The following is a 55,606-nucleotide window of genomic DNA, read 5'->3' as shown; positions in this document are numbered from 1 at the left end:
ACACCGACGTAACAGGTGACACGCCGAGCGGGCGTAGCTCAGGGGTAGAGCATAACCTTGCCAAGGTTAGGGTCGGGCGTTCGAATCGCCTCGCCCGCTCCATTTCCTCCCGAACTGTTTGATAGAAACACGCCACATCCACGGATGACATCTGCGGCTTTGCAGCCCTGAACCGTTGGCCCGTCCGGACCCGGGATGCGTCATGCCAACCGCCGTAGCGTGGTCCTATGTATAAAGTGCGTTCTGCGGCGCGGTCGGTCAGGCGTGTGCCTGCGCGGGCTTTGACACGGGGTCATGCCCGCCCGCGTCCTCCACACAGCTCTCTGCAAAGGTCACGAGATCCTCGACGGGCGACCCTCGTCCCAAAACGGCCTTGAGACTTGAGAGACGCGAAAACAGGTCCTGTTGAAACGCGGGGTCAAAGTTGGAGACCAACATGGTCGCACAGTTGGGTTGATGGAACTCGGCCAAAAGCGCCACGCCCAACCCGCTCCCGTCGCCGACCAGAATATCGAAAATCATCAGATCAAAGGTTTCGCTGCGCAGCATCTCCATCGCATTCTCGGGGATAGAGGCGGTAAACACCGCATGGCCCCGCGCCGAAAGCGCCGCCGACCAAGCCGCCGAGGTCTCCCGTTCACCATTTAAAACTAGAACGCGCATGTGGAGACCTTTCGTTTAGGTTTCATCAATTCAGGTTTCGCCTTTATTAATGAATTTTTCCTTAACGCCGCTCGGGGGCGCTCCGGCCTGCGCGAAAACCCGCCACACGGCGCCGCTCCGCCATGACGCCCCCTGCCCGCCCTATGCCCGCACAAACCACGGCCCCGCACGGGGGCTGCGACATCCGCTTGGCAAAGGCGACCGGTCACGGCTATACAGGCCGCGAACCAAAGAGGATTAGCCCGTATGCGCAAGGCATCTATCACCCGCAAAACCGCAGAGACGGAGATCAGCGTCGAGATCAACCTCGACGGCACTGGCCAGTACGACAACGAAACCGGCGTGGGCTTTTTCGACCACATGCTTGACCAGTTGTCGCGCCACGCCCTGATCGACATGACCGTGCGTGCCACGGGCGACACCCACATCGACGACCACCACACGGTCGAGGACACCGGCATCGCGCTCGGTCAGGCGCTTGTGGCGGCTCTGGGCGACAAAATGGGCATCCGCCGTTATGGCCACTTTGCCTTGGCGATGGATGACACACAGGTGTCGACCGCACTTGACCTCTCGGCGCGTCCGTTTCTGGTGTGGAACGTCGATTTTCCATCGGCCAAAATCGGCACCTTTGACACCGAATTGGTACGCGAGTTTTTTCAGGCCCTCTCGACCCACGGCGGCATCACGTTGCACGTGGATCGCATCCACGGAATCAACAGCCACCACATCGCCGAAGCCGCATTCAAATCCGTCGCCCGCGCCCTGCGCATGGCGGTCGAGACCGATCCGCGCACCGCAGGCGCCCTGCCCTCTACCAAAGGCAAGCTGTAAGCGCCACGCACGGCACGCCGACAGGCCCATGACATCGACAGTCCCGAGACATCGAGAAAGCGCACCCCCACCGGGTGCGCTTTTTGCCTGCCGCGACCGCAACGGGGATCAGGTTGACCTAAGGGAAATTCCCGGCCGCAGCAAGGCCGCGACCGGGCCGGAAATGCACCCGACCATATAAAACAACACTCGTTACAGGGATAAGAGTGGGCCATTCCAGATGGACCCCACGAGGCAGGGTCGTGCGCAAACTGCGTCTGCACGATCGGGGTGTCAAGATGGTGAATAGCCAAAAGAATGAGTACGTTACGTCGTAAGTTTCCCGAACGTTACCAAACCGGTCGCGAACACCGCAGGGGTAGAATTTGACCGCAGTCCCCGCATCCTGACGCAGGGCACGGCATATGCGCCCGACTGCCCCCTTGACCCTGCGCGCATTTGGCGGCACTTCCCATGCACGGCAATAGGAGACGCACACCATGCTTACGGTCCTCGTAGATTACGACAGCGGCAACCTGCACTCGGCGCACAAGGCGTTCGAACGGATGGCCAACGAACGCGGCTCCGGCACAATCGTTGTCACCTCCGAGGCCGATGTGGTGGCCAAAGCCGACCGCATTGTCTTGCCCGGTGATGGCGCATTTCCCGCGTGCAAAGCGCATTTGTTTGACCGCTCCGGCTTGTTCGAAGCCATCGAGGAAGCTGTAACCGTCAAGGCGCGGCCCTTTATGGGCATTTGCATCGGGATGCAGATGATGGCGACCCGCGGCCACGAATATGCACAGACCGCGGGGTTCGACTGGATCGGTGGCGATGTGGTGAAAATCACGCCTTCGGACAAGACGCTCAAAGTACCGCACATGGGATGGAACGACCTCGTGATTGATCACCCCCACGCGGTTCTGGACGGCATCGCAACGGGCGATCACGCCTATTTCGTCCACTCCTACCATTTCAACGTGACCAAGGACACCGAGCGCCTGTCACATGTGGATTACGCGGGCGACATCACCGCCATCGTCGGCCGCGACAATATGATCGGGTTCCAGTTCCACCCCGAAAAAAGCCAACACACGGGCCTGCGCATGATCTCCAACTTTCTCGGTTGGGCCCCCTGAGCCCGCCGGAACCGCCAACGCCGGTCGATCAGGCCACAGCAAAAAGGGGCCACAGCGGCCCCTTTTCGTATCGTTTCATCGCCGGTGTGGCGCTCGGATCACTTGATGCGCGCCCAAGTCTGTGACGAACACAACATCCCGCCCGCGACGCAGCCCTTGAGCTTGATACGGTCGCCCGACAGGTCCAGCTTGCCGATGTAGATCTTGTCATTGGAGGGACGCCACACTTTGCCCTCGAACTTGCCGTTGCCTTTCGGCGCCATGTCGCGGACGATTTGTTTGCCCTTGTTGGGGGAATTATATTCGCCGTCCGAGTTGAACGTGCGCGAAATGGTGCCACAGAAGTTCGCCCCACATGGCGCAATCGTGACATAGGCATAAGCCCCGTCATCGACCTCTGTCTGCCAGATGCCCTCCACCGGATCGGCGGCAAACGCGGGGGTGGCAAGGCCAAAGGCCAGAACAGCCGTTGCGATAATCTTTTTCATTGATGATCCTCCCTGAATCTCTCGGTCCCATCCTGTGGGTGCGCGGGGTTTGGTGGCAAGAATAACGTTGGGGAATTTCTACGCGGCGATGCGTTATCACCCGGTTAAGGCGTTGCGCGATTCCCCGCACCGCCCTGACCCGCCCTTTGCATTACCGCGCCAATCGTGGCAAAGGGTGACAAACCCCACCAACAAGGAAACACACAATGATCCTCTACCCCGCGATCGACCTCAAAGACGGCCATGCCGTGCGGCTCTATAAGGGCGAAATGGATCAGGCGACCGTGTTCAACGAAAACCCCGCCGCCCAAGCGTTGGAGTTCGTCAACGCGGGTTGTGAGTGGCTGCACCTTGTCGATCTGAACGGCGCTTTTGCGGGCGAACCCGTGAACGCCGCCCCCGTCGAGGAAATCCTCAAACAGTGCAACGTGCCGGCGCAACTGGGCGGCGGCATTCGCGATATGGCCACCATCGAACGGTGGCTCGACCGTGGCCTGCAGCGCGTGATCCTTGGCACGGTTGCGGTGGAAAATCCCGATCTGGTGCGCGAAGCCGCGCGGGCCTTTCCCGGCCATGTGGCCGTGGGCATCGACGCACGCAAGGGCATGGTGGCGACCAAGGGTTGGGCCGAGGAAACCAACGTGACCGCCACCGATCTGGCCAAATCCTTCGAGGATGCCGGCGTGGCCGCGATCATCTACACCGACATCAACCGCGACGGCGCGATGCAAGGCCCCAACGTCGAGGAGACCGCAGCCCTCGCCCGCGCCGTATCGATCCCCGTGATCGCATCGGGCGGCGTGTCCTCGATTGCCGACCTACAAGCCCTCAAATCCTGCGGCGCATCGCTCGACGGTGCCATCTCGGGCCGCGCGCTTTATGACGGCGCGATCGATTTGAAAGAAGCCTTGGCCACGCTAAAGGGATGAAAAAGCAGCTGTACGTTTCTTTGTCGCTCGGCATCCTGATGTGCCTGTCACCCGTTGCTGCCATCCTCTGGGCGAGCAACTTTGCCGCAAAACACGGCTGTCGCCTCGATGAGGCGAGTGCCTACGCCTGTATGGTGAATGGTCAGGACTGGGGTGGCACGCTCGGGGCGGCGTTTCTGTCCGGTTGGCTTTTGCTGATCACCCTGCCCGCGGCCGGACTGTTCGTGATCATCCTGATCGCTGTTGTCCTGCGCGATATCCGGAAACGCACGAAAGGCTGACGCCGCGCGCTTGACATTGCATCCCTACCCCCCGCGCTTTAAAGACATGGGCAACTGACATAAAGGCCCCCCCATGCTCAAAACCCGCATCATTCCCTGTCTCGACGTGGCCGATGGCCGTGTAGTCAAAGGTGTCAATTTTGTCGATCTGATCGACGCGGGCGACCCCGTTGAAAGTGCGCGGGCCTATGATCTGGCGGGCGCGGACGAGCTATGTTTCCTCGACATTCACGCCACCCACGAAAACCGTGGCACCATGTACGATCTGGCCACGCGCACGGCCGAGCAATGTTTCATGCCGCTCACCATCGGCGGCGGCGTGCGCACCACCGAGGACGTGCGCAATCTGTTGCTTGCGGGCGCGGACAAAGTCTCCTTCAACTCGGCGGCGGTGGCCGATCCCGATGTGATTGCGCGCGCGGCGGACCGGTTCGGGTCGCAGTGCATCGTCTGCGCCATCGACGCGAAAACCGTCGAAACCGACGAGAACGGCAATGGCATCAAGTGGGAGATCTTCACCCACGGCGGACGCAAGGCCGCCCTCGGTGCGGATGGCACGCCCATCGACGCGGTGGAGTTTGCCAAACTCATAGAATCCAAAGGCGCGGGTGAGATTTTGTTGACGTCGATGGACCGTGACGGCACGCGGGCGGGGTTCAACCTCGCCATGACCCGCACCATCGCGGACGCTGTCGGCATCCCCGTTATCGCGAGCGGCGGGGTCGGCAATCTCGACCACCTCGTTGAGGGCGTCACCAAAGGCCACGCCAGTGCCGTGCTCGCCGCCTCCATTTTCCACTTCGGCGATTACACCATTCAAGAGGCCAAAGAATATATGGCCGCCAAAGGTATTGCAGTAAGATTGAATTGAGGAGCACCCCATGCCAGAATCGCAACCAACAGAAGCTGAAAAATCTTTTTCTATTGCTGCTTCAGGCGCAAAAGTCATTGGTTCTGTATTGGGGAAGATCGAAGAAGAGCGGGCCATTGCTCGCGCTTTAGGTAAGAACATACTTCACAGTGAACTAGGTCTTCTGGAAGACGGTGAACTTCCAAACTATCAATTGGACAAATCCACTTCCGACCGCCTACTTGCCCATTCAAGGCAAGACATCGTGATGTGCTACAGTCTACTTTCTGACTTGCAAAGTCTCGCACACAAAAACGCTAGGAACGTTAGTCATACAAAACGACTTCTCGTCCTAATTCTCTTGATGAACACACTTGCACTTTTCTTTTTTTTAATACGGTGAAGGTGCACGACCAAATCTGTTTGGAAATGACATGTCCGATATTCTCAAAGACCTCGAGGCTACCATCGCCACCCGCAAAGGCGCCGATCCTGACAGCTCATGGACGGCGAAGCTGCTGTCCAAGGGCGCGGAGAAATGTGCGGAGAAGTTCGGCGAAGAATCCATTGAAGCCATCATCGCCGCCGTCAAAGACGACCGCGAGAACCTGACCTATGAAGCCGCAGACGTGTTGTATCACCTACTCGTCATGCTCGCCGCCCGCGATGTGGCGCTTGAGGATGTTCTGGGGGAACTCGCACGGCGTCAGGGCATGTCGGGGATTGCGGAAAAGGCGGGGCGCTAACCCGTTTCGGTGCACCGGATGGCAATGGAATGGCGGCGGAATGCCGGCCTCGCGGGACAACGCAGACCGTTGCGACGGGCCAACGCGATTGCCCCCGACAGCATCGCCAATGTCCGGAAGATTGACTTAAATCAATACCCGATTAAAACAATAGGATTAGTGAGCGGCACCGAACCGTTCCCTTACCCATGACATGAGACACTCACGATAATGGCGCATGATTCAGTTGATACTCAGGTCAAATACGCATCTTTGGTGTCCGTATTCTTGAAACGCGCAAGCTACCGGTCCAAAGCGGCCGAGCTGATTCTCTATGTGCTCTCGGTAAGCGGCCTCATGCTGTGGGCCGGTTTCAACCTGCCTTGGCAGATGCAACGCACGACATTGGCGATTCACATTCTGGTCTCTGTGATCCTTTTCCCTCCGATTGTTGTCCCGTTCTGGTTGGGGCATCGCAAAATTCTGATCCGCTCTACCGGCACCTTTCTGCGCCGCACAGGGACGATGATCGAGTACGGCTTGTTGGCGGTTACCATCAGTGGTGTGTATTTGTTGTTTTTCGGCAATCGTGGCGATCTGGTCGGGCAGATATCCTATTGGGCACATTTGCTGACGGCCCTGCCCCTGACGCTTCTTGTCGCGCGTCACGCCCTGCGGTGGTCCCTGATCAAGAGCCTCAAATGGGGTGCGGCATTGGCGCTGTCCCTGATCCTTGTGGCAAGTGCGGGTCTGGCCGCCAACGAAAGCGGGTCACTGGTCGAGCGCGATGGCGTTCTGTTCAGCGCGAATAATGCCGCCGGATCAGTATCGTGGGTGGATCAACAGACCGGCACGCGGTTGGGCGAGGTCCGGATTGGCGGCGACCTGCGGCGTCTTTCTCTGGACAATGGCGGGGTGTTGGCCGTGACCGACCTTTCTGGCGGGCGCGTTGTGTTCGTTGATTGGAAAACCCGGGAAATCATCCGTGAAATTCAGGTTGGATCGCGTCCCTTTGGTGTGGTTTTCGACCCGCGCAACGATCTGTTTTGGGTGACCCTGTTTGAAGACCACGCGTTGGTTGCGGTGCATCCGCAAAAAGGCGTCCTACACCGGATCGCGACCGATGACACACCGCGCGGCCTGGCCCTTTTGTCTGATGGGCGCCTTTTGGTCAGCCATGCCATGGTGGGCAAGGTGTCAGTTCACGACACCACGACATTGCCGCCGCGCAATATCGTCACGATTGATCTGGCACAGACACAGGACACAGATGAATTTGTCTCGCAAGGCGCCCCCCGCCTGTTGGATGATATCGCCGTAAGCCCCGATGAAAGTCAGGCATGGTTGCCACATGTCCTGTGGAATTTCGATCACCTGTTTCAGTTCCAGTCAACGGTTTTCCCCGCCGTGTCGGTTCTGGACCTGCGCCCCGGACACGAGGCGGAACAGCCCGGGCGACGCAAACAGCTTTTCCGGCAGATCGCCCTGAAAGATCCGGTTCAGACCCGGTTTGACGGATCGCCCAAAACCATCATCGTCTCGAACCCGCATGATGCCGCATTCTCCGCGGATGGCACCCGCGTTTTTGTGACCATGGCAGGCAGCGAAGATCTTGTGACCTTCGAGACCGGTGGTGCGGGCAACGCCACCCAAATCCTGCGCCATCTGCCCGGGACCAATCCGCGCGGGTTGGTGGTGTCCGCGAGCGAAGCCTTTGTGCAAAATGCCATGAGCCTTGATCTGACGCGATTGAGTGTGGATGGCGCACCGCATGTGGAACAGGCACAGTTTGCAACTCTGGTGGACCGCGATCCGGTCGATCCCGCCTTGCGCAGTGGTATGACCCTGTTCCATGCGGGCAATACGGACCGGCCGGAAGGGTTTCCGATGACAGGTGACGACTGGATGAGCTGCCAAAGCTGCCACGTCGACGGGTTCAACTTCACCAACAGCTACCTGTACGAGGACACCAAAATCGACCAATACCGCTATGCGCGGGTGGGGCACGGCAATCTGGGCGCCATGATCGCGGGCGATTTTATTGGCGACTACATCCGGATCATCCAAGGCACACAGGGCGGATTGGGACATGACGGCGAAGGCACGGCCGACTTTGTCGACCCGCAAGATCCGCCTGCCGAGGTGGCCGGAATGATGGTCGACCTGCACGAGTTCGTGACGGCCAAAGGGAACCTGCCACTGGTGTCGAGCTGGCTGCGGCTGGACGATGATCGCGGCACCGTGCATGAGGCGGAATGGACCAACTCGGCCGTCTGTGCCGAATGCCATTCGGATATGTTTGACCAGTGGTCCGATAGCCTGCACCGGCTGATGGGCGATTCAAACCCCTATTACAAGGTGGTCGAGGATGTCGCCGCCGCCGAAGAAGGTGAAGAATTTCGAACCTGGTGCATGGGGTGTCACCACCCGCAAGGGCTGTTGTCGGGTCTGACCGCAACCTCGGATGCAGGGCATATGTTTGAACAAGGCGGACAGTCGCTGTTCGAGGCATTGGAGCGGGGTGAACCCGACCTTGATGAAGGGACCGGATGCCTGTTCTGCCACCGCATCACCGGATTGGAAAACGCCATGGGGACAACCGCCGGTGCCAATGCCAGTTTTACCGTGAACATCAAGGATCGGGAAACCTATGTGTTCGAAGAGAGCGAGAATGACATTCTGGGTTGGCTTGGCAATCACGGCATAAACGCCAAACCCGACGCACATGCCGAATCCTACAGTCAGGATTTCTATTCCGAAAGCCGGCTGTGCAGCTCGTGCCACAATGAATTTGCACCCGGCACGGGGGCGGTGATTGTGGACACATATGGCGAATGGGAGCGCTCGGCCTATAACGCACCGAATGACCCCGAAAAACATCGGTCCTGTATTGATTGCCACATGCACGCGGATGTCACGCGGATCGGTGAGGATATTCCGGGGATTTCAACCGATGGCGGGCGGGTAAAGGATAACGTGGTCACACACCAGTTTACCGGTGCGAATTACCACCTTGTCGGGTTGCGCAACCCTGATCTCGAACGCATGAGCATCGAGCTTTTGCGCACCGCAGCCAAGTTGGAAACGCGCCTGACCGAGACCGGAAAGCTTAACGTACGCGTCACAAACTCCGGCGCGGGGCATGCCTTGCCCACAGGGGTTGCGGATTTCCGACAGGTCTGGTTGGACATCACAGTGACGGACGCCAATGGCGAGGTGGTCCTGACAAGCGGCAAGATGGATGATGCCGGTGTGGTCGATCCGGAGGCGCGGTTCTTTCGCAAGGTCTTTGGCGACAAATACGGCGAGCCGGTCGGCTTCGCGTTCTGGCGCTATGAACGCATGCTAGAGGACACGAAAATCCCCGCAAATGGATATCGGGACGAAGTCTTTGATCTGCCTGAAAACATCGCCCTCCCGATGACGGCCACGGTCAAGCTCATGTTCCGGACCTACCCACAATTCGTGACCGATCTGGTTCAGGACACATATCCCGAACTGACCGACCCGCGTGCTGTTTTGATGGCTGAGCAAACTGTCGAACTGCCCGATAACCCGTGACAAGAACTGGACATTTTATGCCTCTCAAATCCATCCTGACCGGACTGGCCCTGACCCTCGCCACGGCTGTCTCCGCAAATGCCGAGACCTTCGAGATTGATCAGCTGATCGACCTGAATGCGTTGACACCCGAAGGGGTCTATCGCTTTGCGCCCGACTATCTGTGGATCGAACCGGGCGATAGCATCAAGTTCCTGAACTCGACCGGAAACCACACCGTAACGGCGATAGACGGGATGTGGCCTGACGGGGCGGAGCGTGTGGACATCGAACACCAACCGCTTGCCGAGGTCACTTTTGAGACACCCGGCATCTATGGCTTCAAATGCAAGGTGCACGGGCGTCACGGCATGTATGCCCTGATCGTCGTGGGCTCGCCCGACGCGAATGTCGACCGGTTGGAAATGACCAATGTCGGCGCACTGGGTCAGCGGATTTTCGGGGGTCTTCTGGAAAAAATGAACACGGATGCCGAAAGCCGGAGCCAATAACAAACGCCCGACCACAAACGATCGACCACACGCGGCCACTCGCCGCGGTGGTCGCTAAAACGGCCCAACGCACAGGGGCGGTCGGCCTCTCAACCGGTTTGTTGATCCGGCAAGGCCCGATGGCCACCCGCGCGCGAGTGCAACGCTTTCAAATGGCGATCCTTCATATGCACCACAGGCGCCCTCAATGTTTTGCCAAAGCGGACATGCATCACGGTGCAGCCTCCGTCGATGTGGGGTCCACCCCCACATCCGCCGCAGATGCCTTCCCGTGTAACTAGCCGCCCACAGCCCCGATCCCCAACCGCGGGATCTCGATCTTGGGACAGCGGTCCATGACCACACCGGCACCTTGGGCTATGGCCAGAGCCGCCGCTTTTTCATTGGTCACACCGATTTGCATCCAGACAGTTTTGAGGCCTTCGAGATGCAACAGCGCCTCTTCGACAACGGGGAGGACCTCCTCGGAGCGGCGGAAAATATCCACCATATCCACAGGCTCGTCGATATCGGCGAGTGAGGCCACGCAGGTCTGGCCAAACAGCTCCTTGCCCGCTTGCCCCGGATTGACGGGGATCACCTTGTACCCGCGCGCGGCAAGGTAGTGACCGACCTCGTTCGAGGGACGTTCGGGATTGGCAGAGGCACCGACAAGCGCGATCACGCGGGTCTCGGTCAGGATGGTGGCGATTTGCGCATCGCTGGGCTGATGAAATACACTCATACCCCCAAGATAGTATGATTTCCGAAAGAAAATAGCCGATTCCAAAAAGAAAAAAGCCCGGACGCGAGGCCCGGGCATAGGTGTGGAACGAGGGACAGTGAGAGCAACGCGCGGGTTCCGGATGCGCGTCTCGTCAATAGAGATAGGCACGGTTGCCCGTCAGAAAAGAGCCGGTCGCGCTTTCGTGATCACCCCGCCCGTTCCCGTCCTCTCCATGCACCTCCCGAGTCTCCCGATCCGCAGGCGTTAGCGCTTGGACGCCGCATAAAGGGCGATAGCCGTGGCGTTGGACACATTGAGCGAACCAAAACCGCGTGCGAACGGGATTTTCACCAGTTTGTCGACGGTCTCTTTGGTTTTGTCGCGCAACCCCGGCCCCTCGGCCCCCATGACAAGCGCCACAGCACGACCGGAGGCCTGTGCAAGCGCATCGTCCAATTCGATCTCCGCCTCCCCGTCAAGGCCAAGCACCACAAACCCCATTTCCTGAAGCTGTAAAATCGTGTCGGACAGGTTGCGCACGCGCAAATAGGGTTGGCGCTCCAACGCGCCGGACGCGGTTTTGGCAAGCGCCCCCGTTTCGGGCGCGGAATTGCGGGCCGTGGCGATCACGGCCTCTGCGCCGAACACTTCGGCGGACCGCAACACGGCGCCGACGTTATGCGGGTCGGTCACACGATCGAGCAACACCACCGTCGGTGCGCCCTCGCCCGCCGCGAGGCACACTTCGGTCAGCGAGCCCCATTTGAGCGGCTTGACCTCCAAGGCGGCGCCTTGGTGAACGGATTGCGCGTCAATCGGCACGTTGAATTTGCGCGGGTCGGTCATTTCGGGCTCGATGCCCGCAAATGCCACGTCCTCTTCGAGCTTGTTATAGGCGTTGAGCGTCACCACAAGCCGCAGTTTCTCGCGCGCAGGATTGCGCAGCGCATCACGCACGGCGTGTAGGCCAAACAGCCACACCGTTTCGTTGGCGGCCTTACGCTTGCCCTGTTCCTTTTCGACGACCCACTTTGGCTTTTTCATATCTCATCTTTCGCTTTTTGCCCCGACTTGGGCGTCCTGCCCTTCCATGCCGCGCACAATGTCCAAGTACAAGCCATTTTCCTGTTGACGCCCCAAACACAGGACGGTATCCCCCGCCCACCAACGGATGGAAACATCCTAGTGGGCGACGGGCTGCAAGGTGCGGCAGCGGACTGTAACTCCGCCGGGGAGACCCACGCCTGGTTCGATTCCAGGGTCGCCCACCACTTTTCCCATAACGGGATTATTGGTGGATCTCATCGACAGTTCACACGGCTTTGGCGCACGACTGTGACACGCAGCTTTGCGGTTACGGGATTTGCACATCTGCGCGCGCGTAATGGGCCGTGTCCTCGGCCCCGTCGTCATAGATCACCCACACATCGACCGTTTCAATCGTGTCGGGGGCAAAGGTCACCAAAAGACTGTCGAGTGTCGTGGCCTTGAGCGCGTTCGGGGTGGGCTCATCCACATAACACGGCTCGGCCATGAATTCCGCTTCCGCACCACCGTTCACCGTGTAGAAGATTTGCGCGATGCCACAGCGCCACGCCAACAGGTTGGTGAAGTAGAGCAAATCCTTTCCGTCGTAGGGGCGCACCGCGATCCATTGCGGTTTGGTCATATCCAAAATGGGGCGCACCTCGGCCGCGGTGGTGAAATTATCCGCCGCAACCGGCGCGGCGAGCGGCACCGAGACACAGGCGGACAAACAGAATGCACGCCATATCGGTTTGAATGTGGTCATAAAGGTCTCCATCCCTACATCTGTGTTGAAATGATCTGTCGACGCAGCGGCTCCCAGTCGTTACCTTGCGAGAAAATCAAAAGTTTCCAAGAGCTGTGCAGTGGTCCGTATGTCGAGTAAGCCAGAAAACCAAAGGTCATTCAACGTTGTCGTGATCGGACAAAACGGACGCCTGATGTATGAGGCGCTGTTGTTTGCCGCGTCCTTGCGCCATAGTGACCCCGATTTCAAAGGCCGCGTCTTTATCGCGGAGCCACAACCCAACGCGCTTTGGAACAATGACCCGCGGATGCGTCAGCCGGAGTTGCTACAGGCCCTCAAGCGGCTTGATGTGGAAATCCTGCCGTTTGAAAGCAGGCATTTCGGCCAATCCTACCCTTATGGCAACAAGATCGAGGCGTTGTTGGCCCTGCCCGAGGGCGAGCCTTTTGTGTTTTTTGACACCGACACGCTCATCACCGGAAAACTGTCCGACGTGCCGTTCGATTTCGAGCGCCCCACCGCGTCACTCAAGGTCGAAGGCACATGGCCGCAGCTTGAAATTTACGGGCCGGGATATACCGAGATCTGGAAATCGCTCTACGACCGGTTCGAACTGGATTTCGACAGCTCCCTCGATCTGGGCCAACCCGACGAATACTGGAAACGCTACCTCTATTTCAACGCGGGTTTCTTTTTCTACAAATGCCCGCGCCAATTCGGTCAGCGGTTTCTCGATTACGCTCTGGATATCCGCGACAATCCGCCGAGAGCCTGCGCATTGCAGGTGTTCGATCCTTGGCTCGACCAAGTGGCGCTGCCGTTGGTCATCCACTCATTTGGCGGGGCACGCAACACACTGCCCGCCGATACGCTCGACGGCGCGGTGTCGTGCCACTACCGCACCTTCCCGTTGCTGTTTGCACGCGAGAGCGACCATGTGATCGACGTGTTGAACGCGGCCTCTGCGCCCAACTGGATCAAGAAAGTGCTCAAAGAGTACGAGCCGATGAAACGGATGGTATTCCAGAACAAAGGCGGCAAAGTCCGTGCGATGTTTGACCGCAACGACCTACCGCGCAAGGAACAGAAAATCCGCAACCAGATCAAGAAAGCCAATCTCTGGATGCGGTGAAATACCCGCAATGAGCGGAGGCCCGCGGGCCGGCCATCTACGGTTTTCTTGGTCTTTGCATTAGCGCAAAGACAGGTTAGATTTACGTGGTTAATATGAGTGACGACCTTAAAAAACGGCGATAAGGCACCGAAATGAAACCGAATTTTGCTCTCAATTTGAGCCATGACGGCATTGCGCTGCTCCATCGCGGTCCAAATGGTTGGTACACGATGGGCGAGGTCGCGCTTGACGATCCGGACATGGGCAATGCGCTTGCGCGTCTGCGTGCGCTTGCCACGGCCATCTCGCCCAAAGGGTTGACCACAAAACTGGTGATCCCCAATTCGCAAATCCTCTACCGCACGATCACGGATCCCTGTGCGGCGACCCCCGACACCGCCAACAGCACGGCCGACCGTATTCGCGCCATCCGCACCTCTCTTGAGGGCGCAACCCCTTATGCGCTTGATGAACTGGTGTGGGACTGGCGCTGTGTCGGAGAGGCCATCCAACTCGCCGTGGTGGCCCGCGATACGCTTGCCGAGGCCGAAGCCTTTGCCAATGAATACCGGTTCAACCCGATCTGCTATGTGGCTTTGCCCGACGCAAACACCTTTGCCGGCGAGCCGTTTTTTGGCCGTGCGCAGTCCGCCGACGCGCTGATCGGCGCAACTGTTGCCGTTGAACCGGACCTTGACGCTATTGTGGTGCGCACAGCCCCGCCGCCCGTGACCTCCACCGCCCACGACGACAGCGAGGCCGCCCCCGTCACCTCGCCCGACGTGTCCGATGCTGTGAACGGCGACGTGTCGTCCCGTGATGACACCCCCGCGCCGGTGAGCCGCACAGCCGACGTGTCTGATGCTGAAAACACCGAGGCGTCCGACACGGACGAGACCACCCCCGAAACGGGTGTTGATGCCGCGCCGGACACAGCAGCGCCCGAGGCCGAGACCGAGGCCACACCGGAGGCGACAGACACACCGGAGACCCCGACCGCCACAAAACGTGAAGCGGCGCCCTCTGACGTCCCTGCCTCTGACGCACAGGCCTCTGACGCACAGGCCTCTGACGCACAGGCCCCTGACGTTCCGGACGCCAAGGCAGACGCCGCACCGGACGCCGTTACGCCGCCCGCGACACCTCCGCCGCTGTCCGCCTTTCGCACCCACCGCGAGGCCGCGCCGGCCACGAATGCGACCTCAGGCTCCGCAGATACACAAGACCGCATTCGCGAACAGGCCTCCCGTCTGTTCGGGCCACACCCGACCCCCTCGCCCCCCGTGGACGAGACCGCCGCACAGGATCAGGCCAACGGCGCAAACGGTTCGACCGCGACCGATGATGCGGCTGAACAGGCACAGACAGGGCGCCCGGAGCAGGAACAAACCCATGTCGCGGTGACAGATCCGGACTTGCCTACGTTCGATCCCACACCCGCCGCATCGACAAAGGCAAAACCCGCGCCAAAGGTGAACCGCAGCGCCCCGCTTCCCGAACCCTTGCCCATGCCCGCTCCACCGCGCGGCATCCTCAAGGTCGGCACCCCGCAAACACCCCCCGCAAAAGTCGCGCCACATGTGCCGCTATCGCGCCCTGTTGCCCCAAGCGGCCCCGCCACGCCTCTTTCTGCGGCTGCGGACAAAATGCGCAGCCAGAATGGTGCCGCCGAACCGCGCCCCTCACGCACCGCGACGCCAAGTGTCCCCAACGGCGCGGTGGCACGCACCGCAGCACCGCACACGGATGCACCTGCACCATTTCCTGCGCCCACACCGGTTGTGACCCCTGTATCGGGCGGGATGTCCACCTCTGGCGAGCCCTCGATTGCCGACATCTCTGACGTGATCCATGCCGATACGATTGAGGCCCCACGCCCCGACAACGCCCCCTCCCGCGCGGCACGGATCGCAAGCGGGCTTGCGCGCGGGGCGGCCACCACCGCGCTCTCCGCCGCCACAGGGGCCCGCAGAACCATCAGCGCGGGGATCACCCGCCAAAAGGCCGCACGTTCCGCACGGCGTGACGCCGCCCGCGAAACCGCCGACGCACAGGCCCTCGTCGCAACCGCCACAGCCGGAAGCACCCCGCAAGAGGCCTTGCCCGCTGCTGCGCCGGACGACATGGCCGCTCCCGCAGGCAAAACCCCCTCCGAAGGCCCCATCCTCCCCGTGCAGGATGCGACCACCGAGGCCGAATCCCTCACCGTGTTCGGGGCGCGGCGCCGCAATAATGACCGCCGTGGCAAACCGCGCTATATGGGGCTGACCCTCACCGTTCTGCTGCTTGCCCTGCTCGGGCTTGTCTACATCTGGGCCAGTTTCCTACCGGAGGATACGGCGGATGTGCAAACGGGCGCGGTCGATGCCGCGACCGGACCCACAACAACCATCATTGCCAATGACCTCCCCGCCGAGCCGTCTGCACCCGTGAACGAGGGAACAGACGAGACGACGGATGAGGTGGGCGAGGCGGACGAAATCGACGCCGATATCGCCGATGCGGCGGTGCCCGAACTTGCGGACGAGGCGTTGCCCGACAGTCTGGCGGGGGAGGCAACCCGCCTGAGCCTCAAGGACGTTCAGGACCACTACGCCACCACGGGTGTCTGGACCGCCGCGCCACAGGGCGGCACAGCCAATGATAGCGACGCCCTTGACGATCTGTATATTGCCTCGATTGACCCGCAAATCCTGTCGCAGGACGCGATTGCGCTGCCCGATGCGCTCGGCCACACCGCCGAGGACCTGCCGCGCCCGATGTTGTCGCCGGTGCCGTTGAACACCACCTTTGACCTCGACGAACGCGGCCTTGTGCGGGCCACGCCCGAGGGGGCGCTGAGCCCCGAGGGGGTGTTGGTCTTTGCCGGACGCCCTGCCGTTGTGCCACGCCCGCGCCCCGAACGCGCCGCCACAGCCCCTGTCGTGGTGGATGAAAACGATCCCGCCCGATTGGCGCTCAAGGCCTTTGTGCCGCAACCGCGCCCTGAACAGCTGATCGAGAATAACGAGCGGGCCAATCTGGGTGGCATCACCCGCGCACAGCTTGCCGCATTCCGCCCGTCCCCCCGCCCCGCCTCTCCCCAACAAGAGGCCCAAGAGGACGCCGAGGCCGTAGGGGAAGCGGCGCCGGTCGCGACGGCTCCCCGTGTGGCCACCTCCCTCATGCCGCGTGCGCGCCCTGCCAATATCGAAAAACTCGCCGCTGCGGCCCGCGCCGCCACCGCGGCCGCCGCCCTCGTTACCGAGCAAAGCACCACCACCAATTCGGCCGCCACCCGCGTCACCGCACAGGTGCCTGCGACAACCCTGCCGCGAACGGCCCCCACGTCTGTGGCCAACGCCGCCACGGTCAAAAACCAACTCAACCTGCGGCAACTCAACCTGATGGGGGTCTATGGCTCGTCATCGGATCGCCGCGCCCTTTTGCGCCTGCCCTCGGGCCGGTTCGCAAAGGTCAAAGTCGGTGACAGCGTCAATGGCGGACGCGTACAGTCGATCACCTCGGATGCGCTTACCTACGTCAAAGGCGGTCGATCCACGACGCTCAAGGTCGGCGGCTAAAAAAACGCCCGAAAAGCGCGGAACTTTCCGGCGTGACACTTGTTGTTCACGAAATCGGTCATAACATACACAGGGACGCCCCGCGCAGGCCCGTCCCCCGCAACACGACAGATTGAACCCGAACCACGGAGACAGGCCCGACATGGACGGCTTTTTGGCCCAAGCCACAATCTACCTCGCCGCCATTGTGATCGCTGTCCCTATTGCCCGCCGGCTTGGGCTTGGCTCCGTGCTTGGCTATCTGATCGCAGGGATCGTGATCGGGCCGGTGTTCGGCCTCGTCGCGCACTCCCAAAGCGAAGACCTGATGCATGTCGCCGAGTTTGGCGTGGTGATGATGTTGTTCCTCATCGGCCTCGAACTGGACCCCCGCGCCCTATGGGACATGCGCCATAAATTGATCGGCATGGGCGGGTTACAAATCTCCCTGACCGCCGCGGTCATCACATGGGCCGGGACATGGGTCGGGCTCCCGTGGCAGACCGCCCTGGCACTCGGGATGATCATGTCGCTGTCCTCGACCGCCGTGGTGCTCCAAACCCTGTCGGAGAAAGACCTGATGCGCACAGGCGGCGGGCGCGCCGCGTTTTCGGTGCTGCTCACACAAGACATCGCCGTGATCCCGATGCTCGCCGCTCTGCCGCTTCTGGCAATCGGGTCGGGGGTATCTCTCGGCCCTGACGGGTCGATTATCCGGGCCTCGGACGCCGTGGCCCACGCCGAACATCTCTCGCTCATCGAGGGCTTGCCCGCATGGGGCGTGACCATCGTGACCTTGGGCGCCGTGGCCACCATCGTCCTCGCGGGGATCTTTCTCACACGCCCTGTGTTCCGCTTTGTCCATGCCGCCAATATGCGCGAAATTTACACCGCCATCGCCCTGTTGATGGTGTTGGGCATCGCGCTATTGATGAACTCCGTGGGCCTGTCGCCCGCACTTGGCACTTTCCTTGCGGGCGTGGTGTTGGCCAACTCCGAGTTTCGCCACGAGTTGGAAAGCTCGATCGAGCCGTTCAAGGGTCTGCTGCTCGGGCTGTTCTTTATCGCCGTGGGCGCGGGGATCAATTTCACCATCCTGTTCCGCGATCCCGTTCTGATCGTCGGGCTGACCATCGTGCTGATGATCACCAAGGGGCTCATCCTCTATGTGATCGGCCGGTTGTTTTCATTGCGCAAACGCGGGCAATGGCTGTTCGCACTCTCGCTGGCACAGGCGGGGGAATTCGGCATGGTGCTTACCACCTTCAGCTTGCAGCAGGGCGTTCTGTCGATCTGGCTCGGGCAACGCGTCATGTTGGTGATTGCGCTCTCGCTCGTCTTCACACCGCTGTTTTTCATCCTGCACGACTACCTGCGACGGAAATTGACCGAGCGTGGCGAAGGCGCGGAGGCCACCGACGAGATCGACGACCAACAGGCGATCATCATCGCCGGCATCGGGCGGTTTGGACAGGTGGTCAACCGTCTGGTTCAGGCCTCCGGCTTCAATACCGTGGTGCTCGACAACGATCTCAAGACCATTCAGGTGATGCGCAAATTTGGCTACAAAGGCTTCTTTGGCGATCCGACCCGCCCCGAATTGCTCCATGCGGCGGGGATTGATGACGCCAGAGTTCTGGTCATCGGCCTTGACGATCCTGCCGCGGCCACGCGCCTTGTGACCTATGCCCGTCAACACAATCCCGACCTGTTTATCATCGTGCGCGCCCGCGACCGCATCCATGTCTATGAGCTGTTCAAAGCGGGCGCCGATAAAATCGTGCGTGAAATGTTTGACAGCTCGCTGCGGGCGGGGCGCTATGTGTTGGAGGAAATGGGCTTTAGCGAATATGACGCGGCCATGACCGAACAGGCCTACTATCAACACGACCGCGAGGCGCTCCGCGATCTGGCCGAGCTTTGGGACCCAAAGGTACCGTTGACGGAAAACCGCGCCTATGTCGAACGCTCGCGCACCCTTGATAAAGCGTTGGAAGCCGGATTGATGGCGCAGATCGAAACGCGGCGGCGCCAAAAAGACGAGGCGGCCGAATAGGCCGCCCCTCCTCGTTTGATTGAGACCGCCGGAGCGCGGGCCTATCCCGCCGCCGCAACCCCCGCCTCGGCAAAGGTCGCCATGCCCGACAGGCATTCAACCGCCGCCCGCACGAGCGGAATGGTGAGCGCCGCCCCCGATCCCTCGCCCAACCGCAACCCGAGCGCGACAAGCGGCTCCTTGCCAAGGGCCGCAAGCAACCGCCGGTGGGCCGCCTCGTCGGATTGATGCCCCGCGATACAGTGATCCAATGCGCCCGCCTGTGCGGCCTCCAATGTGGCCGCTGCCGCCGTGCAAATAAACCCGTCGAGAATCACAGGAATACGCAGCGCCCGCGCCCGCGCAATCGCCCCCGCCATCGCCGCCAGTTCACGCCCGCCCAATGCGGCCAGAATGCCAAGCGCATCTTTGCCCGCGTGACGCGCCACGCCTGCGCGCACCACATCCTCCTTGATCTTTAGCCCTGCGTCGCTCACCCCCGTGCCGCGCCCGACCCATGCCGCCGCCTCGCCACCATAGAGCGCGTTGGCGATGGCCGCCGCCGAGGTGGTGTTGCCAATGCCCATTTCGCCCACGACCAACAAATCGGCCTCAGGGTCCACCGCATCCCAACCGGTTTTGAGCGCCGCCACACAATCGACCTCATCCATCGCGGGGCCTTCGGTGAAATCCGCCGTCGGGCGGTCCAGATCAATCGCATGCACGGACATGTTTGCGCCCGCAGCACGCGACAGTTGATTGATCGCGGCACCGCCATGTTCAAAATTCGCCACCATTTGCACGGTCACCTCGGCGGGAAAGGCCGACACGCCTCTGGCCGTAATTCCGTGATTGCCCGCGAAAATAATGACCTGCGGGGCGGCCACTTCGGGACGGGCCTCACCACGCCATGCCGCGTACCAAATCGCGATTTCCTCAAGCCGTCCCAACGAGCCTGCGGGCTTGGTCAGTTGCGCATTTCGCGCCTGAGCCGCCGCGCGCGCGTCCGCATCAGGATGTGGGGCCGAGGCCAGAACTGTTGCAAATTCGGATAGGGTGGAAAAAGACACGCGATACGCTCCCTCATTGTCATTCTTTGGCTGCTTGTCTATCGCTAGTCCCTATGACTGAACAGGACAAATCCACCGCCTTTCGCCCCCTGGCCCAAGATGTCGCAACCACGATGGCGCTGCTGACACGGTTGCCGGTGCGGGCCAAATTCGACCGCACGGCACAGGCCGTCTGGGCCTTTCCGCTTGCGGGTCTTGCCGTTGCGCTGATCGCGGGGGCCGTGGCCACGATTGCGATCTGGCTCTCGCTTGGCTCCGCATTGACCGCAGCACTTGCCATTGCCACGGGCGTGATCGTCACGGGCGCGATGCACGAGGACGGTCTGGCCGATAGTGCGGACGGGCTTTGGGGCGGATGGCACATATCACGCCGCCTTGAGATTATGCGCGACAGCCGTATCGGCACCTATGGCGTTCTGGCGCTGATCCTCGCGCTGTTGATCCGGTTTTCCGCCCTCTCCGCCGTGGCCCACGCGGGCGTTATCGTGCCTGCGCTACTGGCCGCCGCGATGCTGTCGCGTGCGGTGATCCCGTTCACCATGACGCTTTTACCCCATGCCCGCACCGATGGATTATCGGTCCAAACGGGTCGCCCCCCCCGCCGCGCCGCCGTTTTGGCCGCTCTGTTGGGGCTGGCGTTGTCATGGATCGTGGTGGGGTTTGTGCCAATGGTTCTGGCCGCCTCCGCCTGTGCCGCCACGGGCGCGATTGCCGGCGCGGTGGCCAAGGCCAAGATCGGCGGCCAGACAGGCGATATCCTTGGGGCGACACAGCTGTTGTGCGAATTGGCCGCTCTGGTCACCTTCGCAGCCCTCGCCGCCTGATCCCCCGATACCTGACGCCCCGAGTCCATGCGGCAAACGAAAACCGCCGCGAGGTCTCCCTCACGGCGGTATCTGTGTTTCGACGCTGAAGCCCCGCTTACGCGGCAGCGGGGGGCGGGGCGCGGCTAATCAGAACGTCACCGATCTGCTTTTGCGCCTCTGTTTCACCCTCACCGGAGACCGCCGCAATTTCGCGGGTCAAACGGTCCAGAGCGGCCTCATAGAGCTGACGCTCGGAATAGGATTGTTCGCGCTGATCATCGGCACGGTGCAGGTCGCGCACGACCTCCGCGATGGCAATCAGATCACCGGAGTTGATCTTTTGCTCGTATTCCTGCGCACGACGCGACCACATCGCGCGTTTGACCTTTGCCTTGCCCTTGAGAGTTTTCATCGCCTGGTTCACAACATCGGGCGACGAGAGCGAGCGCATGCCCACTTCGATGGCCTTATTGGTCGGAACGCGCAGCGTCATTTTGTCTTTCTCGAACGAAATCACAAACAGTTCGAGGTTCATACCCGCAATTTCTTGCTCTTCGATCGAGACAACTTTGCCCACACCGTGTGACGGGTAAACAACAAAATCATTCGGGCTAAAATCGAGTTTCTTAGACTTGCTCATTTGCAGCTTTGTCCTTGCATAAGCTATAGGATCCGCCTCAGAGCTACATCACCGTTCCGCACACATGCCAGATACAACCGCAATACAGCGCGGCGTCCCTGTCATCCCTCGCCCGTTTGAACGGGAATTTGGCGCGAAAAACCCAAGCTCCGGTCACGCGATGCGTAAGGAGATTGGGAGTGATATGCCCTAAAGTGGTTGAAACACCATACCACAAAAAACGCCCCGAAAAAAGTCACGCGAACACGAAACGCGGGGCATCCCAATGAAATATGGTCGAAAATGATAAAAACGCGGCGCAAATCCGCCGCGTCTCATGCCGTTTGGGGGAGCGGGTGATTCGCCCTATTCGTCACCTTCGCCGGGCGCTTCGGAGAAATATTTCTCCATCTTGCCCGCTTCGCCGTCCTTTTCCTCATACCCGGGCAACGGATCTTTCTTGGACAGGATCACCGGCCAGGCCTCGGAATACTTGCGGTTGAACTCAACCCACTTTTCCATATCCGGCTCGGTATCGGGACGAATGGCGTCCGCAGGGCATTCAGGTTCGCACACACCACAGTCGATGCACTCGTCCGGGTGGATCACCAACATGTTTTCTCCCTCGTAGAAACAATCCACGGGGCAGACCTCGACACAGTCGGTGTATTTACAGGCGATACAGTTTTCGATGACAACGTAGGTCATGGGTGTTCAGTCCCTCATCAATGCATGCGCCCTAGCTACCGCTGCTTTGCCAATCAATCAAGCATGTCGCGGCGGGAAAGAAGGCCGGTGCGACGATCTTTCTTAGTCGGACGTCCTTTTCCCTCGAATTTGGGCGATGGCGGAACATAGTCCCGCACGTCTTTGGGCGGCGTGTTGTCGATGTAGAGGGTTTGCGCCTCGGGGGCGGGTCCGCGCCGCGTGCCAAGCCCCGCAACCTCGACCACGCGAATATCGTCCGCTTGCCGAAAGGTCAGGACATCGCCCTGCCCGATCAACGTGCTTTTCTTGGTGGTTTTGACGGTATTGAGCCGCACATGCCCGTTTGTGACCGCTTTGGTCGCCAGTGCGCGGGTTTTGAAAAAGCGGGCGAACCACAGCCACTTGTCGAGACGGATTGTCTCCCGCTTTTCCTGCATTGCGATCTTACGTTTTGTCCTTGAGACCCATCAGCGCGGCGGCGAACGGGTTGTCGGGATCAATGGGTTTTTCTTTGCGTGGGGGACGGGCAGAGAAGTTCTGCGGCTTGGTGTCGCCCCCTTTGCCTTTGCCGCCATCGCGGCGCGAGCCGCCCTTGCCGTCACGACGCGAGCCACCTTTGCCGGCGGGTTTGCCGCCTTGCTTGGCTTGGGGGCGTGCGCCTTGACCCTGATTCTGGCCGCCCTGACGGCGGTTGCCGCCACGGTTGCCACCCCAAGTGAAGGTATAGAACACCTCCATCTCGGTCTCGGCCACAGCCGCGTCAGCGGGCTCGCCCACGGGTGTTTCGGTCTCGGAAACCTCGGCCACAGGGGCCTCTGGCACCACCTCTACAGGCGCCTCTGGCGCGGGGGCATCAGCCGGAGCCGCGCCGTCGACCGGCGCGGTCGCCGCATCCGCCGCCACAACACGATCGGCGGCCTTGACCTTCACCCGCTCGGCTTTCTCGGCCTTATAGCCCAAGCCATCCATGAGGTTGGCAAACTGTTCCAACGTCATGCCGGTGATCGACAACATATCGGGGTTCGCCTCGAACCCGCCACGGCTGTCCTCGGAACGCAAGAGATCCGCCAGACGTTCCAACATGTCGATGCGAATCGCACGCTCGCCACCAAGGCGGTAGCCGGACATGTCGTAATAGCCTTCCGGCGCATCCTTGAGCGCGGGGATGGTCACCAGACCCGGAGGGGGGCTATCGGGAAACTCGTCGAATTTCGCGTTGAGCGCCCACAACAACAGACGCAAGCGCGTCGGTGCGGGTTTCAAAATAGCGGGCATAAAGATCGTGAACTGACCAAAGCGCACACCGTGTTTGCGCAACGCGCCACGGGCTTCCTGATCCAGTTCCTTCACCTCGGCTGCCACGGCCTGACGCGAAATGATGCCGAGGTTTTCAACCATACGGAAGGCAAAGCCACGGGCCAGCCCCGTAAGCGCCTCGTCTTTCGAGATCGCCAACAGCGGCTCGAACAGCGTCGCAATCTTGCGGTCGATGAAATGCTGCAAGCGGCGCTTGACCTTTTCGGCCACGTCCGCGCCTGCGGCGTCATCCACGAACGCCGTGACCTGTGGTTTGAGCGCATCATCGCCCGCCACAAGTTTACCCACGGCATACTCGCCCCACATCAGACCACCTTGCTCGGTGAAATCCATCTCCGTGTCGGGCGCGTTGTAGAAGCGGTCGGAGCGCAAATTAAATTCCGGCGCAAGGGCGGCCGTGGCCGCCTGCGTCAGTGTTTTGGCTTCATCGGGGCTGGACGCCTTATCCTGAATAAAGCGGAACCCTTCGAGACGGCCGATGAGTTCACCCTCAACCGTCACTTCACCTTTGTCGTTTACGTCGGCCACAAGGCCCTCCTTCTGCTTCAACCGCCGAAGGAGCACACTCGTCCGCCGGTCAACAAATCTCTGCGTCAACGCACCGTGTAGCGCGTCTGACAATCGGTCTTCTACTGCGCGGGTCTCCTCGCGCCAATGATTATTATCATCGACCCAACCCTCGCGCTGCGCAACATATGTCCAAGTGCGGATATATGCCAGTCTTTTAGACAGGGTATCGATGTCGCCGTCCGTACGGTTGATCCGTTTGATTTTCTGCGCAAACCAGTCGTCCGGCACACGGCCGAATTCATGCAGAAACGCGAAAATCTGTTCGAGCAACGATGTGTGCTCGCCTTTGCCGATGCCGCGAAAATCGGGCACGCGGCACACATCCCACATCAGCCGCACATCGCGCCCCGTTTTGAGACGCGGACGCACGGTTTGCAGTGCCGAAATGGTTTTCAGCGCCATCAAATCATCGGCTTGCGGCGCTTTGACCAAGGCCTGATCTTTGGGCGCGGCCTCAAGCGAGGCGATCAACGCCTGAACCGAGCCGAACTCAAGGCGCTCGTTGCGCCACAGGAGTTTTTTGATCGGCGCAAAGCGGTGTTCCTCGATGGCCTCGATCATCTCGGCATCAAGCGCCTCGGCCTCGCCCGTCACCCCGAAGGTTCCGTCGGTCATATAGCGCCCTGCCCGCCCCGCAATCTGACCCAATTCATTGGGGGCCAAATGTCGCATCCGCCGTCCGTCGAATTTGATCACCGACGAAAAGGCCACATGCCCCACGTCCAGATTGAGCCCCATCCCGATGGCATCCGTGGCCACGAGGTAATCGACATCACCGTTTTGATACAGCTCCACCTGCGCGTTGCGTGTGCGCGGGCTCAGCGCCCCCATCACCACCGCCGCCCCGCCCTTTTGGCGGCGCAGCAGTTCGGCCATGGCATAGACATTATCAACCGAAAACCCGACGATTGCCGCGCGTGCGGGCATTCGGCTTACCTTTTTCGAACCTGCGTAGGTCAGTTTGGAAAACCGGTCACGGTGGACGAATTGCGCCTTCGGGATCAGATGCTGGATCACCGACCGCATGGTATCGGCGCCCATAAACAGCGTCTCGTGGGTGCCGCGTGCGTTCAAAAGCCGGTCGGTGAAAATGTGGCCACGCTCGGGATCGGCGCACAATTGAATTTCGTCAACCGCCAGAAAGTCCGCGCCCATCCCCGTCGGCATCGCCTCGACCGTACAGACCCAATACTGCGCCCGCGGCGGCACGATGCGTTCCTCGCCCGTGATCAACGCCACGACCGACGGGCCACGCGCGGCGACGATGCGGTCATAGATCTCGCGGGCCAACAGGCGCAGCGGCAACCCGATGACGCCGGTGCGATAGCCCAACATCCGTTCGATGGCATAGTGGGTCTTGCCCGTGTTTGTCGGGCCTAAAACGGCGGTGATCCGACCGCCGGCGCCCAAAGCACTGTTCATTGTTCATCGCCTTTGTGGGGATCCGCGTAACGCGGTTAGAGGGTCATGCCCTCAAGTTTCAGTTCCAGTCGGGCAATCCGTTCCGACAGCCCCCCCATATGCGGATGCAGGGTGCGGATCGTATAAAGCACCTCAAGCGCCTTCGGCTCGGCGCCGGTTTGCTCCAATATAAGAGCAAGCCCTGACAGCGCCCCGAAATGGCGCGGCTCAAAGGTCAACACGGTCCCGATGTCCTGCATCGAGGGGCCGTAAAGCCCCGCCATGTAATAGGCCGTGGCGCGTCCGTTGTAGCCTTCGGCAAAATCGGGCGCGTGGTCAATGAGCGCCGTGAAATGACCGATGGCTGCCTTGAAATCCCCCGCGGCCAATGCATCGCGCCCACGTTCCAACAACAAATCCATCGCGTCCGAACCGGAGCGCGCAAACTCCAGGGCAATCTCGTCCTCAATGCGGGACGCCTCGCCTCCGTTTGCCTGTGCCAGACGCGCGAACAAGTCATCTATACGCGCCGCATCCACCGCATGGGCGGGTATGACAGGCACGACTGCGCAAAGAGCCGCCGAGACCAGCGCCGACGCAACGGCACGTTTGAGATATTTTCTAAACCACATCATAACACTCCCAACTGTAGCTTTCTGGCCAAGAGGGGCAATGCCTCGTATCATAAAATGGTCATCACAATCGGAGGAATATCCCATGAGCGACATCATCACAGCAGCCGTAGCCGCATTGAACACCAAAATCGAAGACGGCTTTGCCGCTGGCACCGCGAAATTCGTCATTGAGGGCGAAGGGTCCATCGTGATCGACGTCGACGGCGCCCGCGCCTCTGACGATGCCGCCGACGTGACACTCACGGCCGATGTCGACACGTTCCAGGGCATGCTTGACGGTTCCGTCAACCCCACCGCTGCCTTTATGGGCGGCAGCCTGTCGGTCGACGGCGACATGGGCATGGCGATGCAGCTTGGCGCCGCACTGGCCTAAGCGGACCCTATGACACAACGGGGTCGGGCGCGGTGCGGCGCCCGACCCCCACTTGGTTTTACTGTCGTTTCAGTCCCTGTTCGTTAAAGAGAGAAGCCGATGCAAAACGCACCCTATTACGCCGACGTTGCCGATGGCCCCGACACAGGGGCTGCCTATTGGCTGACAACGTCTGACGGGCTGCGTATTCGCGCGGGCGTTTGGCCGTTGGCCGACGGCACGGCAAAAGGCACGGTGTTCATTCTACCCGGCCGGACCGAATGCATCGAGAAATACGGGCGCGGCGCAACAGATCTCGCTGCACTCGGCTATGCCTCACTCGCGATTGACTGGCGTGGACAGGGCATCGCAGACCGCCAGTTGCGCAACCGCAACGTCGGCCATGTGGTCGCCTTTTCCGATTATCAAAAAGACCTCGAGGCGGTGATCGAAATGGCCGATGCGTTGGCCCTGCCCGGGCCCTATTTCCTGATCGGCCACTCGATGGGCGGGGCGATTGGTCTGCGCGCCGTCATGGCCCCGAACCACCCGTTCAAGGCAGCATCGTTTTCCGCTCCGATGTGGGGCATTGGCCTCAATGTCGTGCAACGCGTGATGATAAAACTGCTCGCCCCCGTGCTCGGCGCCCTTGGCCTGTCGGGGATGATCGCCCTCGGAACCCGCGAGAAACCCTATATGCTGTGGAAATCCTTTCGCGGCAACAAACTGACCTCGGACCGTGAGATGTACGATTACATGGCACGTCAGGTGATCGAGCATCCCGACCTGTCTCTGGGCGGCCCCTCCGTACAGTGGGTGCAGGAATCGCTGCGCGAGAACAATGAGGTGGCCCAACTGACCGCCCCTGATCTACCGGCGCTGTGTTTTCTCGGCTCGGATGAAAAAATCGTCCATACCGACGCGGTGCGCACCCGCGCCCTACATTGGCCGGGCTGTGACCTGATCGAGGTTGCGGGCGGGCGTCACGAGATCCCGATGGAAACGCCCGCAATCCGGGCACAGTTTTATGGGAAATCCGCCGCCTTGTTTGACGCCCATCGCGGCTGACCCTTTGCATCCCCGCGCCACACTCCCTATGTGTCATGTGACACGACATTATGGAGATCGCAGATGCAATTCACCTTTCCCGAGCCGGTATTTGACGCAGACACACGCGGTGCGGCCGATAAAGATTTCGGAGACCTGCCAAATTGGGACCTGACCGATCTTTATCCCGCGCCCGACGCGCCCGAGGTCAAACGCGACCTCGACTGGATCGATGCGGAATGCGCGCGTTTCGCCGCCGACTATGAGGGCAAACTCGCCGGCCTCGACGGGGCGGGGATGTTTGAATGCATCACCCGAAACGAACGGATTTCCCAAGTCGCAGGCCGGTTGGGGTCCTTTGCGGGGCTGCTCTACTACCAGAACACCACCGATGGCGAACGGGTCAAATTCTTCTCCGATATTCAGGACAAGCTGACCACCTTCACCGCACCTTTGGTGTTTTTCTCGCTCGAGGTGAACCGCATTCCCGATGAGACGGTTGAGGCGATGTTGGCCCATGAGGGCCTCGCCCGCTACCGGCCGGTGTTCGAACGGATGCGCAAAATGCGGCCCTACCAGTTGTCCGACGAACTGGAGCGCTACGAACACGACATGTCCATTGTCGGTGCCGCAGCATGGAACAAACTGTTCGATGAAACCGTCGCGGATCTTTCGTTCACGGTGAACGGCGAGGACATGGGGCTTGAGGCCGTTGCCACGCTTTTGTCCGAGCATAACCGCGACACCCGCGAGGCCGCAGCCCGCGAAATCGCCCGCGTTCTGGGGCTCAACATCAAGATTTTTACACGCGTTCACAACACCTTGGCCAAAATGGGCGATGTCGAGGACAAGTGGCGCGGCATGCCGACACCGCAAACGGGGCGCCACCTGTCCAACGATGTGGAGCCCGAAGTGGTCGAGGCGCTGCGCAACGCGGTGGTCGCCGCCTACCCCAAACTGTCGCACCGCTATTACGAGCTGAAACGCGGGTGGCTTGGCCTCGACAAACTTCAGGTCTGGGACCGCAATGCGCCCCTGCCGATGGAAGAAAACCGCACAATCCCGTGGGCGGACGCCCGTAAAACCGTGATGGACGCCTATGCGGGTTTCGATCCCAAAATGGCCGAGATCGCCGAACCGTTTTTCGACAAGGGATGGATCGACGCGGGCGTGAAACCCGGCAAAGCCCCCGGGGCCTTTGCCCACCCGACCGTCACCGACGCGCACCCCTATGTGATGCTCAACTATTTGGGCAAACAGCGCGATGTGATGACGCTTGCCCATGAATTGGGCCACGGCGTTCATCAGGTGCTCGCCGCCGAACAGGGGGAAATGCTATCGTCCACGCCGCTGACACTGGCCGAAACGGCGTCTGTGTTTGGCGAAATGCTCACGTTCCAGAAACTGTTGGCCGATGCCAAAACCGATGCCGAACGCAAGGTTCTGCTCGCGGGCAAGGTCGAGGATATGATCAACACGGTCGTGCGCCAGATCGCCTTTTACGATTTCGAATGCAAGCTGCACGAGGCGCGCAAGGGCGGTGAATTGACCGCCGACAACATCAACGCGCTGTGGATGTCGGTGCAGGGCGAGAGCCTTGGACCTGCGTTCGAGTTCATGGACGGCTACGAGACCTTTTGGTCCTACATCCCGCATTTTGTCCACTCGCCGTTCTACGTCTACGCCTATGCCTTTGGCGACGGCCTCGTGAATGCCCTCTATGCCGCCTACCAAGAGCAGCCAGAGGGCTTTCAGGACAAGTATTTCGATATGCTCAAAGCCGGCGGTTCGCTGCACCACTCCGACTTGTTGAAACCCTTTGGCCTCGACGCCTCTGACCCCGCGTTCTGGGACAAGGGCCTGTCGATGATCTCCGGCATGATCGATCAGTTGGAATCAATGGAGTGAGCACCGGTCCGCGCAAGCGGCAAGCGCTCCAGTGGAGCGGTTGAGGGGCGAACGGGCGGAGCCCAACCGGTCCGCGCAAGCGGCAAGCGCTCCGGTGGAGCGGTTGAGGGGCGAACGGGCGGAGCCCAAACCGGTCCGCGCAAGCGGCAAGCGCTCCGGTGGAGCGGTTGAGGGGCGAACGGGCGGAGCCCAACCGGTCCGCGCAAGCGGCAAGCACCCTAAAACACAAAGCCCCGCGTAACAGCGGGGCTTTTTCAATTCAGATCAGAGACTTGCGCCTAGTCCAACTCGGTCCACGGCCACGGCTTTGTCTCGCTATCGGCGGTGATGTAGCGCGTTGATTTGGCGAACCAGATACCGACATCGGTGCCAAATCCCGCGATGCGCCCGTTGGGTTTTTTGCCCGTGGTAAGCAAAACGATGCCCTGCAAAATCGCCAGAAACCCGATGATGGTCGAGGCAAAACTCATCATAATCCAGATCAGGAACGAAAAGAGAATGCGCGCGGCAAGGTTCTCTTCGACCTCGGTCACGGAGCGCTCATACGCGCGGGTATCCAGGTCGGGCATGACGTGATCAAATTCGTTCGGGTCGGCCATGAGTGATTCCTTTAACGGGTTGGCAAACAGTTTATCCGTTTTAGGCCAACACCCCAACCGAAAGGCACCAAAAGCGAAAGGACGCTCCACCAAAACCGGCGGGCGCCCTTACAGGTCACGGATTATCACATGCGTAGAGCGTCGGCGCGGTGCCACGATGGGGTAAATACCGCTGTCTCGCTCAACCTCGCGCCACGGGCGCTCCTACGCATGCCCCCTTGAAGCACTGTCGCCCATCCTTTGGCGACACCGCGTCTTACACGGGTGGATCCTCCGTCGCGGACCGGCCTGTCCCTGATGAACGTTTCATAACGCACCTCCATCTCTTTGCCGCTTCGATGGTTATAGAATAGCCAATGCGGGCTCTATTGTCCTTGATCTGCCGCAAAGACCGCGTCGATCATCGCCTGTGTCCCCTTGGCGTTTTCCAGATCCCACGGATAGGTCGCGCCCTCACGCACCGTATGGCAAAAGTTTTCGACCTGAAGCGCGTAGTGATTGACGGCGGGAAAGGTCTCGGTCCGCACATGATCGGCCAGACGGATTTCCAATTCGGCCAACCCCGAAACGCGGGCATTGAACGGGGTCTTGACCACAATCACGCCTTTGGTGCCGTGAAACCGTGCCTCCTGATAGGGCGCCATGCGCATGGAGACGTAGCCGTGATAGGCAAAGCCCGGGAATGTCGCGGTAATCTCGGTGGTCACATCCACGCCCGCCTCGCGCACAATGCGGGTCGATGTGATCGCCTCGGGTTCCTTACCCGTCACGAACCGTGCACAGCCAAAGGCATAGACCCCGATGTCGCCCGCCGCCCCGCCACCCGTATCGGCGCGGTTGCGGATGTTTCCCGTGTCTGCCGCATTGTTGTAGGAAAAGGCCACATCCACCTGAACCAAGTCGCCGATAAGACCCTCGGCCACAAGGTCGCGCACACGGATCCATTGCGGGTGATGCACGATCATATAGGCCTCGGCACAGTGCAGCCCCGTGGCGTCACGTCGGGCAATCAGCCCGTCGATCTCGCTTGCCTGCATCGCAATCGGCTTTTCAACCAGAACATGCTTACCCGCCTCCATCGCCTTATGCGCCCACTCGACATGCAAATGGTTGGGCAGCGGCACATAAACGGCATCAACCGTGTCGCTCGCCAATAGCGCATCATAATCCGTGAACACCTCGATCCCGGGGCAAAAGGCCTGAAACGGCGCGGCTTTCTCGACGCTTGATGTGGCCAGTGCGACCAATTGTGCGCCCTCGGCCTCGTGGATCGCGCGGGCCATGAACTCGCGTGCGAATTTTGCAGCGCCCAAAACGCCCCATCGTACTGGCTGTGACATGTCATTCTCCTATGCCGTTGCCGCCACCCTGCCCCACAAACGCGCATAAAAAAAGGGGCGGCCCCCGTTTGAACGAGGCCACCCCTTTTGCAAATTTGAAGACGCAGGGTTAGACGTCCACGCCCATGCCCTCTTCGAGTGCCAGTTCCTTCATCCGCTCTTGCAGCTTTTCAAAGGCACGCACCTCGATCTGGCGAATGCGTTCGCGCGACACATCGTATTTGCTCGACAGATCTTCGAGCGTGACAGGCTTGTCTTGCAATTTGCGCTGTACAAGGATGTCCTTTTCGCGCTCGTTGAGCATATCCATCGCTTGCGCCAACAGGGCGCGGCGGCTTTCCAATTCGTCCCTGGCCTCATAATCGGCGGCGGTGTTGGCGCTTTCGTCCTCCAACCAGTCCTGCCATTGAGCCGAACCATCCTCATCGCCCACGGTGGCGTTGAGCGAGGCATCACCCCCCGACATCCGGCGGTTCATCGAAATGACCTCATCCTCGGTGACGCCCAGATCGGTGGCAATCCGCGCCACATTATCGGGGTGCATATCGCCATCTTCCAACGCGCCGATGCGCGATTTGGCTTTGCGCAGGTTAAAGAACAGCTTTTTTTGCGCCGAGGTGGTGCCAAGTTTGACAAGGCTCCACGAGCGCAGGATGTATTCCTGAATCGACGCCCTGATCCACCACATCGCATAGGTCGACAAGCGAAAGCCCTTATCAGGATCAAAGCGTTTCACCGCCTGCATCAGACCGACATTGGCCTCGGACACCACTTCGGCCTGTGGCAGACCGTAACCACGGTAGCCCATGGCGATTTTAGCGGCCAGACGCAGGTGCGAGGTGACCAGTTTATGCGCAGCCGAACTGTCTTCGTGATCGACCCACCGTTTGGCGAGCATGTACTCTTCTTCATGCTCCAACATCGGAAATTTGCGGATTTCCTGCATGTAGCGATTCAGACCCTGTTCGGGCGACGGGGCCGGCAGATTTCTGTAATTACTCATGTTTATTTTATTCTCCGCGTTTCATTCGACATCATGTTACACGAATTAACATGATGTAACAAGCCTTAACATTTTAACGGCCATCGCACTCTTTTCAAACGACAATCCCGTTCGGGACAGCGGAGTACGGACCACATCCACGCCCCGATGACATCGCAGCGCCCGTCCTAAAGTCTCTCGTTAAACGAAGAATGAACAAAATTCCGTCGCGGTTCCACGCCTCATGAGGGTTCTCACGATATTGTGCGAAATCGCAATAAAACAAGGCGTCGGAATCTGCATTTATGCAAAGGCCACTGTGCGCCGCCTAAATGGCGCGCGCCCCGACGCCTGATTCCCTTGCGGCCTCACAACACGGCAAGCAAATCCGCCATATCCGTGGGCAAAGGCGCCTCAAAGCGCATCTCTTCGGAGGTCACAGGATGCTTGAACCCTAAAACCGCCGCGTGCAGCGCCTGACGCGGGAACTCGGCAATCCGGTCACGAGCCGCCTCCGACAGGGCCTTATGCGACAGTTTGCGCCGCCCGCCGTAGGTCTGGTCCCCCACAAGGCCGTGACCCGCGTGGGCCATGTGGACGCGGATCTGGTGCGTGCGCCCCGTTTCCAACCAACACTCGACCAAGGCCACCTGCGGCGGCGTCCCGAACAAATCGAGCGGCCGCGCCCGCGTGATCGCGTGACGCCCCTCGGAAAAGCTCACCGCCTGTTTCTGACGGTCGTTTTTGGAGCGCCCCAACATGGTGGAAATGCGCAAAATATTGGAGCCTTCGAACCCCACCCCTTTGACGCCGCGCAAACGCGGATCCATCACATCGGGCGCACCATAGACGAGGGCGATGTATTTGCGTTCGACGGTGTGTTTTTCAAACTGCTTGGCCAACCCGTGATGGGCCTTGTCGCTCTTGGCCACGACCAACAGCCCGCTTGTGTCCTTGTCGATGCGGTGCACAATCCCGGGACGCTTCTCGCCACCGATCCCCGATAGGCTCTCACCGCAATGATGCATCAGCGCGTTCACAAGCGTGCCTGAGGGGCTACCGGGGGCGGGGTGGACCACCATGCCCACGGGTTTGTTGAGCACAATCAGGTGCGCATCCTCATACACGACATCAAGCGGGATATCCTCGGCCACAATCGCGGTGTCGACCGCCTGTTGCACCGTGATCTCCACCACGTCGCCCTCGGCAATTCGGGCCTTTTGATCCGTTGCCACCGCGCCATTCACAACCACCGCGCCACCGGCGATCAGTTTGGCCAGACGCGAACGCGACAGTTCTGCGGCCTCTGGCACATCGCGGGCAATCGCTTTATCAAGGCGCTTGGGCGGATTTTCCGCGATCTGAAAGGTGACTTTAATGGATGACATGGACAAACCCGTGGGTGAACTGATGGACATTGATCCCGCTGAAGCCGCGCATCTGACATTTCTGCGCAGACTTGTGACCGTGCTAACGGCGGTGATGATTGGCGGGCTTTTAGTCCTGATCGTGCTCTTTGTCACCCGTTTCCCGAGCACGGACACCCAAGCGGTCTCTTTCGAGTTGCCTGCGTCGATCACCCTGCCCGAGGGCGCCACCCCGATCGCGTTTACACGCGGCTCCGATTGGGTGGCGATCACCACCCAGACCGAAATCCTGATCTACGACGCCGCAACGGGGGATCTGCGCCAAACAGTCACCATCGACTAAGGGCGGCGCGACAGGTGCCGCCGCAACTGATCTCGATAACAGATCATCTGAAACTATATCGGGGGGGGGTAAGTGGTACCACCTCCTGGTCTCGAACCAGGGACCTCCTGATCCACAATCAGGCGCTCTAACCAACTGAGCTAAGGCGGCACTGCGGGGGATTTACTGCGCAGGGAAATGGAATGCAAGGGGCAGATGTACGAAAAATGCACTCATCTGTTTTCCTTGCCTCCCACGACGCGGCGGCGTATCCCACTGCGGTGATCAAAGGAGCCACTTTCATGGGTATCAATTCCGAACAAGACATCGAAGCCAACCTGCAAATCGGCCCGACCACCGAGGGCATGGTGCGTTTGTTTATCGAAGCGAACGGTATGGAAGTGCCTCTGGATTTCGACCCCGACGAGGCCGACGAAATCGCAGAGGAACTGCGCGCCGCCGCCGAAATGGCGCGTAAAGTTAAGTAAAGACTACACTTTTACCCTACCCGCCCAAACCCGCGCCATGTGGATCGCGCAACGCGTACAGGCGCTGCGCCGCTGTGCGGGCAAATGTCATGTGCATCTTTTTGCGCCGTGCGGGGGCGAGCGGCGGCATCATGAATTGGCCGGGCCGATAAGAAACTCGACAGAGCAAACTCACGGAACTATCGTCTAATCATTTTTAACGAAGGACTATTTCCTGATGAGAAAAAGCCTGATTTCCGCAGCGGCGCTAATCACCATAGCGACAAGTGCGAGCGCCCAAACCTACAATGCAGACGCCGTAAAAGCTGCCTGCTCGGATGAATGGGGTGCCGAGTTTGATATGGTAAAATACTGCATGGACCAACGTGCCGAGGGATTTGACACCTACATCGCACTCAAATCCGCCGCTCCCGACATGTTTGCAATATCCTTCGCAAACTGCGAAACCGAATGGGGGACCGAATGGGAAATGGTTGCGTACTGCGCCAAATCTGAACGTGATAGCGCCGCGCAAATCAGCAGCGCCACTCAGGGCCTCCCCGACGACATCGCCAACATCATTACCTCCAATTGTACGCGTGAATGGGCAAATGAATTCACAATGATCGCCTATTGCAGCAAACAACAAGCCGCTGCATGGCGCTCCATCAACCAATAGCCCCCACCACACGCGCACACCAAAAACCAAGCCCTCCGGCAATCCGGGCATTTGTCACCCTTTTCGAGTTGCCCCTTGCCGTGGGCCTCTGCGCACCCTAAGTGTGAGGGGACGGGATCTGCTCGGTTCGCACATATGGACGCATGACTCCGGTGGCCTTACGCACCCGTACGGGAGCTGGCTCTGTCATGACCCTGGTTATGTTACCTGGCACCCACCTGATTTATCAGGCTTCGGGAGCAACGCGTTGCTACGGCTGCTGCGGTCCCCCGTCACCTTTTTCCCCTTTGCCACAAAACGCAAAACGGACGCTCCAGAGCGCCCGTTTGTGGTGGTTTTCCGTAGGCTGCTCGGTTTAACGGCGCTCGGACACTTTAACGGGGATCGGCATGGGGGCGGCCAGAACAGGCAGGTCGTCGCGCTTGCCGCCCGTATCGTCATCGTCATTCTTGCCCGCCATGCCCATGATGGTGATGGCGAACTGGACCCCCGCAAACACGATGCCGTTGGAGACCCAAAGGATCACAACCGCCAGAATGCCCACATCCGAATGCGTCACAAGGTGCCACAGATTCGCAACGTTGAAATACAGTAGCGCCCCGACAAAGACGGCGGAAATGGCAAAGCCGATAACGGCTTGGGTGATGTAAAGCTTGATCAGTTTTGGCATGACAGTGCCTTTCACGATGAACCAGAACTGCATTTTAGCACGCTGCGCATAAAATTCCAGATCACGATGTGTCGCAGGATCGAACACAAACGCCGCAGACCTCTACGGCTGCGGCGGTCGGTCGTCTCATGCAGTGCGGTACAGACCCGGTCGCCCCGCGACCTTAAAAGGCCTCCGGTTGACACTCAAGCGCCCGTCTAGCTCGGTCGCCCTGCGGCCTTAAAAGGCCTCCGGTTGACACTCGCGGGCCATATGGTCGAGCACCGCATTGACGAATTTAGACTCTTTGCCACCGGGATAAAACGCCTTGGCCACGTCCACAAACTCGACAATCACCACTTTGGGCGGCGTCTGTTTGGCCATCAATTCGCCCCCTGCGGCGCGAAACAAGGCGCGCATGGTGCTGTCGATGCGCCCGATCGGCCATTTGGCGACCAAAGCGCGGTCGGTCATCTGGTCAATCGCGGCCTGTTCGTTCACGGCCGTCTCGGTCACAAGGTGGAAATGATCCACATCCCCCTCGATAAACGTGCCTTCCTCGGCGGTTTCAAGACCAAAGAAGTGGTCATAGAACTGGCGACGGACCTTATCGACCGTCTCGTCGGAGGCTTCCATCTGAAACAACGCCTGTACCGCGTAAAGGCGGGCGGCGGATTTCATATCACGTTTCGAAGGTTTTTTTGGTTCGCTCATGCCGTAGTCGGTCCTGTGGTCTCGCCCGCAATGCGGATCGCGTCGGAATGAAAGCCGACCCCCTTGCGCGGAGCCGCCCATTTGCGCGAAAGCGCGACAAGATGCAAGGCCGCAGCAGCGGCACCGCCCCCTTTATTCTGACCTGCAGCTTCGGCACGCGCCTCCGCCTGGGCCTTGTTCTCTACCGTGAGGATCCCGTTGCCGATGCACAAGCCCTGAAGTCCCATCAAGGTTAGCGCCCGTGAACTGTCGTTACACACCGTGTCATAGTGGGTCGTCTCGCCGCGAATGACACAGCCCAACGCCACGAAACCGTCGAAGTTCGACGTGCGGTCCGCGATGGAAATGGCCGTGGGAACTTCCAATGCGCCCGGCACCTCGATGAGATCCCATGCAGCCCCTGCGGCCTCGATCTCGGCCTTGGCGCCCGCGACCATCTGGTCGGTGACATCCTTGTAATACGGCGCCACCACGATCAGAACCTTTACCGGTGTCGTAAACGTCGGCGTTTCAAGGGTGTAATGCTCTTCACTTGCGGCCATTATGCCTCTCCGTCAATTCTACGGGTGCCGGTGATGGACAGCCCGTAAGCCTCAAGGCCCACGACCTTGGGTTTGGGGTTGTTGGTCACAAGCTCCAACTGGCTCAGGCCAAGGGCCGCAAGGATTTGCGCGCCCAGACCATATTGGCGCAGGGTTTGCGGGCTGACCGCATCCTCCCCCGCCATTTTCATGTCGAGATCACGCAAAAGCACAACAACGCCGCGCCCCTCGGCGGCGATCAGCTCCATCGCGCCCTCGATTTCGCGCGAAGTGCGGCCAATGCCAAGCACATCTTCGAGCGGGTTGAGCGCATGCATCCGTGTCAGCACAGGCGCATCCGTGGTCAGATCGCCCTTGGACAGCACCACATGTTCGGCCCCCTGCAAATCGTCCGTATAGACCTGCATGTCCCATTCGCCACCAAAAGCGGAGGTCACCGTGCGCTGCGCTGTGCGCGTCACGAGGTTGTCGTGGCGGCGGCGATAGGCGATCAGGTCGGAAATCGTCCCGATCTTCAGGTTGTGTTTTTGCGCAAAGGACACAAGCTCGGGCAGACGCGACATCGACCCGTCGTCATTCATGATCTCGCAAATCACCGACGAGGGCTGTAGCCCCGCCAAACGCGCGACATCGACGCCCGCCTCGGTATGGCCCGCACGCACCAACACACCGCCATCCTTGGCCCGCAGCGGGAACACGTGACCCGGCGTGGCAATGTCGGCGGCGGTTTTGGACGGATCAATCGCCACCGCCACAGTGCGCGCACGGTCATGGGCCGAGATGCCCGTCGACACGCCCTCTTTGGCCTCGATGGAAATGGTAAACGCCGTCTCGTGACGGCTTGAATTGCTCGTGGCCATCAATGGCAGGTCAAGCGCGTCGATGCGCTCGGACGTCAGCGTCAGACAAATCAACCCGCGCCCGTGCGTGGCCATAAAGTTGATCGCCTCGGGGGTCGCCATCTGCGACGGAATCACCAGATCGCCCTCGTTCTCGCGATCCTCGTGGTCGATCAGGATAAACATCCGACCGTTGCGGGCGTCCTCTATAATTTCCTCGATCGAGGAAACTGCGGCGGAATAGGTTTCGGTGTCGTCGTTCATAGGATGTCTTTCTGCGGGGCCATTTTGATCATGCGCGTCTCTTGGCCCCTGCGATACAGGCTTGGCGCACAATTTGAAAGAGCGACGCTGCGCCCGAACCGCGGCACCTTAGCCGTCGAACTCTTTGAGGCGGGCCACGTAGCGCGCCAGGGTATCGATCTCCAGATTAACCACATCGCCAACGCGGGCGCGACCCCATGTCGTCACCTCCTGCGTGTGGGGGATGATATTGACGCCAAAGCGACAGCCGTCGACCTCGTTGACGGTCAGCGATGTGCCATTGAGCGCCACCGAGCCCTTGGAGGCGATGAATTTCGCCAAGGCCGCAGGGGCCTCGAACACGAACCGCGTGCTGTCCCCCTCGTCGGACATGGACACGATTGTGGCCACCCCGTCGACATGGCCCGACACAATGTGGCCGCCCAATTCGTCACCGAGTTTGAGGGCGCGTTCCAGGTTCAGCGGCGCATCCACGGACCAATCGCCGATGTTGGTCTTGCTCACGCTTTCGGCGCTGATCTGGACGTCGAACCATGGCTGTGGCGCCGATCCGAGCGCGATGACCGTCAGGCAGACCCCGTTACAGGCAATCGACGCCCCGATATCAATGCCGTCAATGTCATAGGCACAGCCGATCCGCGCCCGCAGGTCGCCCTTTTGCTCGAGCTCCAAAATACGTCCGACATCACTTATAATGCCTGTAAACATGGTCGATCCTCTCGTTTTGCGCCCAAGAGGTACCCCGCCCCCGCGCCCCCTGCAAGCCAGTTGCGCCCTCATAGGGCATGGATTTATTGACACCGGCCCCCGAAAGGGAAACTCTACGCCATACCTTGACCCCAATACCCCGTTATTCCATTAAAATCCGGCGAAAAGGCGATCATCGCATATGCCCGACCACGTAAACAGTGACCCCCTCCCCCCGCATTCCGGCGAGACGCGCGTTTTCCTGATGCTGCAAGGGCCGCACGGGCCGTTCTTTTGGCAGTTGGGCAAAATGCTCCGCGCGGCGGGGGCCACCGTTTGGCGCGTCGGCTTTAACGCGGGCGACCGCGCCTTCTGGTTCTCCCCGCAAACCTTTCTGCCCTACACCGATACGCCCGAGGTATGGCCCGACACGTTCCAACGCATCGTCGAGGACAAAGGCGTCACGGACATTGTCCTCTACGGCGATCCGCGCCCCGTGCATGCCCTCGCCGTGGCCCGCGCCAAAGAACTCGGCCTACGGGTCCATGTGTTTGAAGAGGGCTATATCCGCCCGTTCTGGATCACCTACGAGCGGGGCGGGGCCAACGGCCATTCGGACCTGATGGCCCTGACCGTGGACGACATGCGCCACGCGCTCGCCAATATCGACCACGACAATATCGAGGCCCCCGACCATTGGGGCGATATGCGCCAACACATCTTTTACGGCGCACTCTACCATTGGTTCGTGATGTTCCGGAACGGCGCGTTCAAACATTTCCGCGGCCACCGTGAATTGCCGGTCACCTATGAATTCATGCTTTATTTCAAACGCTTGATCATGATGCCATCGCATCGCGCCTCGCGGACATGGCGCACGCGGCGCATCCGCAGGTCGGGCCACCCGTTCCATATCGCGCTGTTGCAGCTTGAACATGATGCGAGCTTTCAGGTGCATTCGCCCTACTCCACCATGCCCGAATTTATCGCCGATGTGATCGACGGCTTTGCCAAGGGCGCACCGCGTCACCATCACCTCGTCTTCAAGGCCCACCCGCTCGAAAACGATCGCCGCAACCTGACCGCCGAGGTCAAACGCCTCGCCACCGCACATGGCATTGCGGACCGCGTGCATTACGTGCGCGGCGGCAAATTGGCCTCCCTGCTCAACTACGCCCGCTCCGCTGTCACCGTAAACTCCACGGCGGGCCAACAGGTACTTGCCCGCGGCCTACCTCTGCGCACCTTCGGGACGGCCGTTTTTGCCAAGCCCGAATTTGTGTCGCACCAACCGTTGGAGACTTTTTTCGCAACACCCGAGCGCCCCGACACCCGCGCCTACAAAGATTACCGTCAGTTCCTGTTGGAGACGAGTCAGGTTCCGGGGGGGTTTTATTCGGGTCGCGGACGGCGCCAGTTGCTGCGCCATGTCGTCGATATGATGCTCGCCGATCACGGGCCATATGCCGCCCTCATCAGCGGGAATGCGCCCCCCCGACAGCCCCTGCGCCGACCGAATTAACACCGGCGCGGGACGCCGCATCGCTACATCTAGCGCCGCGAAGCCACGCCGACACACTCACTACCCCGACCGCCCGCTGTCGCGGCCCATAGGCAACACCCCCGCATCCGAAAACACCCCACCCGTGCTGCACAGTGGATTTTAATCCCGCAATCAGGTATTTATCGGCAAAAGCTTGTTAAAAGCATCGAGAGGTAAGAGCAGTGAACGTATTTAAATCGCGCATGGCCCGCGCCGTGATCGCCGCCGCACTTGTGGCGAGCGTATCCGCTTGTGGCCTTCCCCGATCCGGTCCGAACAAAAAAGAAATTTTTGCAGGCTCCGTCCTGAACCAAGGCGACGCCTTTATCGTCTCCGTCAACGACCGCGTGAATGCCGCAACGGGCGTGATCCAGTCGCTCGGATTTACCCAATCGTTCCTCGGCGCGGGTGTGGTCGGCTCCGACACCATCAACCCCGGCGACACATTGGCGCTGACCATCTGGGAAAACGTCGATGACGGCCTGTTGGCCAACCAAGGGGCCAATGCAACGGTCCTCAATGAGGTTCAGGTCGACGGCGCGGGCTTTATCTTTGTCCCCTACGCGGGCCGGATCAAAGCGGCGGGCAACAGCCCCGAAGCGATCCGCCGGATCATCACCGAAAAACTCGACACCCAGACCCCCGATCCACAAGTGCTTGTCGCCCGCGCGGCCGGCGATGGCGCGACCGTCACCGTTGCAGGGTCCATCTCGGGGCGCGGCGTCTATCCGATCGAGCGCCCGACCCGCACCCTGTCGGCCATGCTCGCCGCAGCCGGCGGCGTCTCTGTCGAGCCAGAAATCGCCCGCGTCAAGGTTACCCGCGGCGGCCAAACAGGCACCGTTTGGTATCAAGACATCTTTACCGAACCGAATTTCGACATCGCGTTGCGCAACGGCGACCGCATTCTCGTCGAAGCGGACCCGCGTAAATTCATCACCCTTGGCGCCACGGGCGCACAAACGGTGGTGCCGTTCGAAAACCGCTCCTTGTCCGCGCTTGAGGCCATCGCCCGTGTCGGCGGATTGCAAACCAACTCCGCCGATCCCACTGGCGTGTTTGTGTTCCGCAACGAAAGCGAGGCCATTTCCAAACAGGTTCTCGGCCGCGATGACATCATAGGCACACAGCGTCTCGTTTATGTGTTGAACCTGACAGAGCCGAACGGGCTGTTCCTCGCCCGTGACTTCCTGATCCGCGACGGCGATACGGTTTACGTGACCGAAGCTCCGTTCGTTCAGTGGCAAAAAACGCTCGGGGCCGTCACCGGTTCGCTCTCGGCAGCCGACTCGCTGTCCTCCGCCGTCAGCAACTGATCCGGGCCGATGACCACCTCGAACACCGCCTCGGACTTGCGTTCGGGGCGGTGCATCGTTTCCCCCGACCTTGCCCCCCACACCGGCCTGATCGCCCATGCGACGGCCCCGCAAGGCACGAGCGAACCGCCCGCATGGATCGGTGCGGCCCCCCTCTGGGGGGATCTCGCGCCCATGGGCCTTTGGGCCGATCCGGTGTCATGTCCCTTGCGTGCGGGAAACACCTCTGGCCTCGCCCGGCTGCTGGCCACCGCGCCTTTGGATGACACCGCGCTTTTGAACCGCGCCCGCGCAGGGATGGAGTGGTGGAGATTGTCGCAAATGTGCAAGTATTCGGCACATTCAAAAGAAAATGTCACGATAAATACGCCATATGTGCTTGTTTTAGATCAGCCACGTAATGACGAAAGCTTTGGCGAAGGGGCCGATACCGACGGGCTCATGCGCGAAATGTTGGTGTTTGCGCAGATCGAACTGGTGCGCCCGCATGTGGTGATCCTGACCTGTGAGAACGGTCATTTCACTGCGACTGACGCCTCTGACACCCTCACCGTCGTGCCACATACGGCCAACCCGTGGCCGCTGTTCGAGAGCGCCACGCGGGTCTACACCCAAAGCGCCGCCCTCGGGTTCGAGGCCATCCTGTCGGGCCACCAACCGCGCGTCTTTGGCGCACCATGGTACGCGGGATGGGGCCTGACACAGGATGAAAACCCCGACCCCCACCGCAGCCGGAACCTGACCCGCGCACAGCTTTTTGCCGCCGCGATGATCCTCTATCCGACATGGATCACGCCGCACGATGGCACCCCATGCTCCCTCGAGGAGGCCCTGGCCCGCGCCGAGGCCCGCCACCGCGCCGCCCGTGAGGATGCGCAGGGCTACGTCGCGTCCGGATTGGCCCGATGGAAACACCCGCATATGCGCCGCGCATTCGGACGCCACCGGTTTGACATCACCGACGATCCCGCCAAAATCGCCGCCGCCCGCGCGGCCGGGCGGCGCCATATGGCATGGGGCCATGACGCGGCGGCCGATCTGCGGGTCGAAGACGGCTTTTTACGCTCCAAAGGGCTCGGTGCGGCACTCGTCCCGCCGATGTCACTGACGCTTGACGATTTGGGCGTCTATTTCGATCCCACCCGCCCGAGCCGCCTTGAAGCCTGGATCACCGCACGCGCCGATTTGCCCGACCACGCCGCAATGCGCATAGAGGCCTTCCTTACGCGATTGCAGGCCGCCGGCCTGACCAAATACAACACCGGCAAAGCCGTTTCGGGGCTGCCCGCGGGGGAGAAAATCCTTGTCGTCGGACAGGTCGAAGGCGATGCCTCCCTCCGCTATGGAGCCGGAGAAATTGCCACCAACCGCGCCCTGTTGGAGGCCGCACGCGCCGCCCATCCAGACGCCTGTATCGTGTTCAAACCCCACCCCGATGTCGAAGCGGGCCTGCGCAAGGGCGATCTCAAATCCCTCGATGCCCTTGCCGATGTCACCGCCCGCAACGCCGACCCTCTCGGGCTCATTGAGGCCTGTGATCGCGTCTGGACCATGACCTCGCTCATGGGGTTCGAGGCCCTGTTGCGCGGCACGCCCGTGACCTGTACGGGGGCGCCGTTTTACGCCGGATGGGGGCTGACCGAGGACCGTGGGGCCGTACCGGCCCGCCGCGCCGCACGTCCGACACTGGCGGGGCTCGCCCACGCCGCCCTCATCGATTTCCCGCGCTATTTCAATCCCGCAACCGGCGCACCGATCAGCCCCGAAGAGGCGCTTGACCGCCTCGCGGTTCAGCCCCGTGGACGCGGCGCGATGGCCCAGAGTGCCCTGGCCCTACTGGTCACGTTGCGCGACAGATTTTTTCGGTAATTCAGGTTCGGACCCAATGGGTTAGTGCATCTTCGCCAACCTGTTCGACCTGTGACACGGCATACCGTTTTGCCGCGCCGAGGCGTTCGAGTCCAAGCGCCCCGATCCCGGGCGTTCCCTCCGCGCCAATCGCAAGTCCGGCGGAGAACTGCGCCACGTGATCAACCAGATCCGCTGCCAAAAGAGACGCCGCCAATGCGCCGCCCCCCTCGCAAAACACCCGCGTCAGACCCGCCGAGCCGAGCGCCTCAAGGGCGGCACGCGGGTCCAGTTTACCACGCACCACAGGCACCGCAAAAAGTGTCGCGCCAAGACCCACCCATGCCGCAACGAGGTCCGGGGGCGCATCCGCGCCATGCACAAGCCAGACAGGAATATCGCGCGCCGTTTGCGCCAGTTTGCCCGACAGCGGCAAATCAAGGTGGCGCGAAAGCACCACCCGAACGGGCTGTCGCGTCACGCCCAGATCGCGCACGGTGAGGCTCGGGTCATCCGCCCGCGCCGTGCCGCCACCGACCAACACCGCATCATGGGTGGCCCGCATCGCATGGACCCGCCGCCGCGCTATCGGGCCGGTAATCCACTGGCTCTCGCCCGTGGCCGTGGCAATCCGCCCGTCCCACGATGTCGCCAGTTTGAGCGTCACCATCGGCCGCCCCGCAGTGATGCGCGTCAAAAACCCGATTTGATCCGCCCGCGCCTGTGCAGCGCACACTCCGGTCGTGACCGTGATCCCCGCCGCCCGCAACCGGGCGATGCCCTGACCGTCGACCCGCGCATCCGGATCGCCCAAGGCAACCACGACACGCGCCACCCCCGCGTCAATCAATGCGTCGGCACAGGGCGGGGTTTTGCCGTGATGGGAACAGGGTTCCAAGGTGACATAGGCCGTGGCACCGCGCGCCGCCTCGCCCGCCTGCGCGAGCGCCATCGGTTCGGCATGAGGGCGCCCGCCCGCCTGTGTCCATCCGCGTCCGACCACACGCCCGTCGCGCACAATGACGCAGCCCACCGCGGGGTTGGGCCACGTCGATCCAAGGCCACGACGCCCAAGCGTCAAAGCGTGGCGCATATGGGTGCCGTCACACATTTCGGCGCTTACTCTTCGGGAGGAACGGGTCGCAACTCACTGACAAATTTGTCGAAATCATCCGCCGCCTGAAAATTTTTGTAAACGGAGGCAAAGCGCACATAGGCCACCGTGTCGATCCGCGCGAGGCTTTCCATCACAATCTCACCGATGGAACCGGACGGGATATCCGTCTCGCCCATGCTTTCCAGACGCCGTACAATGCCCGAAATCATCTGATCCAGACGCTCGGGTTCGATGGGACGTTTTTGGGTGGCGATCCGGATGGAACGCTCCAATTTGTCACGGTCGAAATCCTCGCGGCGACCGTTGGTTTTGACAACCACCAGATCACGCAATTGCACCCGCTCATAGGTCGTGAACCGGCCACCACAGGCCGAACAGAACCGACGGCGACGGATCGCAACGTGGTCTTCAGCCGGACGGCTGTCTTTCACTTGGGTATCTATATTTCCGCAAAATGGACAACGCATCGCGTCCCCTTTTCTCTAACACTGCCTCTTTCGTGTAGGGTCTACGCCCCACTTATCCACAGGCACTATAGGGAGGCGACAACCCCTTGGGTAGATAGAAAATGGTGCGCAACATCTGGTGTGGCGGGTTTGCCGGTGTTCTGGATGCGCCGGACCCGATGCCGCTTAACGCAGCACGGCGACAACGCGGCGGCGGTGCGGACGATCCCGATGTTCGAAAAGGTAAAGCCCTTGCCATGTTCCAAGGGCCATTCTCCCCGAAATTACAGGAATTGTTAAAGTTGTGGGCAGCATTGCGGATTTGATATGGGCGGGCATATCGTCTGGCCCCTCATAGGTATGGGTCAAATAGGACATGCACGGGTCGGTGGTTGGCGGCACGAGACGGACGAAATACGCCTTGAGATCCACCTGCACCTCGGGATCTGCATTTTCCTGAATCAACAGCGAGGCAGAGGTGTGTTGCACAATCAGCGTCAGCGCCGCCTCCAACGGCCCCTCGCCCGCAACCCACCGCGCCACGGTGTCGGTAAATTCGTACAGGCCCTGACCATGGGTCGAAAGTTCGAATGCCGTGTGGCTCATTCGCACGGCCCCATACGCAAGGCATCGGCGGTATCAAAGCGACAATAGCCCGCGTCCTGCATGGCAAAATTGAGGGTGTCGAGTTCGAACAGCGCCCCGCCCTCACCCGCGTCCTCACAGATCAGGGAGGCCACGATGCTCTCGCCCCGCGCCACCTCGATGCCGCCAGAGACCACTTGGTCGATTTTGTCGTAGGCCCAATACAACGTGTAGGAAAATCCGCCGTTTGGAAGGCTCACCCGATCCCAGATCGTGCGCCCGATCCCGTTCCATGGTTGCACCGTGATCTGGTCAAAGTCACGCGTCAGCTCTATTTCCGGTGCGCGGTCGGGGCCGAACCGGTAGGTGACGCGGTTCTCGGCGGGCGTCAGGCACAGCTCCACCTGTTTGCCCCCCAACGAACAGGCGAACACCGGCTCCTGATTGCCCGCACATATCGCCCAAACGGGACATGCGGCAAACGCCAGAACAACGGCGAGCGGGACGTGGGAAGGGTAGGACATAGGCACCTCATCTGTTGTGGCACCATAGCCGAATGCGGCGTGTGAGAAAAGTTAAGAGGCCACGCCGTCGACGACACATTTCACCACCGGAGCCCCGACATTGTTCAGCGAAACGGATTGCACGGCATCGCCATCTACGGGAGCGATAAACACCTCGTCCAATGTCGCGATACAGCGGTCCAGATCGGCGGCGGGGACGTGGATCTCGACCACCTCGGGCGCTTGGGTCGCGGTCCCGTGCGGCGCAGCAATGGACACTCCGGCAAGAAGCGCCGTTACAGATGCGATCAAAACCAATCGAGATGTCATAGCATTGCCTTTCTGGTTGCTGTTCAGAAAGATAACGCGAGACGGGTTAATAAGGTTTCAATTTAGGGGGAGACCAAACAAAAACGCCCCCGTTTCCGAGGGCGTTTTAATTCTTATTGGTCCAGGAAACTGCGCAGTTTGCGCGAGCGGCTCGGGTGTTTCAGTTTGCGCAGCGCTTTCGCTTCGATCTGGCGAATGCGTTCGCGGGTCACGGAGAACTGTTGGCCCACTTCCTCGAGCGTGTGGTCGGTGTTCATCCCGATCCCGAACCGCATGCGCAACACGCGTTCTTCGCGTGGGGTGAGGCTCGCCAAGACGCGCGTGGTGGTCTCTTTGAGGTTTTCCTGAATCGCGGAATCCAATGGCAGGATCGCGTTCTTGTCCTCGATGAAATCGCCGAGTTGTGAATCTTCCTCGTCGCCAATCGGCGTCTCCAAAGAGATCGGCTCCTTGGCGATTTTCATCACCTTGCGGACTTTTTCGAGCGGCATTTGCAGCTTCTCGGCCAATTCCTCAGGCGTCGGTTCACGGCCGATTTCATGCAACATCTGGCGACCGGTGCGGACCAGTTTATTGATGGTCTCGATCATATGCACAGGAATACGGATCGTGCGCGCCTGATCGGCGATCGAGCGGGTAATCGCCTGACGGATCCACCATGTCGCATAGGTGGAGAATTTATAGCCACGGCGGTATTCGAATTTATCCACGGCCTTCATCAGACCGATGTTGCCCTCTTGGATGAGGTCAAGGAACTGCAAACCGCGGTTGGTGTATTTTTTAGCGATGGAAATCACCAGACGCAGGTTGGCCTCGACCATTTCCTTTTTCGCCTGACGCGCTTCTTTTTCGCCCTTTTGAACCTGCTGCACGATGCGGCGGAATTCGGAAATATCGACACCGACGTATTGGCCGACCTGCGCCATTTCGCCGCGCAACTCCTCGACCTTGTCAGAGTGACGGTCGATCAGCATTTGCCAACCGCGCCCCTTTTTGGCGTCCATCCGCTCAAGCCACGTCGGGTCAAGTTCGGCCCCACGGTACTCTTCGATGAATTCGCGGCGGTTGATGCGCGCCTGATCCGCGAGTTTCACCATGCCGCTGTCGATCGACATGATGCGTTTGTTGATGCCGTAGAGCTGATCAATCAGCGCCTCGATCCGGTTGTTGTGCAGGTGAAGCGAGTTCACCAACGTCACGATCTCGGAACGCAGCTGTTGGTATTCGTCCTCTTCACCACTCGAGAAGCTGCCGTCCTCGTTGAGCGTGGCGCTCATCCGAAGATCCTGCATCTCGGACAGGCGTGCGAAGTCGGCGGAAATCGTGGCAAGCGTTTCCAGAACGGAGGGCTTGAGCGCCGCTTCCATTGCCGCAAGCGACATGTTGGCCTGCTCGTCCTCGTCATCCTCATCGTCGTCATCGACCGCAAGCGGGTTGCCATCGGCATCGACCTCTTGCGTCTTTTCCTTGCTTGTCTCGTCGGATGCCGCCGCAAGGCCACCCACGACAGACTCGGTATCCTCGCCGTCCAGACCCGTGCCGAATGTGGCCTCAAGGTCGATCACATCGCGCAGCAAAATGTCCTCGGACAACAATTCGTCGTGCCAGATGGTAATCGCCTGAAACGTCAGCGGGCTTTCGCACAGGCCCGCGATCATCGTGTTGCGACCGGCCTCGATGCGTTTGGCGATGGCGATCTCGCCCTCGCGCGACAGCAATTCGACCGACCCCATTTCGCGCAGATACATCCGCACAGGATCGTCGGTACGATCGAGCTTTTCCCCGTCGCCACCGGCCAGTGTCAGGTCGCGCGTTTTGGTCTCGACCAATTCGCCGCCCTTGGCGTCCTCTTCTTCCGCTTCTTCCGCTTCGATGATGTTGATGCCCATCTCGGACAGCATCGACATCACGTCTTCGATCTGCTCGGAACTGACCTGATCAGGGGGCAGAACATTGTTGAGCTGATCGTAGGTGATGTAGCCTTTTTCGCGCGCCTCGGCGATCATCTTTTTGACAGCGGCCTGGCTCATGTCGAGCATCGCATCGCCGTCTTGATCGTCACGTTTGGCATCGTCGTTGTCTTTGGCAGCCATTCGGCTCTCCTCATCCGAAGTCGTGTTCCCGTGGCCCGGCACCCCGAGGGCCCCGAATCAGGTCGTAATGCGAATCATGTCATGCGATTCGGCGATTCGCCACCCGCATACCGAAGATTACTTACCGTTTCGCGTCTCTGGGCGGGGATTACAAGCAGTGCTGTCCCCGCGCCGCAACGCCCGCTGTGTAAACCCGTGCCTGATATAGGGCATCGCGTCCGTTTGTCAGGCCTTACCCCACGGCCCTATCCGTTTTGTTTATTAGGGCCGATGCGCGACAACAGGCTGCGAAACGCCTCGCGCTCGTCACGTTTCATTTCCGCGCCGTTGTCGGCAATGTCGAATTCCGTCCGGTCCTCCGCTTCGGCCCGTGTCGCCTTGTTGCGCGCCTCTGCGGCCGCACCTAGACGCCATGTGACGTTCTCGTCACCCGCATCGACCAGATCCACGATCCCGTCATTGACCTCACGCAGGTAACCCCGGCGGGCCTTGATTTTGGCCAGTTCCTCGACCAGACATACCTCCGCCGTTTCCAATTCGGGGCGCCGCACGGGGGGCGCAATCTGAACATGGGGATGCGCCATCAACCGGTCAAGGGGGCCGCGCCCCACCATCTCATGCACCGCAGCCCACAATCCCTCCCCCGCATCACAATGGGTCAGGATGGCGTGTAAAATCACCCCGTGTTCGGGTGTCGAGGGGTGCAGGTTTTCGAGGTGCGACAGGTAACTCACGGCCAGGGTCGGGTTGCGCAACACAGTGGCCAACACAACCGCCTCGCGCATCAGATCGCCAAAGCCGTCCCCCCCCGCCACCAAAAGCGAGGATTTCGCGCCTTCGGTCGGGACAGACGGCGCATTGTTCCATTTGCCACCCTGTCCGCGCCCGCCGCCCTTGCGCGGTTGCCACGCCCCGCCGCCCTGCTGGCGGGGGGCCGCGTTTTCGCGTTTGGGGTGGAACAACTCCCACCGCATCTCTTTGAGAATATCGCCGTAGTGGGATTTGATCGACGGATCGGCAATCGGGCGAATGGTGTCGCGCAACACCTTATCCAGAGCCGCACGCCGCTCGGGGCTGTCGAACACCTTGCCCTCGGTTTCGCGCCGCCACAACAAGGCAACCATGGGCAGGGCCCCGTCGATCTGCTCTTGCATCGCTTGCGCCCCGCGCGCCTTGATCAACTCGTCGGGGTCTTGCCCCTCGGGCATCACCGCGAACCGCAACCCGGATCCCGATTGCAACAGCGGCATGGCGAGATCAATCACACGGTAAGCCGCCCGCAATCCCGCCTTGTCGCCATCAAGCGCGATCACCGGCTCGGAATGCATCCGCCACATCAGTTGCAACTGCATCTCGGTCACGGCGGTGCCAAGGGGCGCCACCGCCGCCTCGAACCCCGCCTCGGCCAGAGCGATCACATCCATATAGCCCTCGGCCACGATCAGTGTCTGGCCACGGCCACAGGCCGCCCGCGCGTTCTTTTGGTTGTAGAGCGCGTTGGATTTATCAAACAGCTCGGTTTGCGGCCCGTTGAGATATTTCGCCCGCGCATTGGGATCCATCGCCCGCCCGCCGAACGAGATCACCCGCCCACGCCCGTCCCGGATCGGGAACATGATGCGGTCACGGTAGAAATCATACATCGCGCGGCCATCGTCGGGCTTGCCCGCCAGACCCGCCGCATGGGCCAGTTCCGCCGGTATACCGTTGTCCTTGAGATAGGACAAAAGCACGTTGCCGTTGGGCGCATAGCCGATTTCGAACTGTTCGCGGGTGGCCAGTTTCATCTCGCGGCGATCCAGATAGGCCCGCGCTTGCGCCCCCGCCGACTGGCTCAGGCTCATCTTGAAAAACCGCAGCGCCACCTCGTTAACCTCGACCAACTCGGTGCGCTTGTCGGCTTTCTTTTGCGCCTGCGGGTCGCGCTCGGGCATCGGCATGCCAACCTCGCGGGCGAGAATCTCGATCGCCTCCATGAAGCTCACATTCTCGGTGTCTTTCACGAACCCGATGGCGTCGCCTTTGGCATGACAGCCAAAGCAATAGTAGAATCCCTGTTTGTCATCGACATGGAAGGAGGCCGTTTTCTCGTGGTGGAACGGGCACGGCGCCCACATGTCGCCTTTGCCCTGATTGGACTTTTTGTTGTCCCACATGACTTTGCGGCCGACCACTTGGGTCAGCGACACGCGGTTGCGTAATTCATCAAGGAAACCGGGGGGCAATGACATGGGCCATAGTATCCGCCGCCACGCGGGCGGAGTCTAGCGCCGAAATCGCCGGTTTGGCGCGGCCCGACCAGACACGGCTCCGGCCCGATCCGGCACGGCATCCAGACACGCGACCTGCGCCAATCGCCCCCCCCCCCGAACGCCGCCCGATCCCGCCGCCGCCCCATCGCGCCACACGAGCCGGGCGGCATTTGATTGCATCGTAATCATTTCATTCAATTCTTAAGGAAGTGATTCGAAAACGCCCCGCCGCCCCTGCGCCCTCTTACGCCAAATGTGGCAAAACCGTGACGAATGTGGCGAAACCATGTCCAACTGTGGCGCAATCGTGGCACCACATGTCTGCGCTTGTGGTTAATGCCAAGCCATTGCCATCATTGTTGAAATTTCCGGCCTTTTGGCGGGTTTTGATTTACGCGGCCTCTGACTCTTTGGTAAATCTTGTGCAACTCTTTTTGACGGGCGCAATGTGCACAGACACAGCCCGACCAAAAGATGCTGGGGACTATTGGGGGCACCACAACGCAAAAGCGGATTGGTGCTATGGAAACGTGTAAGAAAGAGTCCCGCGGGACAACGAACATCTCGGATATGGGTATCCGCGCCAACGCCAAAAAGAGCGTGGGTGACATTTGGCGCGAGAACATGCGCAACGAAGACGGCTCCCTTGCAATCTTCGGGCTGTTCACTTTCGTCATTATTCTGGTCCTTGGCGGGATCGGGGTCGATGTTGTGCGCCACGAGCAATTGCGCTCCGAGCTGCAAAGCACACTCGATCGTGCTGTGTTGGCCGCCGCCAACCTCGACAACACGCTCGACCCCAAAGCCGTCGTCACCGACTACTTCCAAAAGGCGGGTCTGGTGCAATACCTCTCTGACGTGCGCACGGAAACGACCTCCTCCGGTCGCCGCATCACGGCAGAGGTCGACGCAACCGTGCCGACCTACTTTATGAAATTCGCCTCCGTCGACCGGATCGAACTGGGCAGCTACGCCACAGCCGAACAGGGGATGACGGATCTCGAAGTCTCGCTCGTCCTCGACGTATCCAACTCCATGAACAGCATGGGGCGCCTCGACAAACTGCATGACGCGGCATGGGACTTTACCGACATCGTGTTCGAAAACTCCGCGACCGCCAACGTGTCGTTCAACGTGATCCCCTACGCCACACAAGTGAACGCAGGGGCGGCCCTGTTGTCAACGCTCGACCTGGACGATGCACATGACGACTCGCACTGCATCAACTTCGAGGCGGCGGATTTCAACACCACAACCATGCAATTCGCCGGCAATGCCAACAACCGCCGCTACGAGCAAACCATGGTCATCGACCCGTGGTATCGCAACTCGAACGCATCGGGCCTTGTCCTGCCGGTCTGTGATCCCGATCCCGACAATGAAATCATGGCCTTCTCCAATAGCGAGTCCGCGATCAAATCCATGGTGTCGAGCCTTGAGGCGAACGGCAACACCTCCATCGACATCGGGGTGAAATGGGGGGCTGCGATGCTTGACCCTGCCAACCGCACACTCGGGGGCGAAACGGGCTATCCGCTCAACCATTCGGGCGGCAACCTCAAGGTGATGGTGGTGATGACGGATGGTGTAAACACCGACCAGTTCCACATGCCCGACCCCTACCGTAACGGCACGTCCGACATCTATATATACAACGGCAAAACCTCGATGCCGGCGCGGTACCGCACCTGTAGCGGCTACTATTACTACTCGAACTGCTACTATGTTAACGGCTACTATATCCCCGAAACCAACAGCTACCAATCCTCCCCCTATGGCGGCAATTCGGCCCAGCTGATGGAATGGAAAGACGTCTGGAAAAAGTACACCATCGATGGCCACGCCTATCGTCGCTATAAGGCGTCCGGCAACTCCAACGATTACTACAGCTGGATGGACGCCACCCATACGGCAGACGGCAACGACACCAAAAACGCCCGTATGCTCGCCGCCTGTGAGGCCGCAAAAGACAAGGGTGTCCTGATCTTTACCATCGGGTTTGAAGTCTCCGGAACCGATGCCAACACCGTGATGCGGGAATGCGCCTCATCGGACTCCCACTACTACGACGTGGAAGGCCTTGAACTGAATGACGCCTTCTCCGCCATTGCGACCAAAGTGACAGAACTGAGGTTGACCCAATGAGTATCCTGTCCAAACTCCGTTCCACATCGCGCCGGTTCTGGCGGCGCGATGATGGCACCTCGACCATCGAGTTCGTCGTGATCTTTCCCGCCTTTGCCATGCTGATGATGGGCGGCTACGAGATCGGCTATTACACGGTGTCCCACGCGATGATGGATCGCGGTCTTGATCTGGCGATGCGCGATGTGCGCCTCGGCAAACTCAATCCCGTAACCTCCACGACCCTCAAATCATCCGTCTGCACCTACGCCAAATATATTGGCGGCTGTGAGGACAACCTGCATATCGCCATGGAACCCGTCGAGGCGGCGGGCTTCACCCCGCCCGCGATGGCGGCGTGCATCGACAAATCGACCCACGCCGTCCCCGACACCACCTTTGAGGACGGGGACGAGAACGAATTGATGCTGATTCGCGCCTGTATCACCGTGAACCCGATTTTCCCCACAACCTGGATTGGCGGGTCACTGCAATCCACCGGGACGGGCGATCTGGTGATGTCCACGACTGCGGCTTTCGTTAACGAACCCAACACCTAAAGGACGTATGGCAGATGGCATTTTCGCAGACACCTGTTCCGGCCAAGGCCGGACGTGCCTTCGGGCGCACGACCGATGGCTCTGCGTCAGTGGAAGCGATTCTTGTCACGCCGCTGCTGCTGACTGCACTGATGCTGTCCTATGGGTTTTTTAGCGCCTTTGACGCCAAAATGCGGGCGACCAAAGCCGCCTATACTCTGGCCGATTACGTGACGCGCCAAACCACGGCCGTGACGCCGGAGTTTGTCGCGGGCATGGCCGAAATGTCCAAGTTCCTCAATAACCAAGGCGATATTTCGCTGCGGGTGTCCGCCGTACGATGGTCCACAGCGACCAATGACGAGGGCGCATATGAACTGGTCTGGTCCTCCGGAACCGGCGCCCTCGCGGCCCTCGACAGCCTGAGCACGATCGAGGCCCGTTTGCCGCTTTTGTCGGAGGGCAGCGAAGTGGTGGTGGTCGAATCCATTCGGCCTTGGTCCGCCCCGTTCGGGATGGGGCTCGATGATGTGCAATTCACCGACATTGTCACAACCCAACCACGCTTTTCCACCCAGGTGATGTTTGATGACGGCACCGACACTGGCTCCGGTGGTTCGGGACCGGTCGTGGGCGATGTCGAGGGGGATGGCGGCTCTATCGGGCACGGCGGGTAACTCACGCCCCCGCCACCCCCCATCCGGTCCACACCCCACCATCCCTCCTGTTCTTGCGCCGCGCACAGTCAGACCGACTAGCGCGGCGTTTTGGTCTGTGCGCCCCCTACGACCACGATCAGGATCAGGACCAGGATCAGGATCAGGACCAGGACCAGGACCAGGACCAGGACCAGGACCAGGACCAGGATCGAACCGCGTATCTCACTGACTTAAAACAGAAAAGTTTTGCGCAAAATCATTCACACATTTGCCCTAATTATTAACAGTCGGTCACAAACTTACCGCATTCACGCTCAACAAAGGCCCGAAAGACAAACAATATTTAACAGATAATTAACTTTGGGATTCCGCCATAAAGCGGCCCTGACAAAAGAGGATGGTGCAATGCTTGGTAAGTGTCAGAAGGTGCTTAAACACAGCATGAATGCGTTTCGTCGCACCGACGAAGGATCCATGTCCGTAGAGGCCGTTTTGGTCACACCACTGCTATTGACCGCCTTGATGCTCTCCTACGGGTGGTTCACGGCATTCGAGGCAAAGGCCCGCGCCAACAAGGCCGCCTATACAATTTCCGATTACGTGACCCGCCAAACCGATGCGATCACACCCGAATTTATTGCCGGTCTCGGCGATATCTATAAATTCCTCAACAACGAAGGCGATATTTCGCTGCGCGTATCATCGGTCCGGTGGTCCACGGCCAATGACGAAGACGGCGCCTACGAATTGCTCTGGTCCGCGGCGGCGGGGGGCTACACGGCCATGGATGATAGCGACATCACGGGCATCACCGACCGCTTGCCGATTCTCACCGATGGCGGCGAGGTCATCGTCGTCGAAACCGAACGTCCGTGGTCAGCCCCGTTCGAAATCGGACTCGACGATATTACCTTTGCCGATTTTGTGACCACAACCCCGCGGTTTTCCTCCCAGATCACCTACGATGACGGGACCAACGCCAATGGCGGGAACGACACCGAAGACCAAGAGGTCGAGGAAGAATGGGATGGCAGCTACAGCTCCAGCAGCGGACGCCACAGCCGTTAATCACATCTCGCCCCACAAAAAAGACCGCGCCTCGCAGCGCGGTCTTTTGTCTTTGATCGGGGCCGCATCACAGCGCATTACACAGCGCGAAAAACCTGTCCTGACAGCTTACGCAATCGGTGTGGCCGACAGCAGGCGCGAGGCCAGAATATCCGCCATCGCCTTTGTCTCGCCTGCGGGGGTCACAC

The 55,606-nt window shown here is 60.3% G+C and carries 55 protein-coding genes and 3 tRNA genes (1 of these 58 only partly in view); 28 read left to right on the top strand and 30 right to left on the bottom strand.

Annotation, left to right across the window (positions count from 1 at the left end; all coding sequences use genetic code 11):
- Window positions 1–27: 27 nt before the first annotated feature.
- A tRNA-Gly gene (locus ACN0Q0_RS09190) sits at window positions 28–102 on the top strand.
- Between the two features lie 156 nt (window positions 103–258).
- On the opposite strand, the gene ACN0Q0_RS09185 is transcribed toward ACN0Q0_RS09190, so the two are convergent.
- Complete coding sequence (locus ACN0Q0_RS09185; RefSeq protein ID WP_417243088.1) at window positions 259–663, bottom strand: hypothetical protein; 405 nt, start codon at window positions 661–663, stop codon at window positions 259–261.
- A gap of 246 nt (window positions 664–909) precedes the next feature.
- Here ACN0Q0_RS09185 and hisB point away from each other — a divergent pair, with 246 nt between their 5' ends.
- Together hisB and hisH are read left to right on the top strand one after the other, a co-directional pair.
- Window positions 910–1,497 carry an imidazoleglycerol-phosphate dehydratase HisB gene (hisB, locus tag ACN0Q0_RS09180; RefSeq protein ID WP_417243087.1) on the top strand — a complete coding sequence of 196 codons (588 nt, stop codon included), beginning with the start codon at window positions 910–912 and terminating at the stop codon, window positions 1,495–1,497.
- Window positions 1,498–1,976: 479 nt separating this feature from the next.
- Window positions 1,977–2,615, top strand: coding sequence for an imidazole glycerol phosphate synthase subunit HisH (hisH, locus tag ACN0Q0_RS09175; RefSeq protein ID WP_417243086.1), 639 nt, complete (start codon window positions 1,977–1,979; stop codon window positions 2,613–2,615).
- A 98-nt stretch (window positions 2,616–2,713) separates the two neighbouring features.
- Here the strand turns inward: hisH and ACN0Q0_RS09170 are convergent, their stop codons facing one another.
- Window positions 2,714–3,103, bottom strand: coding sequence for a DUF2147 domain-containing protein (locus ACN0Q0_RS09170; protein WP_417243085.1), 390 nt, complete (start codon window positions 3,101–3,103; stop codon window positions 2,714–2,716).
- A gap of 206 nt (window positions 3,104–3,309) precedes the next feature.
- On the opposite strand from ACN0Q0_RS09170, the gene hisA reads away from it, so the two are divergent.
- From hisA to ACN0Q0_RS09135, 7 genes are all read left to right on the top strand, one after another.
- Entirely contained in the window at window positions 3,310–4,032 is a 723-nt protein-coding gene (hisA, locus tag ACN0Q0_RS09165; protein ID WP_417243084.1) for a 1-(5-phosphoribosyl)-5-[(5-phosphoribosylamino)methylideneamino]imidazole-4-carboxamide isomerase, read from the top strand.
- Complete coding sequence (locus tag ACN0Q0_RS09160) at window positions 4,029–4,313, top strand: hypothetical protein (protein WP_417243083.1); 285 nt, start codon at window positions 4,029–4,031, stop codon at window positions 4,311–4,313. Before hisA ends, ACN0Q0_RS09160 begins: the two co-directional genes overlap by 4 nt.
- Window positions 4,314–4,386: 73 nt before the next feature.
- Window positions 4,387–5,184 carry an imidazole glycerol phosphate synthase subunit HisF gene (hisF, locus tag ACN0Q0_RS09155; RefSeq protein WP_417243082.1) on the top strand — a complete coding sequence of 266 codons (798 nt, stop codon included), beginning with the start codon at window positions 4,387–4,389 and terminating at the stop codon, window positions 5,182–5,184.
- 10 nt (window positions 5,185–5,194) lie between these two features.
- Window positions 5,195–5,566, top strand: a complete 372-nt coding sequence (locus ACN0Q0_RS09150) for a hypothetical protein (protein WP_417243081.1) — start codon at window positions 5,195–5,197, stop codon at window positions 5,564–5,566.
- A 31-nt stretch (window positions 5,567–5,597) separates the two neighbouring features.
- A complete protein-coding gene (locus ACN0Q0_RS09145) occupies window positions 5,598–5,909 on the top strand; it encodes a phosphoribosyl-ATP diphosphatase (RefSeq protein WP_417243080.1) in 312 nt (103 codons plus the stop codon).
- A 210-nt stretch (window positions 5,910–6,119) separates the two neighbouring features.
- Complete coding sequence (locus ACN0Q0_RS09140) at window positions 6,120–9,449, top strand: hypothetical protein (RefSeq protein WP_417243079.1); 3,330 nt, start codon at window positions 6,120–6,122, stop codon at window positions 9,447–9,449.
- Window positions 9,450–9,466: 17 nt separating this feature from the next.
- Entirely contained in the window at window positions 9,467–9,940 is a 474-nt protein-coding gene (locus ACN0Q0_RS09135; protein WP_417243078.1) for a plastocyanin/azurin family copper-binding protein, read from the top strand.
- Between the two features lie 277 nt (window positions 9,941–10,217).
- On the opposite strand, the gene ACN0Q0_RS09130 is transcribed toward ACN0Q0_RS09135, so the two are convergent.
- Both ACN0Q0_RS09130 and rlmB read right to left on the bottom strand, forming a co-directional pair.
- The gene (locus ACN0Q0_RS09130; protein ID WP_417243077.1) at window positions 10,218–10,664 is read right to left on the bottom strand and encodes a CoA-binding protein; all 447 of its coding nucleotides are present in this window, start codon (window positions 10,662–10,664) and stop codon (window positions 10,218–10,220) included.
- Between the two features lie 246 nt (window positions 10,665–10,910).
- A complete protein-coding gene (gene rlmB / locus ACN0Q0_RS09125) occupies window positions 10,911–11,690 on the bottom strand; it encodes a 23S rRNA (guanosine(2251)-2'-O)-methyltransferase RlmB (RefSeq protein ID WP_417243076.1) in 780 nt (259 codons plus the stop codon).
- 143 nt (window positions 11,691–11,833) lie between these two features.
- On the opposite strand from rlmB, the gene ACN0Q0_RS09120 reads away from it, so the two are divergent.
- Window positions 11,834–11,917: transfer RNA gene (locus ACN0Q0_RS09120), tRNA-Tyr, on the top strand.
- Between the two features lie 83 nt (window positions 11,918–12,000).
- Here ACN0Q0_RS09120 and ACN0Q0_RS09115 read toward each other — a convergent pair.
- Complete coding sequence (locus tag ACN0Q0_RS09115; protein ID WP_417243075.1) at window positions 12,001–12,438, bottom strand: hypothetical protein; 438 nt, start codon at window positions 12,436–12,438, stop codon at window positions 12,001–12,003.
- Between the two features lie 109 nt (window positions 12,439–12,547).
- Here ACN0Q0_RS09115 and ACN0Q0_RS09110 point away from each other — a divergent pair, with 109 nt between their 5' ends.
- The 3 genes from ACN0Q0_RS09110 to ACN0Q0_RS09100 all read left to right on the top strand — a co-directional run bounded on the left by ACN0Q0_RS09110 (window position 12,548) and on the right by ACN0Q0_RS09100 (window position 19,132).
- Window positions 12,548–13,552, top strand: coding sequence for a hypothetical protein (locus tag ACN0Q0_RS09110; protein WP_417243074.1), 1,005 nt, complete (start codon window positions 12,548–12,550; stop codon window positions 13,550–13,552).
- A 134-nt stretch (window positions 13,553–13,686) separates the two neighbouring features.
- Window positions 13,687–17,097, top strand: a complete 3,411-nt coding sequence (locus ACN0Q0_RS09105) for a hypothetical protein (RefSeq protein WP_417243073.1) — start codon at window positions 13,687–13,689, stop codon at window positions 17,095–17,097.
- A gap of 142 nt (window positions 17,098–17,239) precedes the next feature.
- Entirely contained in the window at window positions 17,240–19,132 is a 1,893-nt protein-coding gene (locus ACN0Q0_RS09100; protein ID WP_417243072.1) for a monovalent cation:proton antiporter-2 (CPA2) family protein, read from the top strand.
- Window positions 19,133–19,173: 41 nt separating this feature from the next.
- Here ACN0Q0_RS09100 and cobT read toward each other — a convergent pair whose 3' ends face one another.
- Window positions 19,174–20,181: a nicotinate-nucleotide--dimethylbenzimidazole phosphoribosyltransferase gene (gene cobT / locus ACN0Q0_RS09095; RefSeq protein WP_417243071.1), complete on the bottom strand. Its 1,008-nt coding sequence runs from the start codon at window positions 20,179–20,181 to the stop codon at window positions 19,174–19,176.
- Window positions 20,182–20,234: 53 nt separating this feature from the next.
- Between cobT and cobS the strand changes: the two genes are divergently transcribed.
- Window positions 20,235–21,005, top strand: a complete 771-nt coding sequence (gene cobS / locus ACN0Q0_RS09090) for an adenosylcobinamide-GDP ribazoletransferase (RefSeq protein ID WP_417243070.1) — start codon at window positions 20,235–20,237, stop codon at window positions 21,003–21,005.
- 97 nt (window positions 21,006–21,102) lie between these two features.
- Here the strand turns inward: cobS and ACN0Q0_RS09085 are convergent, their stop codons facing one another.
- The 5 genes from ACN0Q0_RS09085 to ACN0Q0_RS09065 all read right to left on the bottom strand — a co-directional run bounded on the left by ACN0Q0_RS09085 (window position 21,103) and on the right by ACN0Q0_RS09065 (window position 26,237).
- Window positions 21,103–21,627: a CarD family transcriptional regulator gene (locus tag ACN0Q0_RS09085; protein WP_417243069.1), complete on the bottom strand. Its 525-nt coding sequence runs from the start codon at window positions 21,625–21,627 to the stop codon at window positions 21,103–21,105.
- Between the two features lie 345 nt (window positions 21,628–21,972).
- Window positions 21,973–22,314, bottom strand: coding sequence for a ferredoxin FdxA (gene fdxA, locus ACN0Q0_RS09080; protein WP_417243068.1), 342 nt, complete (start codon window positions 22,312–22,314; stop codon window positions 21,973–21,975).
- 53 nt (window positions 22,315–22,367) lie between these two features.
- Window positions 22,368–22,751 (bottom strand): RNA-binding S4 domain-containing protein, encoded by a 384-nt coding sequence (locus ACN0Q0_RS09075; RefSeq protein WP_417243067.1) that lies wholly within the window; start codon window positions 22,749–22,751, stop codon window positions 22,368–22,370.
- Window positions 22,752–22,758: 7 nt separating this feature from the next.
- A complete protein-coding gene (locus tag ACN0Q0_RS09070) occupies window positions 22,759–25,623 on the bottom strand; it encodes a helicase-related protein (protein ID WP_417243066.1) in 2,865 nt (954 codons plus the stop codon).
- 35 nt (window positions 25,624–25,658) lie between these two features.
- Complete coding sequence (locus ACN0Q0_RS09065) at window positions 25,659–26,237, bottom strand: tetratricopeptide repeat protein (protein WP_417243065.1); 579 nt, start codon at window positions 26,235–26,237, stop codon at window positions 25,659–25,661.
- Between the two features lie 82 nt (window positions 26,238–26,319).
- Between ACN0Q0_RS09065 and ACN0Q0_RS09060 the strand changes: the two genes are divergently transcribed.
- The 3 genes from ACN0Q0_RS09060 to ACN0Q0_RS09050 all read left to right on the top strand — a co-directional run bounded on the left by ACN0Q0_RS09060 (window position 26,320) and on the right by ACN0Q0_RS09050 (window position 29,544).
- Window positions 26,320–26,610: an SCP2 sterol-binding domain-containing protein gene (locus ACN0Q0_RS09060; protein WP_417243064.1), complete on the top strand. Its 291-nt coding sequence runs from the start codon at window positions 26,320–26,322 to the stop codon at window positions 26,608–26,610.
- 99 nt (window positions 26,611–26,709) lie between these two features.
- A complete protein-coding gene (locus ACN0Q0_RS09055; RefSeq protein ID WP_417243063.1) occupies window positions 26,710–27,657 on the top strand; it encodes an alpha/beta fold hydrolase in 948 nt (315 codons plus the stop codon).
- 63 nt (window positions 27,658–27,720) lie between these two features.
- Complete coding sequence (locus ACN0Q0_RS09050; RefSeq protein ID WP_417243062.1) at window positions 27,721–29,544, top strand: M3 family oligoendopeptidase; 1,824 nt, start codon at window positions 27,721–27,723, stop codon at window positions 29,542–29,544.
- A 278-nt stretch (window positions 29,545–29,822) separates the two neighbouring features.
- Here the strand turns inward: ACN0Q0_RS09050 and ACN0Q0_RS09045 are convergent, their stop codons facing one another.
- The 4 genes from ACN0Q0_RS09045 to ACN0Q0_RS09030 form a co-directional block, all read right to left on the bottom strand.
- Window positions 29,823–30,143 (bottom strand): DUF4389 domain-containing protein, encoded by a 321-nt coding sequence (locus tag ACN0Q0_RS09045; RefSeq protein WP_417243061.1) that lies wholly within the window; start codon window positions 30,141–30,143, stop codon window positions 29,823–29,825.
- Window positions 30,144–30,508: 365 nt separating this feature from the next.
- The gene (locus ACN0Q0_RS09040) at window positions 30,509–31,483 is read right to left on the bottom strand and encodes a Gfo/Idh/MocA family protein (protein WP_417243060.1); all 975 of its coding nucleotides are present in this window, start codon (window positions 31,481–31,483) and stop codon (window positions 30,509–30,511) included.
- 109 nt (window positions 31,484–31,592) lie between these two features.
- Window positions 31,593–32,486 carry an RNA polymerase sigma factor RpoH gene (gene rpoH, locus ACN0Q0_RS09035; RefSeq protein WP_417243059.1) on the bottom strand — a complete coding sequence of 298 codons (894 nt, stop codon included), beginning with the start codon at window positions 32,484–32,486 and terminating at the stop codon, window positions 31,593–31,595.
- 347 nt (window positions 32,487–32,833) lie between these two features.
- Window positions 32,834–33,853 carry an RluA family pseudouridine synthase gene (locus tag ACN0Q0_RS09030; protein WP_417243058.1) on the bottom strand — a complete coding sequence of 340 codons (1,020 nt, stop codon included), beginning with the start codon at window positions 33,851–33,853 and terminating at the stop codon, window positions 32,834–32,836.
- On the opposite strand from ACN0Q0_RS09030, the gene ACN0Q0_RS09025 reads away from it, so the two are divergent.
- A complete protein-coding gene (locus ACN0Q0_RS09025) occupies window positions 33,843–34,175 on the top strand; it encodes a DUF6476 family protein (RefSeq protein WP_417243057.1) in 333 nt (110 codons plus the stop codon). The genes ACN0Q0_RS09030 and ACN0Q0_RS09025 overlap by 11 nt on opposite strands.
- 73 nt (window positions 34,176–34,248) lie before the next feature.
- Here the strand turns inward: ACN0Q0_RS09025 and ACN0Q0_RS09020 are convergent.
- Window positions 34,249–34,325: transfer RNA gene (locus ACN0Q0_RS09020), tRNA-His, on the bottom strand.
- A 131-nt stretch (window positions 34,326–34,456) separates the two neighbouring features.
- Here ACN0Q0_RS09020 and ACN0Q0_RS09015 point away from each other — a divergent pair.
- Entirely contained in the window at window positions 34,457–34,642 is a 186-nt protein-coding gene (locus ACN0Q0_RS09015) for a DUF6324 family protein (RefSeq protein ID WP_417243056.1), read from the top strand.
- Window positions 34,643–34,658: 16 nt separating this feature from the next.
- On the opposite strand, the gene ACN0Q0_RS09010 is transcribed toward ACN0Q0_RS09015, so the two are convergent.
- Window positions 34,659–34,772, bottom strand: coding sequence for an MmcB family DNA repair protein (locus tag ACN0Q0_RS09010; RefSeq protein ID WP_417243275.1), 114 nt, complete (start codon window positions 34,770–34,772; stop codon window positions 34,659–34,661).
- Between the two features lie 87 nt (window positions 34,773–34,859).
- Here ACN0Q0_RS09010 and ACN0Q0_RS09005 point away from each other — a divergent pair, with 87 nt between their 5' ends.
- On the top strand, window positions 34,860–35,300 hold the full coding sequence (locus ACN0Q0_RS09005) for a hypothetical protein (RefSeq protein ID WP_417243055.1): 441 nt from the start codon (window positions 34,860–34,862) through the stop codon (window positions 35,298–35,300).
- A 355-nt stretch (window positions 35,301–35,655) separates the two neighbouring features.
- Here the strand turns inward: ACN0Q0_RS09005 and ACN0Q0_RS09000 are convergent, their stop codons facing one another.
- The 5 genes from ACN0Q0_RS09000 to ACN0Q0_RS08980 form a co-directional block, all read right to left on the bottom strand.
- Window positions 35,656–35,970, bottom strand: coding sequence for a hypothetical protein (locus tag ACN0Q0_RS09000; RefSeq protein WP_417243054.1), 315 nt, complete (start codon window positions 35,968–35,970; stop codon window positions 35,656–35,658).
- Window positions 35,971–36,189: 219 nt separating this feature from the next.
- Window positions 36,190–36,663: a transcription antitermination factor NusB gene (gene nusB / locus ACN0Q0_RS08995; protein ID WP_417243053.1), complete on the bottom strand. Its 474-nt coding sequence runs from the start codon at window positions 36,661–36,663 to the stop codon at window positions 36,190–36,192.
- Window positions 36,660–37,205, bottom strand: a complete 546-nt coding sequence (locus ACN0Q0_RS08990; RefSeq protein ID WP_417243052.1) for a 6,7-dimethyl-8-ribityllumazine synthase — start codon at window positions 37,203–37,205, stop codon at window positions 36,660–36,662. The genes nusB and ACN0Q0_RS08990 overlap by 4 nt, the downstream gene beginning before the upstream one ends.
- Window positions 37,205–38,308 carry a 3,4-dihydroxy-2-butanone-4-phosphate synthase gene (gene ribB, locus ACN0Q0_RS08985; protein ID WP_417243051.1) on the bottom strand — a complete coding sequence of 368 codons (1,104 nt, stop codon included), beginning with the start codon at window positions 38,306–38,308 and terminating at the stop codon, window positions 37,205–37,207. Before ribB ends, ACN0Q0_RS08990 begins: the two co-directional genes overlap by 1 nt.
- A 108-nt stretch (window positions 38,309–38,416) precedes the next feature.
- Window positions 38,417–39,016 carry a riboflavin synthase gene (locus ACN0Q0_RS08980; RefSeq protein WP_417243050.1) on the bottom strand — a complete coding sequence of 200 codons (600 nt, stop codon included), beginning with the start codon at window positions 39,014–39,016 and terminating at the stop codon, window positions 38,417–38,419.
- A gap of 181 nt (window positions 39,017–39,197) precedes the next feature.
- Between ACN0Q0_RS08980 and ACN0Q0_RS08975 the strand changes: the two genes are divergently transcribed.
- The 3 genes from ACN0Q0_RS08975 (at window position 39,198) to ACN0Q0_RS08965 (ending at window position 43,723) form a co-directional block, all read left to right on the top strand.
- Window positions 39,198–40,517 (top strand): capsule biosynthesis protein, encoded by a 1,320-nt coding sequence (locus ACN0Q0_RS08975; protein ID WP_417243049.1) that lies wholly within the window; start codon window positions 39,198–39,200, stop codon window positions 40,515–40,517.
- A 224-nt stretch (window positions 40,518–40,741) separates the two neighbouring features.
- Window positions 40,742–41,854 carry a polysaccharide biosynthesis/export family protein gene (locus ACN0Q0_RS08970; RefSeq protein WP_417243274.1) on the top strand — a complete coding sequence of 371 codons (1,113 nt, stop codon included), beginning with the start codon at window positions 40,742–40,744 and terminating at the stop codon, window positions 41,852–41,854.
- A 9-nt stretch (window positions 41,855–41,863) separates the two neighbouring features.
- Window positions 41,864–43,723 (top strand): capsular polysaccharide biosynthesis protein, encoded by a 1,860-nt coding sequence (locus ACN0Q0_RS08965; RefSeq protein WP_417243048.1) that lies wholly within the window; start codon window positions 41,864–41,866, stop codon window positions 43,721–43,723.
- Between the two features lies 1 nt (window position 43,724).
- Here ACN0Q0_RS08965 and ribD read toward each other — a convergent pair whose 3' ends face one another.
- The 7 genes from ribD to dnaG form a co-directional block, all read right to left on the bottom strand.
- Window positions 43,725–44,813, bottom strand: a complete 1,089-nt coding sequence (gene ribD, locus ACN0Q0_RS08960) for a bifunctional diaminohydroxyphosphoribosylaminopyrimidine deaminase/5-amino-6-(5-phosphoribosylamino)uracil reductase RibD (protein WP_417243047.1) — start codon at window positions 44,811–44,813, stop codon at window positions 43,725–43,727.
- 8 nt (window positions 44,814–44,821) lie between these two features.
- Window positions 44,822–45,286: a transcriptional regulator NrdR gene (gene nrdR / locus ACN0Q0_RS08955; RefSeq protein ID WP_417243046.1), complete on the bottom strand. Its 465-nt coding sequence runs from the start codon at window positions 45,284–45,286 to the stop codon at window positions 44,822–44,824.
- Window positions 45,287–45,451: 165 nt separating this feature from the next.
- On the bottom strand, window positions 45,452–45,871 hold the full coding sequence (locus ACN0Q0_RS08950; protein ID WP_417243045.1) for a secondary thiamine-phosphate synthase enzyme YjbQ: 420 nt from the start codon (window positions 45,869–45,871) through the stop codon (window positions 45,452–45,454).
- A complete protein-coding gene (locus tag ACN0Q0_RS08945; RefSeq protein WP_417243044.1) occupies window positions 45,868–46,374 on the bottom strand; it encodes a hypothetical protein in 507 nt (168 codons plus the stop codon). Before ACN0Q0_RS08945 ends, ACN0Q0_RS08950 begins: the two co-directional genes overlap by 4 nt.
- Before the next feature lie 51 nt (window positions 46,375–46,425).
- Window positions 46,426–46,683 carry a hypothetical protein gene (locus ACN0Q0_RS08940; protein WP_417243043.1) on the bottom strand — a complete coding sequence of 86 codons (258 nt, stop codon included), beginning with the start codon at window positions 46,681–46,683 and terminating at the stop codon, window positions 46,426–46,428.
- 113 nt (window positions 46,684–46,796) lie between these two features.
- On the bottom strand, window positions 46,797–48,776 hold the full coding sequence (gene rpoD / locus ACN0Q0_RS08935) for an RNA polymerase sigma factor RpoD (RefSeq protein WP_417243042.1): 1,980 nt from the start codon (window positions 48,774–48,776) through the stop codon (window positions 46,797–46,799).
- 245 nt (window positions 48,777–49,021) lie between these two features.
- Window positions 49,022–51,007, bottom strand: coding sequence for a DNA primase (gene dnaG / locus ACN0Q0_RS08930; RefSeq protein ID WP_417243041.1), 1,986 nt, complete (start codon window positions 51,005–51,007; stop codon window positions 49,022–49,024).
- A gap of 543 nt (window positions 51,008–51,550) precedes the next feature.
- Here dnaG and ACN0Q0_RS08925 point away from each other — a divergent pair.
- The 4 genes from ACN0Q0_RS08925 (at window position 51,551) to ACN0Q0_RS08910 (ending at window position 55,418) form a co-directional block, all read left to right on the top strand.
- On the top strand, window positions 51,551–53,173 hold the full coding sequence (locus tag ACN0Q0_RS08925; protein ID WP_417243040.1) for a pilus assembly protein TadG-related protein: 1,623 nt from the start codon (window positions 51,551–51,553) through the stop codon (window positions 53,171–53,173).
- Window positions 53,170–53,712, top strand: coding sequence for a TadE/TadG family type IV pilus assembly protein (locus ACN0Q0_RS08920; protein WP_417243039.1), 543 nt, complete (start codon window positions 53,170–53,172; stop codon window positions 53,710–53,712). The genes ACN0Q0_RS08925 and ACN0Q0_RS08920 overlap by 4 nt, the downstream gene beginning before the upstream one ends.
- A gap of 14 nt (window positions 53,713–53,726) precedes the next feature.
- Window positions 53,727–54,368 carry a TadE/TadG family type IV pilus assembly protein gene (locus tag ACN0Q0_RS08915; protein ID WP_417243038.1) on the top strand — a complete coding sequence of 214 codons (642 nt, stop codon included), beginning with the start codon at window positions 53,727–53,729 and terminating at the stop codon, window positions 54,366–54,368.
- A 387-nt stretch (window positions 54,369–54,755) separates the two neighbouring features.
- The gene (locus tag ACN0Q0_RS08910; RefSeq protein ID WP_417243037.1) at window positions 54,756–55,418 is read left to right on the top strand and encodes a TadE/TadG family type IV pilus assembly protein; all 663 of its coding nucleotides are present in this window, start codon (window positions 54,756–54,758) and stop codon (window positions 55,416–55,418) included.
- Between the two features lie 108 nt (window positions 55,419–55,526).
- Here ACN0Q0_RS08910 and ACN0Q0_RS08905 read toward each other — a convergent pair whose 3' ends face one another.
- Window positions 55,527–55,606, bottom strand: the 3' end of a protein-coding gene (locus tag ACN0Q0_RS08905; RefSeq protein ID WP_417243036.1) for a hypothetical protein. The gene runs 397 nt beyond the window's last position; 80 of the gene's 477 nt are visible here — the last part of the coding sequence; its start codon lies beyond the right edge, outside the window; it ends in the stop codon at window positions 55,527–55,529.

This window comes from Celeribacter sp., assembly GCF_048259695.1.
Classification (GTDB): Bacteria; Pseudomonadota; Alphaproteobacteria; order Rhodobacterales; family Rhodobacteraceae; genus Celeribacter.
The sequence above is the reverse complement of the archived record's forward strand: the minus strand, read 5'-3'. Positions and strand labels throughout refer to the sequence as shown.

Coding starts and splice junctions, on each gene's coding strand:
- ACN0Q0_RS09065 (WP_417243065.1), bottom strand. CDS start 26,237: ATGATGTGGTTTAGAAAATATCTCAAACGTGCCGTTGCGTCGGCGCTG.
- nusB (WP_417243053.1), bottom strand. CDS start 36,663: ATGAGCGAACCAAAAAAACCTTCGAAACGTGATATGAAATCCGCCGCC.
- ACN0Q0_RS09060 (WP_417243064.1), top strand. CDS start 26,320: ATGAGCGACATCATCACAGCAGCCGTAGCCGCATTGAACACCAAAATC.
- ACN0Q0_RS09085 (WP_417243069.1), bottom strand. CDS start 21,627: ATGAGCAAGTCTAAGAAACTCGATTTTAGCCCGAATGATTTTGTTGTT.
- ACN0Q0_RS08940 (WP_417243043.1), bottom strand. CDS start 46,683: ATGACATCTCGATTGGTTTTGATCGCATCTGTAACGGCGCTTCTTGCC.
- ACN0Q0_RS08915 (WP_417243038.1), top strand. CDS start 53,727: ATGGCATTTTCGCAGACACCTGTTCCGGCCAAGGCCGGACGTGCCTTC.
- ACN0Q0_RS09050 (WP_417243062.1), top strand. CDS start 27,721: ATGCAATTCACCTTTCCCGAGCCGGTATTTGACGCAGACACACGCGGT.
- ACN0Q0_RS09115 (WP_417243075.1), bottom strand. CDS start 12,438: ATGACCACATTCAAACCGATATGGCGTGCATTCTGTTTGTCCGCCTGT.
- ACN0Q0_RS09015 (WP_417243056.1), top strand. CDS start 34,457: ATGGGTATCAATTCCGAACAAGACATCGAAGCCAACCTGCAAATCGGC.
- fdxA (WP_417243068.1), bottom strand. CDS start 22,314: ATGACCTACGTTGTCATCGAAAACTGTATCGCCTGTAAATACACCGAC.
- ACN0Q0_RS09110 (WP_417243074.1), top strand. CDS start 12,548: ATGTCGAGTAAGCCAGAAAACCAAAGGTCATTCAACGTTGTCGTGATC.
- ribB (WP_417243051.1), bottom strand. CDS start 38,308: ATGAACGACGACACCGAAACCTATTCCGCCGCAGTTTCCTCGATCGAG.
- ACN0Q0_RS08925 (WP_417243040.1), top strand. CDS start 51,551: ATGGAAACGTGTAAGAAAGAGTCCCGCGGGACAACGAACATCTCGGAT.
- hisA (WP_417243084.1), top strand. CDS start 3,310: ATGATCCTCTACCCCGCGATCGACCTCAAAGACGGCCATGCCGTGCGG.
- ACN0Q0_RS09070 (WP_417243066.1), bottom strand. CDS start 25,623: ATGAACAGTGCTTTGGGCGCCGGCGGTCGGATCACCGCCGTTTTAGGC.
- ribD (WP_417243047.1), bottom strand. CDS start 44,813: ATGTGTGACGGCACCCATATGCGCCACGCTTTGACGCTTGGGCGTCGT.
- hisB (WP_417243087.1), top strand. CDS start 910: ATGCGCAAGGCATCTATCACCCGCAAAACCGCAGAGACGGAGATCAGC.
- ACN0Q0_RS09105 (WP_417243073.1), top strand. CDS start 13,687: ATGAAACCGAATTTTGCTCTCAATTTGAGCCATGACGGCATTGCGCTG.
- ACN0Q0_RS08920 (WP_417243039.1), top strand. CDS start 53,170: ATGAGTATCCTGTCCAAACTCCGTTCCACATCGCGCCGGTTCTGGCGG.
- ACN0Q0_RS09100 (WP_417243072.1), top strand. CDS start 17,240: ATGGACGGCTTTTTGGCCCAAGCCACAATCTACCTCGCCGCCATTGTG.
- hisH (WP_417243086.1), top strand. CDS start 1,977: ATGCTTACGGTCCTCGTAGATTACGACAGCGGCAACCTGCACTCGGCG.
- ACN0Q0_RS09010 (WP_417243275.1), bottom strand. CDS start 34,772: ATGCCGCCGCTCGCCCCCGCACGGCGCAAAAAGATGCACATGACATTT.
- nrdR (WP_417243046.1), bottom strand. CDS start 45,286: ATGCGTTGTCCATTTTGCGGAAATATAGATACCCAAGTGAAAGACAGC.
- ACN0Q0_RS09025 (WP_417243057.1), top strand. CDS start 33,843: ATGGATGACATGGACAAACCCGTGGGTGAACTGATGGACATTGATCCC.
- ACN0Q0_RS09160 (WP_417243083.1), top strand. CDS start 4,029: ATGAAAAAGCAGCTGTACGTTTCTTTGTCGCTCGGCATCCTGATGTGC.
- rlmB (WP_417243076.1), bottom strand. CDS start 11,690: ATGAAAAAGCCAAAGTGGGTCGTCGAAAAGGAACAGGGCAAGCGTAAG.
- dnaG (WP_417243041.1), bottom strand. CDS start 51,007: ATGTCATTGCCCCCCGGTTTCCTTGATGAATTACGCAACCGCGTGTCG.
- ACN0Q0_RS09135 (WP_417243078.1), top strand. CDS start 9,467: ATGCCTCTCAAATCCATCCTGACCGGACTGGCCCTGACCCTCGCCACG.
- ACN0Q0_RS09185 (WP_417243088.1), bottom strand. CDS start 663: ATGCGCGTTCTAGTTTTAAATGGTGAACGGGAGACCTCGGCGGCTTGG.
- ACN0Q0_RS08945 (WP_417243044.1), bottom strand. CDS start 46,374: ATGTCCTACCCTTCCCACGTCCCGCTCGCCGTTGTTCTGGCGTTTGCC.
- ACN0Q0_RS09075 (WP_417243067.1), bottom strand. CDS start 22,751: ATGCAGGAAAAGCGGGAGACAATCCGTCTCGACAAGTGGCTGTGGTTC.
- rpoD (WP_417243042.1), bottom strand. CDS start 48,776: ATGGCTGCCAAAGACAACGACGATGCCAAACGTGACGATCAAGACGGC.
- ACN0Q0_RS09030 (WP_417243058.1), bottom strand. CDS start 33,853: ATGTCATCCATTAAAGTCACCTTTCAGATCGCGGAAAATCCGCCCAAG.
- ACN0Q0_RS08980 (WP_417243050.1), bottom strand. CDS start 39,016: ATGTTTACAGGCATTATAAGTGATGTCGGACGTATTTTGGAGCTCGAG.
- ACN0Q0_RS08910 (WP_417243037.1), top strand. CDS start 54,756: ATGCTTGGTAAGTGTCAGAAGGTGCTTAAACACAGCATGAATGCGTTT.
- ACN0Q0_RS09130 (WP_417243077.1), bottom strand. CDS start 10,664: ATGAGTGTATTTCATCAGCCCAGCGATGCGCAAATCGCCACCATCCTG.
- ACN0Q0_RS08965 (WP_417243048.1), top strand. CDS start 41,864: ATGACCACCTCGAACACCGCCTCGGACTTGCGTTCGGGGCGGTGCATC.
- ACN0Q0_RS08950 (WP_417243045.1), bottom strand. CDS start 45,871: ATGAGCCACACGGCATTCGAACTTTCGACCCATGGTCAGGGCCTGTAC.
- ACN0Q0_RS09150 (WP_417243081.1), top strand. CDS start 5,195: ATGCCAGAATCGCAACCAACAGAAGCTGAAAAATCTTTTTCTATTGCT.
- ACN0Q0_RS09040 (WP_417243060.1), bottom strand. CDS start 31,483: ATGTCACAGCCAGTACGATGGGGCGTTTTGGGCGCTGCAAAATTCGCA.
- ACN0Q0_RS09145 (WP_417243080.1), top strand. CDS start 5,598: ATGTCCGATATTCTCAAAGACCTCGAGGCTACCATCGCCACCCGCAAA.
- ACN0Q0_RS09170 (WP_417243085.1), bottom strand. CDS start 3,103: ATGAAAAAGATTATCGCAACGGCTGTTCTGGCCTTTGGCCTTGCCACC.
- ACN0Q0_RS09005 (WP_417243055.1), top strand. CDS start 34,860: ATGAGAAAAAGCCTGATTTCCGCAGCGGCGCTAATCACCATAGCGACA.
- rpoH (WP_417243059.1), bottom strand. CDS start 32,486: ATGAGTAATTACAGAAATCTGCCGGCCCCGTCGCCCGAACAGGGTCTG.
- ACN0Q0_RS09140 (WP_417243079.1), top strand. CDS start 6,120: ATGGCGCATGATTCAGTTGATACTCAGGTCAAATACGCATCTTTGGTG.
- hisF (WP_417243082.1), top strand. CDS start 4,387: ATGCTCAAAACCCGCATCATTCCCTGTCTCGACGTGGCCGATGGCCGT.
- ACN0Q0_RS08970 (WP_417243274.1), top strand. CDS start 40,742: ATGGCCCGCGCCGTGATCGCCGCCGCACTTGTGGCGAGCGTATCCGCT.
- ACN0Q0_RS08990 (WP_417243052.1), bottom strand. CDS start 37,205: ATGGCCGCAAGTGAAGAGCATTACACCCTTGAAACGCCGACGTTTACG.
- ACN0Q0_RS09055 (WP_417243063.1), top strand. CDS start 26,710: ATGCAAAACGCACCCTATTACGCCGACGTTGCCGATGGCCCCGACACA.
- ACN0Q0_RS08975 (WP_417243049.1), top strand. CDS start 39,198: ATGCCCGACCACGTAAACAGTGACCCCCTCCCCCCGCATTCCGGCGAG.
- cobS (WP_417243070.1), top strand. CDS start 20,235: ATGACTGAACAGGACAAATCCACCGCCTTTCGCCCCCTGGCCCAAGAT.
- ACN0Q0_RS09045 (WP_417243061.1), bottom strand. CDS start 30,143: ATGGCCGACCCGAACGAATTTGATCACGTCATGCCCGACCTGGATACC.
- ACN0Q0_RS09000 (WP_417243054.1), bottom strand. CDS start 35,970: ATGCCAAAACTGATCAAGCTTTACATCACCCAAGCCGTTATCGGCTTT.